The following is a 55,871-nucleotide window of genomic DNA, read 5'->3' on the forward strand; positions in this document are numbered from 1 at the left end:
GGAATTTTGGTCGGCCGGGATCGGTGCGCACGCGCGGAAGCCGCGGAACACATGCTCCGGGTACCTGTGCCCCCCGGGGTTCAGTGCTCCACGGGCGCCGTGAGTGCCGGATCCTGTCCCGACCTGCTCAGTGCCCGGGCGACGAAACCGGACGCCGTCAGCTCCGCCACCGTCTCGCTCAGGAACCGCACGGTCTCCGGTCGCCGCTGCCTCGTCGTCCCGACGGCCTGCCGGATGGTCATGAACGCGGGCTCGATCAGCCGGAGTTCGGGCCGCTGCGCGACATGCGTGGTCAGTGGCTGCCGGATGCCCGCGGCGACCTCCAGCCGTTCGGCATGGAAGACGTCCACGCCTTCGGTGCCGCGTACCACCGTGGCGTGGCGCAGGGTGCGCGTCAGGTAGAGGTCGTACGCCGAGCCCTGCTTCACCCCGATACGGATGCCCGCGCGGTCCACGTCGTCCGGCGTGCGCAGCGCGGACTCGGCCGGGACGGCGTACACGCCTTCGATGTGCACGTACGGCACGGTGAACGCGATCTCCGCCTCGCGGGACGGTTCCACGGCGAGAAAGCACAGGTCGGCCTCGCCGGTGGCCATGGCCTCGTAGGACTTGCGAGCCGCGTCGAAGCACACGAACTCCACTGGCAGGCCAAGGCGTTGGGCGATCTCGACGGCGATGTCGACGGTCACACCGCCGGGTGCCTCCGGTGTGCCGTGGGCGAGGACCGGGTTACCGAGATTGACGGAGGCGCGGAGCACTCCGGTGGGGGAGAGGTCGCGGGCGATGTCGGTGATCTCCATGAGGGCGAGTGTAGGAAGGGCGCCCTGACGGCCGTGCGGCCCGATCGCGCGGCTCAGTGGCCTGGGAGCAGTGCCCCGGCGAGGGTCGGTGTCGTGTGGTCAGTCCGCTGTGGGTGTCCGGACGGCGGGTTCCGCGATCCCGCCACCGGGCCGGACCCCGTCCGCCCCCGGCTTCCGCCCGCCGGGTTCACCAACCGGCGTCCCGCGCGTGAACCACGTCGTGGCGAAGGCGATCGCCGACAGCGCGGCGGCACCGATCACCACACCGTGGAGACCACTGCTGAAGGCCTCCTCGACGGCGGCGCGGACCGGGGCGGGTAGTTCGGTGAGGAGGGCGGGGGTGAGTTCGCCGCCGGTCAGGCGTGCCGCGGTGTCGGGACCGAGGCGCTCGGCCAGTACGTCGCCCATACGGCCGCTCTGTACGGCTCCGAGGACGGCGACACCCAGGGAGCCGCCGATCGTGCGCACCAGCGTGACCGTTCCGGTGGCGGCGCCCATGTCGCGTGGGGCCGCGTTGTTGATGGTCGTGAGCATCGTCATCTGCATGACGGTCCCCATGCCGAGGCCGATGGCCAGGGTGAGCGCCGACGCCGCGAGGAGCGGGGTGCCGATGCCGAGCAGAAGCAGCAGCAGCGACCCGGCCACCATGACGGCACCTCCGGTGACCGCCACGGCACGTTCCCGGCCGCCCTCGTCCATGAGCCGCCCGGTGAGCAGTTGGGCCGCGAGCATGCCCAGCATCAGGGGCAGGACCAGCATGCCGCTGGCCGTGGACGAGGCCCCGTGCACGAACTGCATGTACTGCGGGAGGTAGTTGACCACCGAGATGAGTACGGCGCCCACCAGGAAACTCAGCACCTGCGCGACGGTGAAGTCTCGGCTGCGGAAGAGCCGCGGCGGTGTGATCGGCTCCGGCGCCCGCAGTTCCACCCGGACGAACCACAGCAGGCATCCGACGACCACCGTCCCGAGCCCCACGATCTGCGGCGACATCCAGGCGTAGGTGCCACCGGCCCAGCCGGCGAGGAGGGTGAGGGCCAGGATGCCGGTGGTCAGCAGGACCGCGCCGAGGTAGTCGATCCGCGCCTTCACACGATCGGTGTGCAGTCGGACGCCCTTGGCGACCGCCAGCAGGGCGAGCGCGCCGATGGGCACGTTCACGTAGAACGTCCAACGCCAGTGCGCGTAGTCGGTGATGAACCCGCCGAGCAGCGGACCGCCGACGAACGCGACCGGCATCATCACTCCGACCATGGACTGGATGCGGCCCCGCTCGTGCGGCTGCACCAGCACACCGATCACCGACAGCGCCCCGACCATGAGCCCGCCCGCGCCGAGTCCCTGGACGGCCCGGAAGACGATCAGCTGTGCCATGTCCTGCGCCAGTCCGCACAGCACCGACCCGGCCAGGAACAGCACCACGGACGACATGTACGCGCCCTTGCGGCCGTACAGGTCGCCCAGCTTGCCCCACAAGGGAGTGGACGCGGCCATGGTCAGCAGATACGCCGTCACCGACCACGAGACCTGCTCCAGGCCCCCGAGGTCGCCCACGACGGTGGGCAGCGCGGTGCTGACGATCTGCCCGTCGAGCGCCGCCAGGAAGATGCCGAGCATCAGCCCGAAGACACCCAGGCGGGGCAGGGCCGGTCCGGAGGGTGGGGATATGCCGGCCGTGTCGTTGTTCATGAGGGCTCCTGGTCGAAGCTGAGAGGGTGTCAGACGGCGTACGGGCGGGCCTCTTTGCCCGCGCGCAGCGTCTGCCCCCACCAGGTGAGCTGGTCGAGCATGCTCTTGGCGGCGACGTCGCAGCCAGGGTCGGAGGGTGTGCCGTCCGCGTCGAAGACCTGGCCGTAGTTGTGGAAGCTGACCGTGTTGCGGATCGTCACCGCGTGCAGTTCCGCGAGGACGACACGGAGTTGCTCGACCGCGCGCAGGCCACCGGAGAGGCCGCCGTAGGAGACGAAGGCGACCGGCTTGGCGTGCCACTGCTCGTTGTGCCAGTCGATGGCGTTCTTCAGCGGCGCCGGGAAGCTGTGGTTGTACTCCGGCGTGACGACGACAAAGGCCTCGGCGGCCGCGAGCCGTGGTGTCACCGCGCCCAGCAGTTCAACGACCTCGGCGGAGGGTGTCTGGCCGAAGGCCGGGAACACCGTCGGCACCGGTGTCTCGACGAGGTCGACGAGATCCGCCGTCATGTCCTCGCGCTGCTCGACGTGGTGGAGCAGCCAGTCCGCCACGACAGGGCCGAACCGGCCGTCCCGGGTGCTTCCGATGATCACCGCGGTCCGCAAGGGGCTGTTGTGCTGGTCTCCCACGGGAAACACCTCCGTTGTGTACGTCGTATCTCTGGCGTACAACGTACACATCGATGTGTACGACGTCCACTGCCGATACGATGTACACAGATGCCCGGCGGAAGGAGCCCGACAGATGGCCGCCCAGGAGAGAACGGAACAGAACGAGGACGGGGAGCGCGTCTCCTTGTGGGAGCGCCTCGCACACCCGGCGCCCGCACCCCGGGCGACCCTCACCCCCGGCCGGATCGCCCGTACGGCCGTCGGGATCGCCGACGCCGAGGGGCTCGACGCGGTCACCATGCGCCGACTCGCCACCGAGCTGGGCGTCGCCCCCATGGCGGCGTACCGCTATGTCTCCGGCAAGGACGAACTCCTGGAGCTGATGGTCGACTTCGTGTACGGCGAGCTGGAACTCCCCAAGGAGTCGGCCGACTGGCGCGAGACCATGCGTACGCTCGCCCTGCGCAGCCGGGAGATGATGCTGAAGCACTCCTGGGTGACCCGTGCGACCTGGAGTGCACCCACCCCGAACCAACTGGCGGTCCCGGAGAGCGCGCTGGCCGCGCTGGACGGCCTCGCCCTCGACCCCGACACGGCGATGACCGTCTTCAGCACCGTCACCTCGTACGTGAACGGCGCGGTCGACTCGGAGATCGCGCTGACCCACATGCTCAAGTTGCGGGGCTGGTCGAGCCGGGAGGAGGCCCGCTCCGGGCTCGCGTCACAGATGACCTGGCTCATGAGCACGGGCCGCTACCCGAAGTACCTGCGTTACATGGCCGAGGCGGCCCGCAAGGACGACCAGCAGTGGCAGTTCGAGACCGGACTGGACTGTGTGCTGGACGGCATCGGGGCCCGCCTGGGGATCTAGCGCTCGCCGTCGTCCGTCGGACGGGCGGCGCGGACGTGCTCGCCGCCGCGGCCCTCGGTGGCGAGCGGCGCCGGGCCGCGGTCCCGGGAGCCGACGGCGGTGACGTCGCCGCGCACGGCGTTGGCGTAGCGGGTGGCGAGTTGGGTGAATGCCTCGCCGAGTTCGGGTGGGTCCAGCACCTCGATGTCGGTGTCGAAGCGGCCGACGGCGGCGGCCAGGCCGGTCCACGACCAGGAGCCGAGGGTGAGCCGGCACCGGCCGGGTCCCAGTTCCTCGACGATGCCGTCCGCGGCGAAGGGCGCCACCTCGGCGGCGGAGAGACCGAGGACGACCCGGCCCCGGCAGGGCCAGTCGGTGGTGGTTCCGTCCGCGCCGCGGAACCGGCTCAACACGAAGGTGCCTACGTCACCGCCGGGGAGTTCGCGCGGGCTGAAGCGGGGGCCGGTGGGGGTGCGTGGACGGACCCGGTCGACACGGAAGATCCGCCAGTCCGCACGGTCGAGATCCCAGGCCAGGAGGTACCAGCGGCCGTACCGGGTCACGAGGTGGTGGGGCTCGACCCGGCGGCGCTGCCACTCGGTCGCGGTGTCCTCCCTGGAGTAGTCGAAGCGCAGTTCCTCGTGGGTGTGGATGGCGGCAGTCAGGTCGCTCAGGACGCGGCCGTCGGCGTGCGGGGCGCCGGAATGTCCCTCCCGAGGCCGGACCGCCGTCACCCGCATCGTGTCCATACGGTGGCGCAGCCTGGGCGGCATGACCTGGCGGATCGTGGCGAGGGCACGGGCCGCGTCCTCGGCGAGTGCGGTGCCGTCGGCCGCGGTCTGAAGGGCGAGAGCGAGGGCGACCGCCTGGGCGTCGTCGAACAGCAGGGGCGGCATACGCGTGCCCGCGTCGAGGCGGTAGCCACCGGCGGGTCCCTTGAAAGCGGCGATCGGATAGCCCAGCTCCCGCAGCCGGTCCACGTCCCGGCGCACCGTGCGTGGAGTGACGTCGAGCCGCTCCGCGAGATCCTCGCCGGTCCAGTCGCGGCGGGTCTGGAGCAGCGAGAGCAGGGCGAGCAGTCGCGAGGACGTCGTGTGCATGTCCGTGAGTCTGCCGGTAGTAGAGGACAGAACCTGTCCGCTACTGCTGTCAGGGTGAGGCCCCAGCCACCGAGTGGTCCACCGAGTGGGCAACCAAAAGCCAGGAGCAGCCATGTCCGTCACGACCACCACCCACCTGAACTTCCGGGGCGACGCCCGCGACGCACTGGACTTCTACCAGTCCGTCTTCGGCGGACGCACCGCCGCCGTCACCTACAAGGACGCCGGCAACGTGCAGAACGACAACGAGGCCGACTGGGTGATGTGGGGCGAGGTCGTGGGGGACGGCGGCTTCCACGTCATGGCCTACGACGTACCCTCCCAACTCCCCTGGGACCAGGGGCAGAACCCGTTCTTCGTCTCCGTACGCGGCGATGACACGGACGAACTCACCGCGCTCTGGCAGAAGCTGTCGGTCGGCTCGACGGTGACGCGCCCGCTGGAAGCCGCGCAGTGGGCGCCCCTGTACGGCATGCTCACGGACCGCTTCGGCATCACCTGGGTGCTGGACGTGACCGCGCCCTACAACGGCTGACCACGCCGGCCCGGCATACGACAGAGTGGGTCCGCCGCGCCGTAGCCGACACGCGAAGGCGCTGCGGACCCGTCACACACAGTGGAAGGAAACGGGTCACCGACCACCATGACCGTCCTCGACACACGCGCCCTCAACCGCGCCGCCCTCGCCCGCCAGCACCTCCTCGACCGTACGGACCTCCCCGCCCGCGATGTCGTGGCGCACCTGTGCGGCATGCAGGCGCAGGAACCACAGGAACCGTTCATCGGCCTGTGGTCCCGGCTGCACGCCTTCAAGCCGCAGGAACTGGACGAGGCGATGACCGGACGCGACGTCGTGCGCACCCATCTGATGCGCCGGACCGTCCATCTCGTCACCGCCGAGGACGCGCTGGACTGGCGGGCCCGCCACGATGCCATGCTGCGCCAACGCACCGCGGCCACCTACCGCCAGGAGTTCGCCGGCATCGACCTCGACGAGGTGGCGGCGGCCGGGCGCGCGGTCACGGCCGACCGGCAGCCGCGCACCATGGGCGAACTCGCCGACGCGCTGGCGCACCGCTGGCCCGTGCCACCGCGCCGCGCGCTGGGCGAACTGCTCGTCTCGGCCCTCGTGCCCACGGTCCAGCTCCCACCGCGCGGCCTCTGGCGCACCAAGGCGGGAGTCCGCACGCTGCCCCTGGCCACCTGGCTCGGCCGCGAAATCACCCCGCTCTCCACCGAAGAGGGCGACCCCATGGGCCAACAGCTCGTCCGGCGCTACCTCGCCGCCTACGGCCCCGCCGCCAGTGCCGACATCCGCGCCTGGTGCGGGCTCGCCGGACTGCCGGCCGCGGTCAAGGCGATCCGGGAGGAACTGGTCACCTTCCGCGACGAACGCGGCCGTGAGCTCCTCGACCTGCCGGACGCGCCGCGACCGGACGGGGACACCCCCGCACCTGTCCGCTTCCTGCCGGCGTTCGACAACGCGATCCTCGGCTACCACGACCGCAGCCGCATCATCGACGACGCCCACCTCGGGCTGTCCGTCGCCGGTCAGCGCGCCGTGCTCGTCGACGGCCGCGTCGCCGCGACCTGGACCATGCGCCAAGGGCGACTCGACATCGCCCTGCTGCGGCCCCTCACCCACCCGGAGCGCGAATCCGTCCACGCCGAGGCCCAACTCATCGCCGGTTTCCTGGCGGAGGACGCCGACGAGGTACGTATCACCTTCGACGGCGGTTGAGGGCAGGGTGATGCCGCCGTCGTGGCGGTGGGGAACGCCATGACTCCTGCCGCGCAGGGGGTGCGTGCGGCGCCGATCACGCAACCGCACGCCCACCAAGTGCGCCTCAACTACTCTCCGTTGTGATTGGTGACGGCACGTAGCATCGCTGCTGTTGCTACTGGAGGGCAGGGTCTGGCCCCAGTGACGGAGGGTTTCCATGACAGTCAGTGGTGTGCAGTGGTTGGTGACCGCAGAGGTGCTCAACGGCCGTATCGGTGAGGGGCATTGGATCGAGGGTGATCGGAACTCCGAGGGCCGCGGTGAGTCGGCCGAGGCGCGTCGGCCGGCCGATGTGCCGGCCGCGGCCATGACCGACGTGCTGACCGTCGGCCGTGCTCACCGGCCGACGGACTCGGTGGACACGTGCTCGACGCCGCCAAGCCTGATGTGGACGCAGTTCGAGACCAACCCTTTCCCCGTCTACGCCCGCCTGCGCCGGGACTTCCCTCTCGTCCGTGACGAGTCCTTGGACGCATGGGTCGTCAGCCGCTACGCCGATGTCCGAGCCGCCCTGTGCGACCCGCGCCTCGCCCCGCCGGACAACACCCTGAGGACAGCCCGCGCGGATCACACGCCCCTCCGCACGGTGCTGTCCGCGGCCCTCCGCAACCACGCCCCTACCAACCTGCGCCGGACCGCCTTCGGGGCGGCCGAGGAACTCGCCTGGCGGGCCGCCGCGGAGATCCGCCGGTGCGGGAGCACCGACCTGGTCCCCACGTTCTGCGAAGCCCTGCCCGTTCAGGTCCTGACGGCCGCCCTGGGCCTGCCGTCTGCCGACGCCCCTCGGCTGCGGCTCTCTTGCAATGCCGCTGCCTCGAAGCCCCGCCTCGCCTGTCTGGAACCACATATCGCCGCCCGGCGATCGGAGCCCGGCGACGACCTCCTGTCGACGCTGTGCGCAGCCGAGATCGAGGGCCGCCCGTTGACCGACCAGGAGATCCAGCGCATGTGCGCTGTGCTGTTGACCGCCGGTGCCCGCACAACGGAGAAGGCCCTGGCCCTCTTCCTCACCAACCTCGTCGACCATCCCGACGCGCAAGCCGCCGTGGCGGAGAAGCCCGACCTGGTGCACGCGGCCTGGGCCGAGTCGCTGCGCCGCGACCCGCCCACGCATGTCGTCTTCCGCCGGGCCACCGAAGCCGTCGACCTGCCGAGCGGCACCATTCCCGCCGGCGCCACGGTCGCCTGTCTGCCGGCGTCCGCGAACCGCGACCCCGCACACTTCGCCGACCCCGACCACTTCGACATCCGCCGCCCCGAGCGGGACGAATTCGCGGCGTCCGCAGAGAACTTGGCCTTCGGTGCGGGCGAGCGGTCCTGCCTGGGCGCCCACCTGGCCCGTCTCCTGGGAGAGACCGTCTCGGCCCTCCTCCACCATCTGCCCCACCTGCGCTGGACGGACGGATTCACCCCCACTCCGCAGGGCCTCATCAACAGGTCGACTCCCCGGCTGAGGGTCACCGCACGGCCATGACGAGGACCGGCGTGCGCACCTGCCTCTGACGAAGTCCGGTGGACGCCAGGCGAGGGGCCGGGAGGGCAGGCAGGCAGGCAGGTGTGCGTCAGGCGTCGCAGAGGTGTTCGATCAGGGTTTGCCAGCTGGCTGCGAGGGCGGTGGTGTCGGGTGGGGTCGACGGGTCCGGGCGGGGGACGGACAGGAAGATCAGGAGGGGGCCCTCCAGGGCCGAGGTCAGCTGGACGGTGAGGCTGCCGAGGTCGGCGAAGGCGGCGGGGCGGGCGAGGCCGAGCAGCATACGGATGTGCGCGCGGGTGAAGCCGACGCCCTCGCCCGCCGGGACCGGCCGGTTGCGGTCGAGCGCGGCGCGCGCGATGACATGGTGCGCGGTGAGGAACTCGGTACGGGCGCGGCCGTACGCGATGAGTCGCTGGACGGGGTCGGCGCCGGGGCCCAGTGGCGGGGGACCGGTGAGTACCTGCTGCTGAAAGGCGTGCTCGTCGTCGTCCAGCAGTGCGAGGAAGATCCCGGCGCGGGTGCCGAAACGCCGGTACACCGTCCCTTTCCCCAGCCCCGCCCGCTCCGCGAGGCCGTCCATCGTGACCTTGTCGGCTCCCAGCTCGGCCATCATCGCGCGGGCGGTGGCCAGCAACTGCTCACGGTTGCGGGCGGCGTCGGCCCGCTCGGCGCGGGGCCGGCCCAGGGGCACCACAGGTTGGCTCATGGCCTCAAAGCTACTGCGGGAATAAGAAGCGGGGTAAAGTCCGCTTAGCTTCGTGACCGGGCGCCGACAGGGTGTCCGGGCGGGCAATGCGCAGACCGGCCGCACCGGGCGGGCCGGTGCACAGCGGATGGGACTGAGAACCGTGCATACCTTCCTTTGGGTCCTCCAGATCGTTCTGGCGCTGGGCATGCTGGCCGCAGGCGCCGGCAAGGTGGCCCAGCCCTACGAGAAGACTGCCGAGAGCATGGCCTGGGCCAGGAGCTTCAGCGCGGGCCAGGTGAAGACCATTGGCGCGCTCGAAGTGCTGGCCGCGGCCGGGCTGATCCTGCCGGCCGCCACGGGCATCGCCTCCGTACTGACACCACTGGCGGCGGTCGGCGTCGCCGTCATCATGGTCGGCGCCGTCTTCGCCCACGGGCGGCGGCAGGAGTGGCCCAACGTCGCCGTCAACGTCGTTCTGCTGGCGATCGCCGTGGTGATCGCCTGGGGCCGCTTCGGCCCGTACTCGTGGTGACCTGATCCCCGTCTGCGCCTCGCCCGCGGATTGTTCCCCTCCTCGCGACCCTGAAGGAGCCCCGCCATGTCCGAACCGACCCTCGCTTTTGGTCTCGACACGTTCGGTGACGTTCCGAACGACGACTCCGGTGTCCTGGTCTCCGACGCGCGCGCCATCCGGCAGGTCGTCGAGGAGGCCGTACTCGCCGAGCAGGCCGGTGTCGACGTCATCGCCCTCGGCGAGCACCACCGCCCCGAGTACTCGATCTCCAGCCCGGAGACCGTGCTCGCCGGCATCGCCACCCGCACGGAGCGCATCCGCCTGTCCTCCGGCGTGACCGTGCTCAGCTCCGACGACCCGGTCCGGGTCTTCCAGCGCTTCTCGACACTGGACGCCCTCTCGAACGGGAGGGCCGACATCATCCTGGGGCGCGGCTCGTTCACCGAGTCCTTCCCCCTGTTCGGCTACGACCTGGCCGACTACGACGAACTGTTCGAGGAGAAGATCGAGCTGTTCGCCGAACTGCTGAAGGAGAAGCCGGTCACCTGGAGCGGCACCCACCGGGCGTCGCTCGACAACGCCGACGTCTTCCCCAAGACCGAGTCCGGGCAGCTGAACACCTGGGTCGGCGTCGGCGGCTCCCCGCAGTCGGTGGTGCGCACCGCGCGTTACGGATTCCCGCTGATGCTCGCCATCATCGGCGGCAACCCCGAGCGGTTCGCGCCGTACATCGATCTGTACGAGCGGGCCACCGCCCAGTTCCGGACGACCGCTCACCCGGTCGGGGTGCACTCGCCCGGCTTCGTCGCCGACACCGACGAGGAGGCCCGTACGGTGCACTGGCCGCACTACAAGCTGATGCGCGACCGCATCGGCGCGACGCGCGGCTGGCCGCCGATCCGCCGCGAGGAGTACGAGCACGAGATCAAGAACGGCTCGCTGTACGTCGGTTCGCCCGAGACGGTCGCCCGCAAGATCGCCCGTACCGTCAAGGCGCTCGACCCGGGACGGTTCGACCTGATCTACACCACGGGACCGGTCCCGGTCAGCGCACGGCTTCGTGCTGTGGAGCTGTACGGCAGCAAGGTCATCCCCATGGTCCGTGACATCGTCGCGGGCTGACCGCAGCCGACGCCGTACGGAACGGCGCACGACTTCACGGCCCCGCACGGAGTGTGCGGAACGGAAAGGGAAACGGAAAGGGAGAGGTCATGAACACCGCTGAAGTGCGCACCCTCGGCACCCTCGGCATCCTGGGCGCGGGGAAGGTCGGCACGGTGCTGGCCCGGCTGGCCGTGGCGGCCGGTTACCGGGTGCTCGTCGCCGGGTCCGGCGACCCGGCACGGATCGCCCTCACCACCGAGGTGCTCACACCCGGCGCGGTCCCCGTGACCGCGACGGAGGCGGCGTCCGGGGCGGACGTGGTGATCCTGGCCCTCCCGCTGGGGAAGTACCGTGCCGTCCCGGTCGCGGAGTTGCGCGGCAAGCTGGTCATCGACGCGATGAACTACTGGTGGGAGACCGACGGCGTCCGCGACGACTTCACCGACCCGCGCACCTCGACCAGTGAGATGGTGCAGGCGTTTCTGCCGGAGTCGCGGGTGGTGAAGGCGTTCAACCACATGGGCTACCACGACCTGGAGGAGCGGGCCCTGCCCGCGGGCACACCCGGACGCAGGGCCATCGCGATCGCCGGTGACAACGCCGACGATCTCGCCGAAGTGGCCGGTCTTGTCGACGTGTTGGGCTTTGACGCCGTACCGGCCGGCCCGCTGGCCGAAGGCGTGCGTCTGCAACCCGGCAACGAGGCGTTCGGTGCCGCGGCCGACGTGGCGACCCTGCGGACCATGCTCGAACACTTTCCGGAGACCGAGCAGGGCCGCGAGGTGGCCCGCGCTCGCGCCGCCGTCGGACCACGGGACGAGCAGCAGGCCGAGCGCGCCCCGGCCGTCTGACCGAGAGCGGTGTGACCCGGCGAGGGGCGCGAGGCGCGGCGGTGCGAGGCGAGGCGGTGCGAGGCGATGGGGCACGTGCACGGGGCCGCGCTCAACGAGCGTCGTGGCCTCCGGGCCGTCAGAGCACGGCCAGCCGGTCCACCAGCAGTTCCGTCCTGCGCTCGGCCTCCCCGGGCGGCAGCCGTCCCGCCCGGGTCAGGGTGGCCAGCCCATGCAGGGCGGCCCAGAACACCTCGGTGAACAACGCCGGGTGGACGCCCTCCCCGGCGACCTCGCCGAGGCTCTCCAGCAGGGCGGCGAAGGCGTCCTTCAGGGGCTCCGGGGTGTCCTCCCGGGCGAACGCCAGGCCGCCGTCCAGCTGGAACATGGCGTCGTAGACCGCCGGGTTGTGTTCGGCGAAGTCGAGGTAGGCGCGGGCGAGGGCGGTGACCCGGGTGCGTGGGCCGTCCGCGGCGGAGGCCGCCGCCCGCACCGCCGCGGCCATCTCGGCGGCACCCTGAAGAGCGACTGCGCCGATGATCTCGCGCTTGCCGCGGAAGTGGCTGTAGAGCACGGGCTGGCTGTACTCGATGCGCTCGGCGAGCCGGCGGGTGGTGACCGCGTCCCAGCCCTGCTGCTCGGCGAGTTCACGGGCCGTCGCCACGATGAGCCGTTCGCGGTCCGCCCGCTCCCGCTCCTTGCGTTCCTGTACCGACATGACTGGATCCTAGCACCGCTAGACATTCGAGCGGCAGTAGGACTAGCGTTGCTTCAACAGCTAGCGGTGCTAGATCTCGAAGGGGTCATCATGCTCAACGCGGTACAGGTCTTCACGATCGTGGTCGTCGGTCTGATGGTGGGGGTGGAGTTCTCCGTCGCCTTTGTCATCAACCCGATCCTCAACGCCCTTCCCGGCGACAGCGGCCAGCTCGGCCGGAGCCACGGGGGCCGGATGCTCGGCGCCGTGATGCCGTTCTGGTACGTCGGCTCGCTCGTCCTCGTCGCGATCTGGGCCGTCGCCGGCCGGCACCACGGCGGCACCGGCCTCGTCGTCACCGCCGCCGCGCTGCTGGTCCTGAGTGTGGTCATGTCGGTCGCGCTGCTCGTCCCGATCAACAACCGGGGCAAGGCGTGGACCCCCGAGAACCGGCCCGAGGACTGGAAGGAGCAGGCGAACCGCTGGGACCGCTACCACTACGTCCGCGTCGCCGTCATCGTCGCCGCCTTCGCCCTCCTGGCCGCCGCCCTCGTCTGAGCCGACGGGTGGGCGCTGCCCTCGTCTGAGCCGACGGGTGGGCGCTGCCCTCGTCTGAGCCGACGGGCGGGCGGCGCCGTCGCCTGAGCCGACGGGTGGGCGTCGCGCCGGTGGCCCACAATCCCGGCTCTGTGCGGCAGTGAGGCCCCCGGACGCCCGGGTCCGTCGTAGGCTGCCGCCACACAGTCGTACGCTGCCGCCACAAGGGACAGGAGACTGCCGTGGCCGAGACGACACTGACCGGTGCGACGGTCGCCGAGCTGATGGCCGAACTGGCCGAGCTGGAGGACCCGAAAGCGCGCGAGATGAACGAGCGGCACGGTGACGACCACGGTGTGAACCTCGGCAAGCTGCGTGCGATCGCGAAGCGCCTCAGGACGCAGCAGGAACTCGCGCGCGAGCTGTGGGCGACGGACGACACCGCGGCGCGGCTGCTGGCCCTGCTGATCTGCCGCCCGAAGGCGTTCGGACGCGACGAACTGGACGTCATGCTGCGCCAGTCACGGACACCCAAGGTGCACGACTGGCTTGTGAACTACGTGGTGAAGAAGAGCCCGCACTCCGAAGAGCTGCGAGTGGCCTGGTACGCCGATCCGGATCCCGTGGTCGCGAGCGCGGGCTGGGCACTGACCACCGAGCGGGTGGCGAAGAAGCCCGACGGCCTCGATCTGACGGGCCTGCTCGACGTTGTCGAGGCGGAGATGAAGGACGCCCCGGACCGACTCCAGTGGGCGATGAACCACTGCCTGGCCCAGATCGGCATCGAGCACCCCGACCTCCGCGCCCGCGCTCTCGCCATCGGTGAGCGCCTGGAGGTACTCAAGGACTACCCGACCTCGCCGGGCTGCACCTCGCCGTTCGCCCCGGCCTGGATCAACGAGATGGTGCGCCGGCAGACCGAGAAGTAGCGCACGGGTCCCTCCGGGGGGACCGCGCGCTAGCGCTCGCCGGCCGGCTCTCCGAGCAGCGTCCCGACGGTCGCGGTCACGGCGGCGACCAGGGCCGCCCGGTGGGCGGCGAGACGGGCACCGGCGTCCTCGTCGCGCGGATTGCGGATCGTGGGAGCGGTGGTGTTCCAGCTCTGGGCAGCTGCCAGGGCGATCATCATCGCGTCCATCGCCGTCGTGAGCGGCACGCCGTAGTACGCGGCCAGGTCGCCGGCCTTCGTCAGATGCGCCTCCTGCTCCTGGTCCGAGGCTTCCGGGCGCTCCAGCATCTTCCACTGCGTGAGGCGTTGCAGTGACGGGTCGGACGTCAGCTCGTCGAAGAGCGCGGCGGTGTACCCCGGAAGGTCGGCGGGGGTGAAGGGCACCACGTCGGCCAGGACCCGCAGGCGGTCGCCGAGCACCGCGTCGAACAGCGCTTCCTTGGAGCCGAAGTAGGCATAGATCGCCTGCTTGTTCGCCGAGGCGGTGTCCGCGATACGGCCGACCCGGGCGCCCGCGAAACCGACCTGGACGAACTCGTCGTAGGCCGCGGCCAGCAGCCGGGCGCGGGTGGCGGCGGAGTCGTAGGTCATGGCCGACAGTTTAAAACAACCGGATGGTTTGACGCGTGGGAGGTCCAGGAGTACAAATAAAACATCCGGTTGGATTCATTGAGGGAGAGCATGATCATGTCCACCGACCTTTCGCTGCCCTTCACCGCCGCGTCCACCGCCGGCGAGGTGATCAAGGGTGTTGATCTCCGCGGCCGGCGGGCCGTCGTCACGGGCGGGGCCTCCGGCATCGGCCTGGTCACCGCCCGCACACTCGCCGAGGCCGGCGCGGAGGTGACCCTCGCCGTGCGAAACCCCGAGTCCGCGCGCGGTGCCGCCGACGGGATCCGGGCCGTGAGCCAGGCGCCGGTGCACGTCGCCCGGCTCGATCTCTCGGACCCCGTGAGCGTCGACGCCTTCACGTCTGCCTGGGACGGGCCGCTGCACATCCTGGTGAACAACGCCGGGATCATGGCCCTGCCCGAGCTGACCCGGACCGCACGGGGCTGGGAGAGCCAGTTCGCCACCAACCACCTGGGGCACGCGCAACTGACTCTGGGGCTGTACGACGCGCTGAAGTCCGCCGACGGGGCCCGTGTCGTCCAAGTCGCCTCCTCGGCGCACCTGATGGCCCCGGTCGACTTCGACGACATCCACTTCGAGCAGCGGCCCTACGAGGCCTGGACGGCGTACGCCCAGTCCAAGACCGCCATGGTCCTGTTCACGGTCGCGCTGGCGGAGCGCTGGAAGGCGGACGGCATCAGCGTCAACGCCCTGCACCCCGGAGGCATCATGACCAACCTCCAGCGCCATCTCGACGACGAGCAGCTCACGTTCGTCGGCGCGAAGGACGCGAGCGGCCTCACCCTGGAGGTGCCGCCCGGCTGGAAGACACCGGAGCAGGGCGCCGCCACCTCGGTACTGCTCGCCGCGTCACCGCTCGTCGAGGGCGTCACCGGCCGCTACTTCGAGGACGTCGCCCTCGCCCCCGTACAGGCGCAGGCGCAGACGTCCGCCACCGCCGGCGGAGTGGCGCCCCATGCGCTCGACACCGGTCTCGCGCGGCGGCTGGAGGACGAGACGAGGAAGCTGCTCGCGGCGCGCTGGCCCACGGCGGGTCGTTAAGGCGCAGCAGTGGGCGCGTCCGAGGCCAGGGCCACGGCGCGGAGGGTGGCGGCCACGCGCGTGACCGGCTCGGTCGGTGACTGGGGGAGCCGGGCCAGGAGCAGGCGCCGCTGTTCCTGCGGGCCGCCCCGGACCGGGAGGATCCGGACGCCCGGCGGTGCGGCGGAGGCGAGGACGGCGGGGGCGGTCGTCAAGCCGCAGCCCGCGGCCACCAGGTGCAGCTTGGCGAGCCAGTCGCGGGCGGTGTGGGCGATGTCGGGCCGCTCGTCCAGGCCCGGCCAGACGCCCATCAGCCGGTCCTCGCCCGAGGAGGACCCCGCGATCCAGCGCTGCCCGCGCAGGTCCGCCACGTCGACGAAGTCGCCCCGGGCCAGCGGATGCGTGCTGGGCACCGCCAGACACAGCGCGCGCTCGGTGAGCGTCTGAAGCGCGAGCGGCGGCGACTCCGCGTCCGGCGCCCTGAACGGCGGCGCCGACGCCAGCAGCGCCAGGTCGATGCTGCCGGCCCGCAGGGCCCGTACCAGCGTCGGGGTGCCACCCTCGCGGCCCACGACCCGCAGGCCCGGGTCCGACTGGCGCAGCGCCACCAGCGCGCGCGGCACCAGGACGGCGCCGGCGGTGGGGACCCAACCCAGACGCACCGTGCCGGCCTGCTCCGGCAGACCCGACAGCTCACGCGCGGCAGCGTCGATCTCGTCCAGCACGGTCCTCGCCCGCCGCATGACCACCCGGCCGGCCGTGGTGAGCCGCACACCGTCCCGCCGCCGCTCCAGCAGCTCCGCCCCCGCGGCCCGCTCGATCGCCGCGATCTGCCGGGAGACCGCCGACTGGGTGTAGCCCAGCGATCCGGCGGCCGCGGTGAACGTTCCCTGTTCGGCCACCGCGCGGAAGACCCGCAGCGCGGTCAGTGACACATCCGTGAAGTCCATGACGATTACGCATACTAGCCGTGCTCAAGTCTCGTTGGACTCATGGTTGTGGGGTTTCTAGCGTGGAGGGCATGAACACTCCTCGCATCGCCCTTGTGACGGGCGCCAACCAGGGACTCGGCCGGGCCCTCGCCGAAGGGCTGGCGGCCCGGCTCGCCCCGGCCGACCTGGTGCTGCTCACCGGCCGCAGCGAGCGGCGCGTGACGGACGCGGCCCGCGAGGTCTCCGGACTGGCCGCCACCCGCTCCCGCGTCGAGGGCTGGGTCCTGGACGTCACCGACACCGACGCCATGGCCCGCCTCGCGGACGAGCTGCGCACACGGTACGGCGGCGTCGACGCAGTGATCTCCAACGCGGTCGCCCGTCTGCTGCCGCACGAGTCGCAGACCGAGCGGGCCGACGAGTTCATCGACGTCTCCAACACCGCCACCCACGCGATCCTGCGCTCCTTCGGCCCCGTCCTGCGCCCCGGGGGACGGCTGCTCGTCGTGGCCAGCAGCCTGGGCACCCTCGGCCACCTCGACCCTCGGCTGCACCACCTCTTCGACGGCGCGAGCCTCGACCAGGTCGAGTACGCCGTCGAGTCCTGGCGCAACGCCGTCCACAACAGGACGGCCGCGGAGGCGGGTTGGCCGACCTGGCTGAACGTGCCCTCGAAGGTCGCCCAGGTCGCCGCCGTCCGCGCGGTGGCCGCCGAACGCCGTACACACGATCTCGCCACCGGAACCCTGGTCGCGGCCGTCTGCCCCGGCATGGTCGACACCGCCACCTCACGCCCCTGGTTCAGCGACTACAGCCGGGCCCAGTCACCCGCCCAGGCCGCCGAGGCGGTCCTCGACCTCGTCTTCGCCGAACACGTCGACCCAAGCCTCTACGGCGAGCTGGTGCGCTTCGGCAAACCGCTGCCGTGGCACGGCGGCACCCCTCCGGCGGAGCAGGAAACCCTGCTCAAGCCCTGAACGCACCACCCACTTCGGCACACAGCAAGGAGTCATCGCATGAGTGCCATCACCACCCCGTTCGGCTTCTCCAGCACCGCCGCCGAGGTGGCGGCCGGTGTCGATCTCACCGGCCGCCGCGCGGTGGTCACCGGCGCCTCCTCCGGCCTCGGCGCGGAGACCGCCCGCGTCCTGGCCGTGACGGGAGCCGAGGTCACCCTCGCCGTCCGCGACCGGGCGGCGGGGGAGCGGACCGCGAAGGACATCGCCGGGACCACCGGCAACCAGGACGTGCGGGTCGCGCACCTGGACCTGACCGACCCCGCGTCCGTCACCGAGTTCACCGCGGCATGGCGGGGACCCCTGCACGTCCTGGTGAACAACGCGGGCGTCATGGCGAGCCCCGAGCGGTACACCGAACAGGGCTGGGAGTGGCAGTTCGCCACCAACCACCTCGGGCACTTCGCGCTCGCCACCGGACTCCACCACGCACTGGCCGCCGACGGCGCCGCCCGGATCGTCGTGGTGAGTTCCAGCGGCCACCAGCGGTCGCCGGTCGTGTGGGACGACGTCAACTTCGCCTTCCGGCCCTACGACCCGTGGCTCGCCTACGGTCAGTCCAAGACCGCCAACGTCCTCTTCGCCGTGGAGGCGACCCGCCGCTGGGCCGGGGACAACATCACCGCCAACGCCCTGATGCCCGGCGCCATCCACACCAACCTCCAGCGCCACACCGGCGACCGGGGCAGCGGCAGCGTCCCGGCCGAGCTCATCAAGACCGTCGAACAGGGCGCCGCCACCTCGGTGCTCCTCGCGACCTCACCGCTCCTCGACGGAGTGGGCGGCCGCTACTTCGTCGACTGCAACGAGACCGAGGTCGTCGCCCGCCGCTCCGGCACACTGCACGGCGTCGCCCGGTACGCCGTCGACCCCGGCAACGGGCGACGCCTGTGGGATCTGTCGCAGGACCTGCTCGCACGGGCAGCCGGCTGAGGGCGCGGACAGGCCGGCCCTGCCGACGGGCCGCGCGTGGGCCACGTACGGGCCACAAGTGGACTACAGGAAGCGGCGGATGGGAATCACGGAGACCTCGCGCGCCCGCTGCCACACGGACCGCCGCTTCCAGCGCCCCTCACGGATCAGCGTGGAGGCCTTCACGTCCTCGTCGAAGTGGCCGTCCAGAGTCGCCGTGAAGCCCTCGTCGAGTACGGCGAGCATGACCTCTTCGTCGTGGTCCAGTGAGCGGCGGTTGAAGTTGGTGGAGCCGATCAGGGCGGCGACGCCGTCCACGGTGATGACCTTGGCGTGCATCATCGTCGGCTGGTACTGGTAGATCTTCACACCGCACGAGACGAGCGCCTCGTAGTGGTGCTGGCCCGCCAGTTGGCAGACCCGCTTGTCGGTGTGCGGGCCGGGCAGCAGGATCTCCACCGTGACACCCCGCCGGGCGGCGGCGCACAGCAGGTCGACGAAGTAGACGTCGGGGGAGAAGTAGGCGGTGGCCAGCCGGAAGCGGTCCTCGGCGGATTCCAGCATCACCCGGATCAGGGTCTGCATGTCCTGCCAGCCGAAGCTCGCCGATCCCCGCACCACCTGTACGATCGCGTCGCCCTGCGGCTCGTGCGGGACGAACCGGTCGCGGTCGTCGAAGAGTTCGTCGTGGCACTCGGCCCAGTTCTGCGCGAACGCGGCGGCGACACCGTCCACAGCCGGCCCCCGGACCTCGACATGGGTGTCGCGCCACTCGTGCTCGTTGCCCGCGTCGCCGCACCACTCCTCGGCGATGCCCACCCCACCCGTGAAGGCCGTCTGTTCGTCGACGACCAGCACCTTGCGGTGGCAGCGGTGGTTCTGCTTGAACGGGGAGAGCGCCACGGGCCTGCGGAACCAGGCCACATGCACCCCGGCCCGGGTCATCTCCTCCAGCAGTTCCTTCTCGATCAGCCGGCTGCCGAACCCGTCGAGCAGCAGCCGCACCCGCACACCTTCCCGGGCCCGGCCGGACAGCGCCTGCGCGAACTCACGAGCGATGTCCCCCTTCCAGTACACAAAAGTCATCATGTCGACCGTGTGCTCGGCCGACCGGATCCGGTCGAGCATCGCCGGGAAGATCTCGTCACCGTTGCGCAGCACGGTGAGCGCGTTGCCCTCGGTCGCCGCGATTCCGATCAGCCGCTCCAGCCTGCGGCGTATCCGGGTGGTGCGGTCCTGAGTCCTGCGCGCCGCCGGCGCCTCGGCGACGGCGGACACGGGCACGTGCTGGTCCTGAGTACTGGTCATGGCGTCACGTGTACCCGCCCTCGCGCCATACCGGCGGGCGCCCGCAGGAGACGGCCGTCACGTTCCCGGGCCCGATTGCCCGGGGCCGCGCGGACATGCGGGCGTCCGCAGCGGGCAGGAGAGGCTGACCCCGCGTCCCTGACCCCGCGTCCCTGACCCTGCTTCCCCACCCAAAGGCGGAACCGTGAAGTCCTTCGCGGACGCCGAGAGAGGCCCCGGCGTGACAACCGACCGTGATCCACTCCACCAGCCGGCCGCACCCGTGGTCGTCGAGCCGGTGCCGGACGTCCAGCTACAGATGCTGGTACGGCTGCTGGGACAGGATGCCCAGGCCGCCCTGCCGGTCACCCTCGTCGTCGGAGGCTGTCTGCTGCACGGAGACCTGATCTCCCACGAGCGCTGGCGGGCCGACTGGGCGCGCAGTCTGCGCGGTATCGACGGGCCCGGCGCGGACCTGCTCGAACGGTTCCCCGAGCAGGTGGACGAGGTGGTCGCCGACAAACAGGGCGCCGTCGCGCAGCGGCTGCCGCAGTGGATCCACCTGCGGGACGCCACCGCACCCGCGACGCCGGGCCGCCCCGTGGTCATGCCGCTGTGGCGCGGCCGGCTCACGGACGTGTCGGGCTGGTCCCTGGGCAGGCCCGAGTAGCGGTGCGGCGAGCGTGGAGGAAGGGGTCTGCCAGGATGAGCCGTATGACGGTGCGCAGCAGAAACCATGTGACGGTGTCCGGCCGGGCCGGCGGGCCGGTGGTGATCCTGGCGCACGGGTTCGGCTGCGACCAGAACATGTGGCGGCTGGTGGTGCCCCTTCTGGAGCGCGATTTCACCGTGGTGCTGTTCGACCACGTCGGCGCCGGACGCTCCGAGTTGTCGGCGTGGAGCGAGGAGCGCTACTCCGCGCTGGAGGGCTACTCCGAGGACGTCCTGGAGATCTGCCGTGAGCTGGCGCTCGGCCCGGTGACGTTCGTGGGGCACTCGGTGAGCGCGATGATGGGCGTACTGGCCGCGGCGCGGGAGCCGGCGGCGTTCGCCGGTCTGGTGCTGCTCGCCCCCTCGCCGAGTTTCATCGACGACCCGGTCACCGGTTATCGCGGCGGGTTCAGCGCCGAGGACATCGACGAACTCCTGGAGTCACTGGACGCGAACTATCTGGGCTGGTCGGGCGCCATGGCCCCGGTGATCATGGGCAATCCCGAGCGGCCCGAACTGGGCGAGGAGCTGACCAACAGCTTCTGCCGCACCGACCCGGACATCGCGCGTGTCTTCGCCCGCGTCACGTTCCTGTCGGACAACCGCGACGACCTCGCCCACGTCACCGTGCCCACCCTGATCGCCCAGTGTTCGAACGACGCGATCGCGCCGCCCGAGGTAGGAGCGTTTGTGCAGTCCCGGATCCCCGGCAGCCGACTGCTCACCCTGAACGCCACCGGCCACTGCCCCCAGCTCGCTGCACCGGAGGAGACGGCCGCCGCGATCACCGACTTCGTCACGGCCATCTGATGATGTCCCGGACCGGCGACGACGAAAGCAGCGAACCACCACCCGCGGGCGAACAGGCACGCCCCGGCAAACAGGCGCACCCGGGCGAACAAGTACGCCCCGAGTTCCAGCCCGCCGACCACCGCGCGGCGTTCTCCGCCCTTCTGGAGGACAGCGCCGAGGACCTCTACGAACACGCGCCGTGCGGCTACCTCTCCACCCTCCTCGACGGCACCATCGCGAAGATCAACACCACCCTGCTGGGCTGGCTCGGCTACCGCCACGGCGACCTGGTCGGCCGCAGGACGTTCTCCGAACTGCTGACCGTGGGCGGACGCCTCTACCACGAGACACACTTCGGCCCGCTGCTGCGTATGCAGGGCGAGATCAGCGGTATCGCCCTGGAACTCAGGACGGCCGACGGCAGCCGGCTGCCCGTACTGGTCACCTCCACCGTCAAGTCCGGCGCCGACGGGCAGCCCCTGCTGATCCGCACCACCGTCTTCGACGCCCGCGACCGCCGCGCCTACGAGACCGAACTGCTGCGCGCCCGCCAGCAGGCCGAACACGAACGCGAAGAACTCATCCGGCTCAACGCCACCCTCCAGCAGACCCTGCTGCCCCCCGCCCTGGTGAGCGTGCCCGGCCTGGACGTGGCCGCGCACTACCACATCGCCTCGGCGGACAAGGTCGGCGGCGACTTCTACGACCTCTTCCCCCTGGACGCCGGGACCTGGGGCCTGTTCCTGGGCGACGTGTGCGGCAAGGGCGCGTCCGCCGCGGCGATCACCTCCCTGGCCCGCTACACACTGCGGGCCGCGGCCGTCTACAACCCCGACCCGGCGGCCGTGCTGAGCAACCTCAACACCGTCCTCAACCACGAGTACAACGGCGACGACCCGCGGTTCTGCACCGTCGTCTTCGGACTGCTCACCCCGGACCCCGACCAGGGCGGCTTCCGCGTCACCCTGGCCAGCGGCGGACACCCGCCAGCCCTGCTGCTGCGCGCGGAGGCGGACACCACCTACCTGCCCACCCCCGGCGGACAGCTCATCGGCGTACTGCCCGACGCGCACATCGCCACCACCACCGTCCACCTCGAAGCGGGCGACACCCTGCTGCTCCACACGGACGGCCTCACCGAAGCGCACACCGCCTCGGATCAGGACGACGACGACCGCTACGGCGACGAGGCCCTCCTCGACTTCGCCCGGACCCTCGCGCCCACCACCGCCACCGGTGTGGTCCGCGCGATCCGCGACCTGCTCGACACGTTCGGCACCGGCGTCGACGACGACACAGCCGTCCTCGCCATCAGCGTGCCCCGACCCACCAGTGAAGAGCAGCAGTGAGCCTCCTCGCGATCCGCACCCGAACCACCGTCGCCGGTCCCGTGATGGAACTGACCGGCGAACTCGACTACGGGTCCTCCTCCCAGGTGCGTGACGCGCTGCCCCGGCTCACCCTTGAGCCGGGCCGGCAGCTCGTCGTCGACCTGAGCGGCATCACCTTCTGCGACTCCAGCGGCATCACCGCTCTCCTCGCTGCCCGCAACCACGCCCTCGCCGCCCGGGCGGACATCGTCCTGGCGACCGTGCCCGGCCACATCAGCCGCGTCTTCACGGTGGTCGGCCTGGACCAGGTCTTCACCATGCACCCCACCGCAGAGGCCGCCGAAGCGGCCTGGACACCGCCCGCGCCCGGTCCCTGAGCCGCCGGACGTCAGGCGGCGTGCTGGTAGGCGGGATACGTGAGGTAGCCCGCGTCGCCGCCCTGGTAGAACGTGGCCTCGTCCACCGGGGCGACGGGATGGCCGTTGCGGAGCCGCTCCACGAGATCGGGGTTGGCCAGGAAGCCGCGGCCGAAGCTGATCAGGTCCGCGCCGAGCCCCAGCCAGTGATCGGCCTCCGCCCGCCCGGCCGGCTTGGGGCCCATCGGGACCGACGGGTTCACGACCAGGGTGCCGGGCCAGGCGCGGCGCAGCCCGACGAGCACCTCCTCGTCCGAGGTCGCCTCCAGATGGACGTACGCGATGCCGAGCCGGGCCAGTTCGGCCAGCAACGCCGTGTTGAGGACCGCCGCGTCGTGCTCCTCGACGCCCCAGAAGCCGCCACCGGGGGAGAGGCGGATTCCCGTACGGGCCGCGCCGACCGCGTCCACCGTCGCGGCGACGGCCTCCACGGCGAACCGGATCCGGCCCGCGACGGAGCCGCCGTACCGGTCCGTGCGCCGGTTGGCGTTGGAGGAGAGGAACTGGGAGATCAGATAGCCGTTGGCGCCGTGGAGCTCGACCCCGTCGAAGCCCGCGGCGATCGCCCGGCCGGCCGCCTGTCCGTAAGCGTCGACGTGCTCGGGCACCTCGGCGGTCTCCAGCGCGCGGGGCTCGGGCGCCGGCTGGGGGCCGGTCGGGGTGAAGACCTCGCCCACCGCGGCGACGGCCGACGGGCCGACCGGCCGGTGGCCGGTGGTGTCGGGGTGGGAGACCCGGCCACCGTGCATGATCTGGGCGAAGATCCGGCCGCCGTTGCTGTGCACGGCACCCGTCACCGCCTGCCACGAGCGGACCTGCTCATCGGTGTGCAGTCCGGGCGTTCCGGGATTGGACTGCCCGATCACGCTGGGCTGCACGCCCTCGGAGACGATCAGCCCGGCCGTCGCGCGCTGGGCGTAGTACGCGGCCATGGAGGCGGTGGCAAGGCCGCCCGCCGCGGCCCTGACGCGGGTCATCGGGGCCATCACCGTCCGGTTCGGCAGGGCCAGTTCACCCAGTCGGTAGCCGCTGAACAGGGTCGTCATGTCACGCTCCTCCTACTGCCTCTCGCCCGGCACCCGGGCACGGCGCTACGCTAAAAGCTGACGCTGACGTCAGAGGCAAGTGATGTGACGCGGGTCATGAGGAGAGGACGTCGTTGTGCGGATCGGAGAGCTCGCCGCGCGGGCCGGAGTGAGTGTCCGGGCGCTGCGCTACTACGAGGAGCACGGACTGCTCACCAGCGACCGCAGCCCCAGCGGACAGCGCCATTACGGGGAGGAGAGCGTGGAGCGGGTGCGCTTCATCCAGGGCCTCTACGCGGCCGGTCTGTCCAGCAGGACCATCGTGGAGCTGCTGCCCTGCGTGGAGACGCCCAGTGAGCGCAACTCCGACGCCGCGCTGGAGCGCATGGCGCAGGAACGGGATCGTCTCTCCGCACACATCGAGGAACTCATGCGGACCCGGGACGCGTTGGACCGGCTGGTGGCGATGGCCCGGGACTACCGCGAGACGATGCGGCCCCGGGCCACCGCCGGCTGACCGGGCGCTACGGACTCGCCGGCTCAGTCATGGTCGTTGTGGCTGGACGACGTGTCCTCCGGCGCGACGGTACGGCCGCCGTCGTTGCCGCTGACCAGTACGCCGATCAGGGCGGCGATGACACCGACCACGGCGAGCCGCCCGGTCAGGCGCAGTGCCCAGGCCGCGGGCGAGCCGCCGCGGGGACCGCGGAGCTTCTCCGAGCGCCGGGCAGGCTTCAGCAGCCGCAGCAACAGAAGCGCCGCGATGGGGAGTTGGAGCAGCCAGATCGTGTTGCGGAACAGGCCGTCGTACCAGACGTTCGTGCCGTACAGCAGGGTGTGCCAGATGCTCAGGACGTAGACGGCGATCACGAAGCGGTGCAGGACGCGCCAGGTCTTGGGGCCGATGCGGTGTCTGACGTAGAAGAGCAGGCCGAGGGGGATCGCCAGGTAGAGGGCGGCCTGGCCGAGGGGGATGGCGAGCTTGCCCGTGCCGGAGTCGTAGCCGCCGGGGACGAAGGTCTCCACGAAGGCCGTGCCGATCGCGGAGTGCCAGCGCGCGGTGTCCGAGTAGACCAACTGGGCCGCGAAGAACAGGGCGTGCGCGACGATCAGCGCGATGGTGTTGAGGCTGGTGGTGCGGTGCAGCCGTTCGAGCCGGGGGCCGGACAGCCGTAACCAGGACGGGCGGGAACCGGAGAGCAGAAGCCCCAGGACCACCGTGATCCAGGCCCACAGCAGGGCCGACCAGCCGAACGCCTGGCTGAGGAAGTACATCCAGAACTCGCTGGTGTCGGTCATGAACGGCATCACGGACACCGTCGACGACGTCTCGGCGCGGATACGGACGTACAGCAGGGCGAAGACGGCGGCCGTGACGATCAGCGCGATCACGCCGTCGGGTATGGAGGCGCGCAGATCGGACCGCAGGGTGGGGCGTCGCTGCCGGGGTTCGGCGTCCGCGGCAGGACCGTCCACGAGGGGGCCGTCGGCGGCGGAGCCGTCGGCGAGGGGCTCGTCGGCCGGGTCGGAAGCTGGTTCCGCTGGAAGTGACGTCATCGGGCTGCCTTTTCAGTCGCCTTGGCGGGGTGGGGGAACGTGCGTCGCACAGGTTGGGTGACGGGTGTGGCACGGTCGCGCTCTTGGAGGTGTCGGATGCGGGCACGGAAAAGTTCCCGCGGATTTCACAGGGGCTCGCTCACAAGGGAGTCGGGGATCCTCCTGCTGCGGGCACGCCGTACGACCAACGTCAGCAGGACCGGGAGAAGCAGCGCCTGCACGGCGACCACGAGCCAGAACGTCCGCGCCGAACCCAGCGCCTCCGCTCCCGCGTACAGCTGGCCGCCGATCACTCCGCTGCCGAACGCGCCGATGCCCGCCGCCAGTCGCTGCCGGCCGAAGACCGTGGCGGGCGCCGCGCGCGAACGGGCAAGGGCCGCAAGGTCGTTCTTCAGGAACAGCACCACCTCGCCCAGGCACATCAGCGCGGCTCCCACACCGATGCCGGCATGACCGCCTCCCGCGATCACCGCCGTCCCGGCCGCCATGCTCCCGAAGCCCACCTTGACGGCCCCTTGGTAGGAGAGCGCGGCGATCCACCGGGAGAGCAGCGGCTGGGCGACGACCAGGAGGCAGGCGTAGCCGGTGAGCACCGCCGCGTAGTAGCCGGCCGAGGTGCGCGGGACGGCGTACAGCGCCAGGTAGTGCTGGAAGAACATAAAGACGTAGACACTCAGCACGGTCACGGCGAACGGCGGCGGGCCCTCGTCGCGATGGGGCGGCCGGTCCGGGTCGCCGGGGGCCGGGGGAGGCGCCGTGTGCTCCGTCGGGCGGGGCAGGAGTGCGTGGCCGGCGCCCACGAGGGCGAACAGCGCGGCGACACAGGCGAAGACCACGGTCGGCGAGCCGAGGATCAGCGGGGCCGCGGCGGGCGGGCCGAGGGCGATGCCCGCGTTGAAGGCCGAACTGCTCGCCGACAGCAGCCGGGGTCGGTCCGTCTCCTCGGCGCCGGCCACCAAGTACGCCTTGTTCGCGGGGAGATAGAGGGCCGCGCCGCAGGACACCAGGAGGAGCGCGGCGATCGCGAGCAGCGGGCTGCGCATCCCCGGCACAAACGCCCCGAACCCCACCGTACGCACGGCGAGGGCCGTGAGCATCGTGGCCCGCAACCCGACGCGCGCGGCCAGCGCGCCCGCCACCACACCGCCGGAGAACTGCACCAGCGAGGCCACGGCCAGCACCGCGCCGACCGTGCCGAGCCCCAGCCCGAGCCGCTGGTGCAGCAGCACCGACATGTACGGCAGCACGGCGAAGCTGCCCAGGGTGATGAGGAACGAGGCGGCCAGCAGGAAGGCCCGGGGGCCCGTGACCCGCCGGCCGCCGGTTCCGGCCTTACGGGCCACTGTCGGCGACGACGGCGGACACCCGGGTGGCCGCGCTCCACGCCCGGTGCTGCGCCAGCTCCGCCGTGCCGGCCTCGGCCAGCACGATGCCGGTGCAGCCGCGCTGGTCGCCCACCGGCGGCAGTGAGTCGCCCGGCGCCCTGGTCGGATACCAGCGCACGTTCCCGGGGAAGGCGGCCAGCTCCTCGATCCCGTGCCAGCCCTTGAGCACACCGGGCCGGTCCGCGTAGACGAGGACGAAGGCGTACCCGCGTCCGGAAGGAGTGAGCGGTGTGTCCATCAGGGCCGGTCTGCGGCCCAGTGCCTCCTCCATCATGGCGGTGTAGACGTTGGTGCCGAGCGCGCCGCACAGCACCTCCCCGACCAGGGCTCCGCCGATCCGGCGGTTGATCTCCACCAGTTCCGGACCCCGCCCGGTCAGGATGAACTCCACGTGTGCGAAGCCGCTGTGATGACCGGCCGTGTGCAGGACGTCGCCGACCCAGCGCTCGATGCCGTCGAAGTCGTCGGGCGGCAGTGCCACGGGGAAGGCGGCGGCCTCCTCCCGTACGGCGGGCTGCCGGGACGTCTGCCGGCTGAGGACACCGAGCAGCCGGGTGGCACCGCCCCAGCTGAGGGTCTCCGCGCTGTACAGCGGCCCGGCGAGGAACGCCTCCGCGAACAGCTCACCCATGAACCGCCGGCCGCCCGCCTCGGCGAGGGCGCCGCGCAGAGCCTCCTCGTCGTGGGCGATCCACACGTTGCGGGACGACGTGCCGGACGAGTCCTTGAGCACCGCGGGCAGGCCGACCGCCCGCACCACCGCGTCGGTGCTGTCCGGATGCGCCGCGACCCGCACGGCACCACCGCGGCTGAGCCCACTGCGGTGCAGGAGTTCGCGCACCCGGTACTTGTCCCGCAGCAGCCGTACGGCCGAAGGATCCGGGCCGTACAGCCCGAACTCGGCTGCGAGGTCGGCGGCGGGCACGCTCCACGTGTCGGTGCTGTTGACCAGACCGGCGAGCCCCGGGAGGGCGGCCAGCGCGCGGCGGGTCGCGGACGGGTCGAAGGTGTCGACGTCCACGACGGTCAGCGCGCCGTCCGGCAGGGTGGCGAGTTCGTGCCGGTAGACGGACCGGTCCGCGGTGAGCAGGCACAGCTCGTGTCCGGTCGCGGCGGCCGCGGCGGCCATGTGGCCCAGGCCGAAGGACAGGGATTCCAGGGCGGCGACGGTCATGGAGTCACCTCGACGGCGGGCAGGGGCTCGGAGCAGGTACCGGTGGCGGACGTGCACGGATCGCCCGCCCGGACGGACGCCGGATCGGGACGGCGTCCCCACTCCATCGCCGACCAGGGTGGACGTAACTCGTCCAGCGAACGGATGGGCCGGGGCCGCAGGGTGCGCATGTCCAGGGCCTCGGTGTGCCGGGCGAAGACCCGGTCCGCATAGCGGTGGCCGGTGTCGGCGCCCAGGACGAGGTGGAGCCGGTCGGGGTCGCGGGCCGCCTCCCAGGACGTCACCAGATGGGCGGCCCCGGTCGACAGCCCCGCGAAGACCGCGTGCTCCTGCAACAGGCCGATCGCACCCGCCATCGCGTGCCGGAAGTCCAGCCAGTGCATGGTGTCGTACAGCTCGTGCCGCACGTTCTCGAACGGGATGGAACTCCCGATGCCCGCGATGATCGCGTCGGGGTCACTGAAGTGCTCGCTGCCGAAGGTGACGCTCCCGAACGGCTGGATCCCGGCGAGACGCACCGCCCGCCCCGACTCCCGCAGCGCCCCGACCAGACCGCCGGTGGACGCCCCCGTACCGACCGCGCCGACGACCGTCAGGGGGGTGTCGGGCAGTGACCCGGTGACGAGGTCGGCGAACTCCCGGTACCCGGCGTAGTGGATGGAGTCGTGGTACTGCCGCATCCAGTGGAAGTCCGGCCGCTCGGCCAGCAGTTCGCGGATCCGGCGCACCCGGAGCTCCTGGTCGAGCCGGAGACTCTCGGACGGTGGCATCTGGTCGACCGTCGCGCCCAGGACCTCCAGCTGCGCCCGCATGACCGAGTCGACGGTCGTCGATGCCACGATGTGACAGCGCAGGCCGTACCGGTGGCAGGCCATGGCGAGCGCCAGGGCGTAGATACCGCTGGAGCTGTCGACGAGGGTCTGTCCCTCGACGACCCGTCCGCGGCGCAGCAGCGTACGGACGGCGCCCAGGGCCGCGTACACCTTCATCGTCTCGAACCGGGCGAGCACGACGTTTCCGCCGAGCCGGATCAGGTCCGGGGTCTTCATGGCATCGGTGATGTGGTCGTGAACGAGGTCACGGGTGAGAGCGTGTTTCCCGTCGTGCGCAGACATGGTGTGCCGATCCTCCGGGGCTGTGGGGTGCCGGGGTGGTGGGTCCGCGGACAGAGCTCCGACGCGCGGGCGGACTCCGCTGTGTGCTGCTGCGGCGCGTGGCGCTCGTCGGTGGGCCCCGCGCGGGTCCGTGTCCGGGAAGCGCCGGTGCTCCGGTCACTTCCTGCGCCCGCGGACGATCAGCCGCCGCGAGTGGTTGTCGTACGCGGAGCCGTCGAAGCCGCCGAAACACTCCACGTCCGCGAAGCCCGCCGTCACGAACAGGTCGTGCAGCTCGGCCGCGCTGTACAGGTACGACGTCAGGGACGCCGTCCGCGCCGAGTCGCCCCGCACCAGCGTCCAGTCGGTCCGCAGCCGGCGCCAGCTGTCGAGGACGACGTCCCGCTGCACCACGTAGGAACCGTCCGGGAGGTCGACGGCCTGGGGACGTCCGATCCAGCCGGCCAGCACCTCCTTGCCCATCAAGTCCACCAGCAGCTGACCGCCGGAGGCGAGGCTCTCCCAGGCGTTGCGCAGCACCCGCAGGTTGTCGTCCGGGTCGTCGAAGTAACCGAACGACGTGAACACGTTCAGTACGACGTCGAAGGCCTCGGGAGCGGTGTACGTGAGCATGTCCTCGCGCACCAACCGCACCTCGGCGTCGGCCCGTTCGCACGCCTCCCGGGCCCGCTCCAGCATCGGCGCGCTGAGGTCGACGCCGGTGACGTCGTACCCCCGGGCGGCCAGCGGCACCAGGAACAGACCCGGTCCGCAGCACAGGTCGAGCACCCGGGATCCGGGCGGGAAGTCCAGCAGCGGCGAGGTGGCCACCAGGCCGGCGACGGACTCCGCCCGCTCCGGGGAGAACATCGTGGGCGCGAAGTCGGACCACAGGGAATCGTCCTCGTACCACTGCAAGACGCTCGGCCTCCTCCTGGACCCCAAGGGCCCTTCCGGCAGCTCCTGACACTCGTGTCGTCGCAGTAGTCGGACGGCGGCGGCCGCTGGTTCCCGGGTTCTCAGGGGGAGTTGTGCGCGTGCGGCTGCGGAATGACGACGACCCCGCACACGGGGGTGTGCGCGGGGTCGTCGCGCGGCGGGGCTGAACTCGGTTCTGTGTCCTCGGAGTTATGGCATGGTCGTCACGTAGGCCCGCTCGATCGTCTGGACCAGGGTGTTGCCCGCCCGGTCCGTGAGGTGGGCGCGCAGGGAGACGGATCCTGCCTGTGCCGGGTGTTTCAGGGAGAGGTGCGTGCCGCCGACGGACTTGGTGGGCTGCCAGGTCGCTCCGTCGTCGTACGACACCTCGAACGCGAGCTTCGTGGGCCGCTGTCCGGCCGCCGCGCCCTCGATGCGGAAGGGGACGGTGAACCGCTCGCCGGCCTTGGCCGTGCTGGCCAGGCTCAGTTCGGGGGAGTAGCGGATCACCGAGAGCGGCTGTGTGACGAAGTCGCCCTCCTCGCTCGTCCGTGCCGAACGGAACGTCCACTCCGCGTGGACCCTGGTACTGACCGCGTACACCGCCGGGTCACGGGTGTTGTCGACGGTCAGCCGGTAGGCGGTGTCCGCGGCGGGGACGGTGTACTCGGTGACGCCGTCGGTGGGCGGGATACCGTAGTCGTCGGGGATCTCCCTGCCGTCCGCCTCCAGCTTCGTGGTCACCGAGGTGGTGCCGCTTGTGCCCCAGTGCCCCGCGCCGTCGCCGAACAGCGGCAGATAGGCCCGCAGAAGGTTGCCGTGCCGGGCGACCCCGGGGAAGCCCCGGCTCGGTCCAAGGTCACCGGCACCGTTGAGCGTCGGCCCGAACACACCTACGTTGAAACGCTCCTGATAGGTGCGGCCCGCCTTCCAGGTCTGCGGCATCCGCATGAGGAAGTTCTCGAAGGTGGAGTCCTCGCCCTCGCCCGACACGGACCAGCTGCGCGCCGACCACTCGATGCCGTTGTCCAGGACGTACTCGGTGCTCCGGAACGGCAGGCCGCCCCGCAAGTCGGCGAAGCTGCGCACCGGTTCACCGGAGGCGGTGTGCGCGGAGAGCTCGACCTGGACGCGCCGGCCGTCGACCGGTTCGCCCACCTCGAAGTCGATCCGCGCGAGCTGCTGCCGCCGGACATGAGCACTGAAGCCGTCGAGATTCGCGCCCCGGTCCCAGCCGAGGTGATAGGAGACCGGCCGTCCCTGCGCGTCCATACGGGTCCAGCCGCCCGCGAACAGGGCGTTGAGCCCCTCCACGGGCTCCCCGGAACCGAGCCGACCGAACCGCGAGCCGGTGAAGGTCGGCATCAGGTACTGGAGGGAGGCGTCGTCGAGTCCCTCACCTCGCGCGAAGCCGACGGCGACGACGGCATCGGTGTTCCGGGCCGCAGTGTCCGGCACCTTGACGTCCATCGGTGCGGCCCGGCGGCCGTCGACGGTGACGGTGGTGTCCTTGTCGAGCCGCAGCCTGGGCTGCACCAGGACGGCGTGCGTGGCGGACTCGATGCCCGGGTGGATCACCCCGCTGAGCGTGTAGTCGTCCTTCGGCAGCCGTACCGTCAGTTCGCCGTCCTGCTCGTCGGCGTAACTGTCGTAGAAGTCACCGACGAGGCTGGACACACCGGTGGCGGCGTCTCCGGTCGGCTCGCCGTTCTCGTCGATGTGCTTCAGCGTCAGGCTGTACGACTCCACCTCGCGCTCCACGCCGACAGCGGTCCGCACGTGGACCCCGCCGTCCGCGGACACGGCGGAGACGGATCCGCCGAAGCTGCCGTCGGCGGTACCCGCGCTGGTGTCGGCCGTGACGTCGGCACTCGCCTCGCCGCCCGCCGGGACGGTGAGCCGGCGCGGCGACACGGCGAACATGCCCTCGGCGGCGGGCCTGCCGTCCACCGCGAACGCGTCGACGGACAGGTCCAGGGTGACCGGCCCGGTACCGAGGTTGCGGTAGGTGACCTGCTTGGTGACGGGCTCGTCGTCGCCGTGCGGCCACTGCTGCCTGCCGAAGCCGATCGACTGCTGCTCGGAGACCACACCCTGGTCCAGCGCCCGCACCAGGTCGGTCCGCCCGGTGCCCTGCTGGTACGCGCTGTACGGGCCCGGCTTCGCGGACGCGGTCAGCACCGACTTGATGCGCTCACCCGTCCACTCCGGGTGCTGCTGGGCGAGCAGAGCGGCGGCTCCCGCGACATGCGGGGTCGCCATCGACGTACCGTCGAGGGTGACATAGCCGGGGGCTTCGGAGGGGAACTCGGCCTCAAGAAGGCTGCCGGCCGCCGCCGCGGCGGAGATGGCCACGCCGGGCGCGGTCAGGTCCGGCTTGACCCCGCCGTCGCCGACGCGCGGACCACGGCTGGAGAACTCGGCGAGCCGGTCGGACTTGTCGACCGCGCCCACGGTGAGCGCGGCGTCCGCGGTGCCGGGTGAACCGACGGTCCGCTCGCCGAACTCGCCTTCGTTGCCGGCCGCGATGACGAAGAGGGCGTCGCTCTCGGCGGAGAGCCGGTTGACGGCCTCCTCCATCGGGTCGGTGCCGGGTGTGTCCGCGCCGCCGAGGCTGAGGTTGACGACATCGGCGCCCTGAGCGACCGCCCACTCCATGCCCGCGATGACTCCGGAGTCCGCGCCGGAGCCGAAGTCGTCGAGGACCTTGGCGTTGAGGATCTTCGCGCCCGGGGCGACGCCCTTGAACCTGCCGTGCGACCTGGCGCCCGTCCCGGCCGTGATCGACGCGACGTGTGTGCCGTGACCGTACTTGTCGGCGGTGCTGCCGGAGTCGGTGAAGTCCCGTGCGCCGATGACCTGCTCGGCCAGATCGGGGTGGCCGGTGTCGACTCCGGTGTCCAGGACGGCGACCTTGACGCCGGTGCCGTCGAAGCCGGCGGCCCAGGCGGTCGGGGCACCGATCTGCGGGACGCTCCTGTCCAGGCTCGCCCTGCGCCTGCCGTCCAGCCAGACCTTCTCCACCGCGGTGGCTTCACTGAGTTCCGCGGTGCCGTCGGCGGAGTCGGTCACGGCGTTCCAGAAGTCGTCGGCGCGCTTCTTCACGGGCCGCATCGACGTGCCGTTCACGACGCGCAGCTCGCGGCCCACCCGGGCCCCGGCCGCGGTGAACGGGCTCATCGACGGAGCCTTCTTGCCCTTGAACGTGACGATCAGCGGTACGTCGGACCGGCCCGCGTCGTCGTAGCCGTCCGCCAGGAGCTGGGTCACGTCGAAGAGGCGTGGGTCCAACCTGTCCTGCGCGAGCAGCAGTTCGGCGTCACCGGGGACGACCCGGGTGTGCCCGGCGACCTTCCGCACCGAGAACGGGACGTCCTCGCGGCCTGCCGCGCGCTGGACGCCGGTGACCTGGCCGTCGGCGTCCACAAGCACCCGGTCGCCGGTGAGGAGGGTGACGGTCCGCACGGGCTTCGTCGACGGGTGGGTGACACTGCCGTCGACGCCGGTGGGCAGGGTTGTCGCGCCGGCCGGTAGGCCGCCGAGGACGAGAGTCAGGGACGCGGCCACGGCGGCTGCCAGGGCACGTCTGCGTCGTGTGGGTAACTGCATCTGAACTCCTGCTGATTCGGATGGGGTTGCGGACAGGGGTGGGATGGATGGGGATGGGTGGGACGGGGGAGGGGGCGCTGGGGGAGGGGGCGTCGACCGACTACGGCGCTGCCGGACCGGTGATGAGACGTCCCTCGAAGTCGTACGGCCAGACATTGGGGACGCAGCCGTGCATGCCCTTGATCTGCTGCATCATCGCGGGGGCCGGTTCGCCCTCACCCGGGCACGTGACGTGACCGTGGCCGAGGAAGTGACCCACCTCGTGGTTGATGACAAGCGCCCGGTACGCGGTGACGTCCTTCGCGTAGACGGGGGTCGCCCGTACCCAGCGTTCGAGGTTGACCATCACGTTCTGAGCCACGCTGCAATTGAGGTCGCCGCCGGTGTCGAGGCCGTACTGCCCGCAGATCTCGTCGACCGTCCCCGGAGTGGCGACCTTCACCACGAAGTCGGTGGGGCCGCTCGCGACGCGCTGGAAGGCGGAGTGACCGTCGGCCGTCCAGCCGCGCGGGTCACCGAGGATGCGCTCGACCTGCTCGGCGGTCTCCGAGGGGGAGAGGTTGATGCCGTCCTCGACGTCGACCCGGTAGCGCAGGGCCGTTCCCTCGCCGGCCTTCGCGCTGCCACCGGAGGCGGTGGTGAAGGTGCCGGGGCCGTTCTGGGGGAGGTCCTGCGGGGAGGGCGACCCGGTGGGGCTCGAAGAGGGGGACGGAGAGGGGGAGTTGGACGGTCGTGTGTCGACCGGCCGGGGTTCCGTCGGGGCGCTGCGTTCGGCGCGGGCGCCTGGATCGGCCTCCGTCAGCGAGTCCTCCAGGTCGGCGGGCAGCCCCGCCACCACCGCGCAGCCGACGCCCGTGAGAGCGGCCGAAACGGCCAGGCCGCTCACCAGGAACCCCCGCTTGCCGTTCCGTGGGGTGGCGTGAGCGGATCCCTTGCGGCGGCGATGGGTTCGAGACGTCGGCTTTCCGGTCTGAGCAGTCACGATCAATCACGGTGTTATCGCAATGTGATCAGAATGGGCTCGAAAGATAACGGATGGATAACGCGGTGTGGGTGGCGGGTGGCGTTTGGTGAATGGTGGCCGGGTGGCCGGGTGGCCGGCCATGACCGAACCCGTCCATATGATCGTCCGGTAACAGTTTCCCGATCCGGCTTACGGCTTCCCCACACGGCACTCGGATACTGAGCCATGCCACGTGTACTGCTGATCGAAGACGACCGCGCCGTCCGGGAAGGTGTCGCCCTGGCCCTGCGCCGGCAGAGCCATGACGTCGTCGCCACCGAGACGGGCGAGGAGGGGCTGGACCGGCTGCGGTCCTTCCGGCCGGACATCGTGGTCCTCGATCTGATGCTCCCCGGCATGACCGGGCTGGACGTCTGCCGCGGCATCCGCAACGTCGACCAGACCCTGCCGATCATCATGGCGACCGCGCGGGGCGACGAAGTGGACATCGTTGTCGGTCTGGAGGCGGGAGCGGACGACTACGTCGTCAAGCCCGTCACCGCCCGTGTGCTCGACGCCCGTATCCGGGCCGTACTGCGCCGGGCGGGCGGGACGCCGGCCGGGGCGGGACTGCCGAAGATCGACACCTACGGTGAACTCGCCGTCGACCGGGCGGGCCTGACCGTCTCCCTGAACGGCACGGCGGTCGCCCTCGCCCCGTCCGAGATGCGGCTGCTGCTCACCCTCTCCGCGTCGCCGGGCCAGGTCTTCAGCCGTCAGCAGCTGCTGGAGGCGGTGTGGGAGCACGACTACCACGGGGACGCCCGCCTGGTGGACGCCTGTGTGAAACGGCTGCGCACGAAGATGGACGAGCCGCCCCGGGCACCTCGCTACATCCACACCGTCCGCGGGTTCGGCTACCGGTTCGCGGCACAGTGAAGAGGCGCAGGGCGGTCGGCCGTCCCGACGCGGTGGAGACGCGCAAGGCGGTCGGCCGTCCCGACGCGGTGGAGACGCGCAAGGCCCGCGGTCGTGCGCGGTTGCCCCGGCTGGGAGGTCTGCGGGCCCGACTGGTCGTGGCGTTCGGGCTCGTCGCCGCCGTCGCGGCCGCCACCACCGGCGCCCTCACCTTCCGCGAGGCGCGCATCGGTGTGCTCCAGCAGAGCCAGGACGCGGTGATACGGCAGCTGCGGTTCCAGGTCGCCGAGCGCGCCCCCGATCTCGCGTACCCGCCGGACGAGGAGGCGTTGCGGCGCTTCGCCGGGGCCGTGGCGGACACCGAGGGAGGCGGCGGCTGGCGGGTGCTGGCCGTGTACGAGGACCTGAGCGGCGCCTCCACTCCCGAGTACCCCTTTCCGGAGCTGACGCCCGCCGTCCGCGAGGCCGTCGGATCCAGCCGGGCCACCGTGTTCCAGCGGGTGCGCAGTGGCGATCACAGCTCGCTCGTCGTCGGTATGACGGTCACCTTCACCGCGCCGGAGATGCCGGACGTCCCCACCGGGGTGCAGGTCTTCCTCGTCGTACCGCAGACCACGGAGCAGGCCTACGTCGACGCCCTGATCACCGCCGTCCAGCGGGCCATGGTGCCGGCGCTGGTCCTCGCCGTGGTGCTCGCGCTGCTCGCCGCCCGCACGGTGCTGCTGCCGGTACGGGCCCTGCGCCGCGCCACCCGCAGTATCGCGGAGGGCCGGCTGGACACCCGGCTCGCGGTCGACGGCTCCGACGAACTCGCCGACCTGTCCCACACGTTCAACGAGACCGCCGCCGCGCTGGAGTCGTCCGTGGCCGAGCTGCGGGAGATGGAGTCCCGGGCCCGCCGGTTCGCCGCGGACGTCTCGCACGAACTGCGCACTCCACTCGCCGCGATGTCGGCGGTGACGGACGTCCTGGACGAGGACGCCGCCGGACTGGATCCGGACACGGCCACCGCGGTACGGCTCATCAGTGCGGAGACCGTCAAACTCGCCGCCCTCGTCGACGACTTGATGGAGATGTCCCGCTTCGACGCGGGCATGGTGGTCCTGCATCTGGACGAGATCGACCTCGCCGAGTCGATCCGGCGCACGCTCGCCTCGCGCGGCTGGTCGGACACGGTGGAGACCCGTCTGCCGCCGCCCGACGTGCTGCGTGGACGTGTCGACCCGCGCCGGCTCGACGTGGTGGTCGCCAACCTCGTCGGCAACGCCCTCAGACACGGCGCCCGTCCGGTACAGGTGTCCCTGGCCGTGTCGGGCGCCGACCCCGCGCGAGCGGAGGCGGTCGTCGAGGTGCGGGACCACGGCCCCGGCATCCCCGCCGAGGTACTGCCACACGTCTTCGAGCGGTTCTACAAGTCGGACACCGCCAGGACGCGCTCCGAGGGCAGCGGGCTGGGCCTCGCGATCACCGCCGAGAACGTCCGGCTGCACGGCGGTACCGTCCACGCGGCGAACCATCCCGGTGGCGGCGCCGTCTTCACCGTTGTCCTCCCGCTACGACGGGACGAGTCGTCGCAGGAGAACGGATCATGAAGGCCAGGCACCTCGTCACGCTCCCCCTGACGGCGGTCGCGCTGTCCACGCTCGCCTCCTGCGGTATCCCGCCCACCGGAGTGGTGGAGGCCGGGGGACCCGCGAGCGGGATCGTCCCGGTCACGCCGGTCTACTTCGTCCGCGGCGACACGCTCGTGGCGGTGCCCCGTCCCACCGGCAGCCCCGGGGACGTGGCCGCGGCCGTGGACCTGCTGCTGCTCGGCCCCACCCCCAACGAGCGGAGCGACAGCCTCACCTCGGCCTTCTTCGCGGCACCGACCTTTGCGCCGCCGCCCCCGACACCGCCCGCGACCGACGCGCCGACCCCCGACGCGCCGACCACCGACGCGGCGCCGGAAGCCGCGTCGGACCGGCCGATCGTGCAGGTGGAGCTGAACACGATCACGATCGAAATGCCGTATCCGGTAGGCAAGTTGGGCGAGCCGGCAAGATGGCAGCTGATCTGCACGGCGGCAGCGGCACACCGGATCGGCTCATGGCACGCGGACGAGGTGACGGTCCGGCTGATCGACGGCATCGGCCCGCAGATCACGGAAACGGACAGTGGCTGTCCCGACTGGTGAAGAACGCGGACCGGTCGGGAGGTGGGCTCTGCCGTCCCCACCGGTGGGGCTGGGGATCCGGGCTGTCGGTGGGCTCTCGTATGCTGCGGGAACAATGAGCGAAGGTGAGCCCGGCAGACGGGTGATTGACGGCCGGTTCGAGCTTCAGGCGCGGCTCGGCGGCGGTGGCATGGGCACGGTGTGGCGGGCGCAGGACCTCGTCCTGGACCGGGCCGTGGCCCTGAAGGAAGTGCGCCCACCGGACCCGGGACTCGCCGAGTACGATCCCGAGGCCGCGAAGCTGCTGCGCGCCCGCGTGCTGCGCGAGGCCCGCGCCCTGGCCCGCGTCGACCATCCGAACGTCGTGACCATCCACCACGTGGTGGACGGCGGTGAGCACACCTACCCCTGGCTGGTCATGGAACTGGTCACCGGTGGATCGCTCGCCGACCGGCTGGCCCGCGGCACGATGGAGCCGCGGGAAGCCGCGCGCCTGGGCCGGGAGCTGCTCGCCGCGCTGCGGGTCGCCCACGCGGCGGGGATCCAGCACCGGGACGTGAAGCCCGCGAACGTCCTGCTGCGTCCCGACGGACGTCCCGTGCTGACCGACTTCGGAATCGCCGCGATCCGCGAGTCGACCGTGCTGACCATGACGGGGTCCGTGATCGGAACGCCCGACTACATGGCCCCGGAGCGGATCTCCGGCGCCCAGGGCGGCCCCGAGTCGGACTTCTGGTCGCTCGCGATGATGCTGTACGTCGCCGTCGAGGGCAACCACCCCCTCCAGCGGGGCAGCACGCTCGCGACGCTGGCGGCCGTCCTGAGTGAACCGCTGCCGCCGCCCCGCCAGGCAGGCGTGCTGACTCCCGTGCTCGATGCCGTGCTGGTGAAGGACGCGGCCCTGCGGCCCGGTGCGGACGCCATCGAGGCGATGCTGCTCCAGGCCGAGACCCAGCCGGACACCGCGCCCGGGGCCGCCCACGCGCCTGCCCCGGGCACCCTGCCGCCCCGGCCCACGGACATCGGGGCGACCTCGTACAACCTCGCGCCTCCGCAGCCGGGGACCGCCGGTCCGGAGGCGGCCCCCGCCGACGCGGTACCGGATGCCGGCCCGCCGTCGGGCTTCGGTCCCCCCTCGGTCAACGACGCCCCGCCGTCGGGCTTCGGACCTCCCTCGGTCAACGACGCCCCGCCGGCCGGGAGTCCGTACGGTCCGCCTCCGCAGGGCGGGACCGGTACACCACCGCGGCCGGGCGCCCGCGACGAGCGGGCCCGGAAGCGGATTCGCCGGATGGCGGTCGGGTCCTCCGTCGTGTCGACCGTGCTCGTCGGTGTAGTCGCGTGGAGTTTCCTGCCGGACGGCGGCGACGGGTCCGACAACAACGGTGCGAAGTCACCGGAGTCGGTGTCCAGCAAGTCCGGCACACCCAACACACCCGACCCGACGAAGACGGCCGAAGTCCCCGCGGGATCCGGCGACTCGGAGGAGTCCGAGGAGCCCGGCGGGGAGGAGACGGCGGAGCACGACCTGCTGAACCCGGAGGGGATCCGGACCGCGGTGGCGGCGATCAAGAAGGCGTCGGGCACGAACCGCATGGCCAACCTGAGTGTCTACCAGGAGTACGTCCTGGCCAACGTGATGGTCGACGGCAGTGACTCCCGGTGGACCACATGGTCCTACTGGCCGGACCGGGGGGCGACGAACGACGACATGAACGGTTCCGTGACCCCCCTACAGAGTGTCTTCGTCGTCGACGACTTCAACTGGGATGCCGTCCCCGGCCTGTTCAAGCGGGCGGAGAAGGAACTCAACGTGAAGGACGAGACCTCGCGCTACATCAACGTGGAAGGCGCCAACCCGATCTCCGGCGATCCGATGGGCATGACGTTCTACATCGCCAACGACTTCCGGCAGAGTGGTCACCTGGTGGCCGACAACACCGGCAAGGTGCTCAGGGCCTACCCCAACGAGGGCGACTGACGCCCCTCGGCGTTCAGCCCTCGGGGTGCAGCAACCCCCGCTCGTACGCCTTCGCCAGCCGCTGCGGCACCAGGTGGGCGACGCCGTCGATGGTGACCGGCACCAGCTGTGGTGTGGTCGCCTTCCACTGGGCGCGACGGTGACGGGTGTTGCTGCGGGACATCTTCCGCTTGGGCACGGCCATGGGGTCCTCCGGTGCGAGCCGATGGGAACGGTGGGCTGCGCGGAACGCTACATGAAAATGGATCCCATTACGAACAGTGCCGGATTCCGGCTTCGGCGATGACAGATCGCCCCGCCCGCCCTGATCCCGCCGATTGTGGGTACCCGCAGGCCCTACAGACGTGTGGCCGGCCGGCACAGGCATCGCGCCGGCCCGCGAACGCGACAGACGGAGGTGAGCGCGATGACCCACACATCACCTGGCCACGTCGGTGCCGCCGGCGACACGCACGGCTCCGCCTCGGCGCCCGTCGGCGAGCTGGTGTCCCTGGCCTCTCAGCAGCTGACGGAGCTGGTGCGGGGGGAGTTGAAGCTGGCGCAGGCCGAGATGGTCGAGAAGGGCAGGCACTACGGCAGGGGTGGCGGCCTCTTCGGCGGCGCCGCCCTGGTCGGCGTACTGGCCCTCCAGGCGCTGGTGGTGACCGCGATCGCCGCCCTGGCCGTGCCGTTGCCGGTGTGGGCCTCGGCGCTGATCGTGACCGCGGTGCTGGGTGTGATCGCCGCGGTGCTTGCCGTGCGGGGCAAGAAGCAGGTCACCCGTGCCGCGCCGCCCGCACCCGAGCAGACCATCGACAGCGTGAAGGCCGATGTGGCCGAGATCAAGGAGAGTGCGAAGCGATGACCGAGCCCCATGACAAGCAGGCCCCGGCCACTCCCGAGGAGTTGCGTCGGCACGTCGAGGAGACCCGCCGGGAACTGGGCCAGACGATCGGGGACCTGTCGGACAAGGTCGACGTCAAGGCCCGCGCCCAGGAGAAGGCCCACGATGTCAGGCAGCAGGCCGCCGCCAAGGCCGAGGCGCTGAAGACCAAGGCGGCCGTGGTCGCGCACCAGGTACAGGACGCCGCGCACCAGGTGCAGGACAAGGTGCCCGACTCCGTGAAGGGCAAGGCCGCCCAGGCCACGGGACAGGCGAAGTCCGGAGCCGCCCGCGCCACGGACCTGATCCACGAGAAGACGCCGGACGAGATGCGGGAGAAGGCGGCCATGGGGGCGCAGGTGGCGCGGAACAACCGCACCCTGCTGCTGGCGGCGGCAGTGGGCGGCTTTGTCCTGTGGCGGGCACTCCGCCGGACCAGGAAGTAGCTGTCCCGAACCGCGGTCGGCCGGGCCGAACCCGGCGGACCGGCCCGGACGTTCGCCCCGCTGGAGTGGCTCCAGCGGGGCGATTCGGCGTCGGCGGCCGGTACGCCCGGGCCGCTCGCCAAGCGTCAGAACTTGCTGGTGCCGACCGCGAAGTTGGAGAAGTACGCGTGGACGTCCTTCTTCGGGCCCCAGCTGGTGTCGTGACCGCCGAAGAAGGTGGAGAAGAACACCCCCTTGAACGGGATGCCGCTGATGCCGGGCGCCGCGTTCTGCTGGAGCACCTGGCGGCCGTCGTACCAGACCGTTATCTGGCCGGTCGAGCGGTTCACCGACTGCTGGATGGTGTGTGTCTTGTTGTCGGGGGAGAAGCTCCAGGAGCCGAGGCCGATGTCCTTGCCGTAGCCGTCACCGGCCGGGGTGTAGACGTACACCTCGCCCTTGCTGCCGTTGCGGAACATGAACCGCGTCGACCAGGCCTGGCCGTGGTTGCCGCCGCTCGCCTCGCCCGGATTTCCGCCGTAGAGGCCGGGCAGTTTGCCGCCCAGGCCGAAGTCGAAGCCGGTGGGGAAGCGGATGTCGTACTTCAGGTAGAGCGTGGTGGCGTTGCGCAGGGCGCCGTTGCCGTTCTTGTCCAGGTTCTGGTAGAACTGCCCGCCGCCCGAGGTGGGGCAGTTGGTGCAGGACGGGGCCGAGGAGCCCTTGCCGTAGAAGGCGTCGAGCGTGGCGCCGCTCGCCTTCAGCGTGCTGCCCATTCCCCACTCTCCGCTGCCGTCGACGCCCCAGGCGCTGCGCCAGGATGAGGACGGGAAGCCGGAGAACGTACCGGACCAGGAGGCGGCGGGGGCGGCCGGTGCCGCGCCGGCCTCGATCGCGGAGACCGAGAGCAGCAGGCCGCCGGTGGCCGCGAGGGCGAGCAGCGTCCTGCGCGACCGTGACGTCATTTTGGACATGCGTGGTCCTTCCCTGGAGTGGGGGGTTGCCGTGGGGGCAGAGCGATCGAAATTGGTCCGGACCAGTCACCTGGGGTGCGCTCACCGTAGGGGCAGCTCAGTCGCCATTCAAGACCCCAAATGAAATTTCTGTATGTGAACGCGAGGTTACGGAGAAAGCGCCCGCCATGGACGTCCATGACGGGCGCTCGGTGATCAGGCAACCGTGCTCTGTGTACTGATCAGGTCGGCCACCGCGTCGAGCCCGCCCTCGGCGAACGCGGCGCGCTGCCGGTCGGCGCCGGTTCCGTTCTGGATGAGCCGGTGGACCAGGGCCGTCACCTGCCGGGTGTCGTCGGAGGCGTTGAGCGCCGGCGTGATGTGCGTCAGCAGCCCGCGTACCACCTCGGCGGCGGGGCGTTGGGTGCCGTCGGGGTCTAGCAGGGTGCCGCCGAGACCGTGCCGGGCGGCATGCCACATCGCGGCCTGGAGCAGCTCCGGAGCGTGCTCGGGCAGGGGCGCCCCGTCGGCGGTCTCCGCCAGTGCCGTCTCCACGAGCGCACGGATGATCCCGGCGAACATCACCGCGTCGTCCGCGTCCAACTGCACGTCCAGGCAGCGGATTTCGACCGTGGGATGACGCGGGGAGAGCCGGATCTGCCAGTACACCTGACCGGTGTCGCTGATCAGCTCGGCGTCGACGAGTTGCCGCACCCGCCGGTCGTGGTCGGCGACATCACGGAAGGCCGGCGGTATACCGCTGACCGGCCAGCGGCCGAACACCACCGTGCGCCAGCTCGCGAAGCCGGTGTCGTGGCCGTCCCACAGCGGGGAGTTGGCGCCCATCGCGGTCAGGACCGGCAGCCAGGCCCGGAGCCGGTTCAGTACCTGCACGCCTTCCTCGCGGCCGGGCACGGCGACGTGGACGTGCATCCCGTTCACCAGCTGCTCCGCCACGAGCTGGGGCGCCTGGGTGAGCATGGCCTGGTAGCGGTCGTTCTCCGTGACCGCCTCGGGGCGGCTGTGCCGCAGCGGCGCCGTCCCGCAGGCGGCGATCCGGAAGCCGTACTCCTCCGCGGCCGCACCGAGGGCGTGCCGCAGCCGCAGCAGATGCCCTCCGACCTCGTCGAGGGCGCCGCACACCGGCGTGGCCACCTCGATCTGCGCCTGGAGGAGTTCGTACTGCACCTCGTCCTCGTCCAGCATGTCCCCCAGCCCGGCGGCGACACGTACCGTGCTCGCCTGCGGCACCGGCAGCCCGGCCACCGGATCGAGCAGCAGGTATTCCTCTTCCACCCCGAGTGTCGTCATGACCGCCCTCTGTGTGACCGGCCTGTGCCCGCCCGACTGCGGGACCGCGCGCGGTCGTGCACCGGCGAGTACCCGCAACCGCGGTCCCGACGCGTACGGTCACCGAGGGCCGGTCAGGACGCCGGTCGGCCTCCGGGCCGCAGGACGTGCTCCATCAGGAGTTCGTACGACCGCAGACGGTCCGCGAGCTCGTAGACCGGGGTCACCACCATCAGTTCGTCCGCCCGCGTCGCGTCCACCAGACCCGCCAGCCGTTCGGCGACGGTCTTCGGTGCGCCGTAGGCCTGGGCGGCGTTGAAGGCGGCCAGCGCCTCGGCGTCCTGTGCGGAGAACCGGTGTGCCGCCGCCTCCTCACGGGTGGGGAACGGGAAGTCGCCGCGCCCCTTGAGGAGGGCGGCCTTGACGACGTTCATCGGACCCGTGAGCCGGACCGCCTCCTCGTCCGTGTCCGCACACACCGTCTCCACGCACACCAGGACACGCGGGCGCTCGCACCAGCGGGACGGCGTGAAGTGCTCGCGGTAGTGGGCGAGGGCGGCGAGGGTGTTGTCGGGGCGGAAGTGGTGGGCGAAGGCGATCGGCAGGCCCAGTTCCGCGGCGAGCGTGGCACCGGCCGTGCTGGAGGACAGCAGCCAGGGCTCGGGCAGCGGGCCGAGGGCGACCTCGTCCACCAGGAAACGCAGCGTCGCGGTCACGTCGGCGCGGTACTCGTCGTCCGTCGTCGGGTCGGCCCCGCGGCGCAGGGCACGGGCGGTCGGCTCGTCGAGGGTGCCCGGCCCGCGTCCGATACCGAGGTCGATCCGGCCGCCGTGCAGCGCGGCCAGCGTGCCGAACTGCTCCGCCAGCGTGATCGGAGCGTGGTTGGGGGCGAGAACGCCCCCCGAGCCCAGGCGGAGCGACGACGTCAGCGCGGCCGCGTGCGCGGCGAGGATCACCGGCGGGAACGCGCCGATGGCCGGGGAGTGGTGGTGCTCGGCGTACCAGAGGCGCGTGTAACCGAGGGCTTCGACGCGTCGGGCGAACGCGGTGGTGTCCAGCAGGGTGTCGACGGCTCGGGCACCGCTCTGGACCATCGCCACTTCGAGTGCCCCGACAGGAATGTTGATCATCGGGTCAGTATAGGAACGGGCGGGTGGCCGCCACGGGTGCTTTTCGCATGGGTGCTGTTCGACGGAGGCGGCCCAAGTCGGCCGGTCCGCCGCTGATACGATCTTCGGCCATGGTGGCAAGGGAACCGACCATCGTCGCGACCTCCGGCGGACATCGGGTCGGAGGGCGTACCAGGGTGGAGTTCGACGCCCTGGTGCACCACGCGGTCGACCTCTCCGGAGTGCACGGCCGACGCCCGCGCATCATGTACGTCGGCACCGCCATCGGCGACGCGGAGCACTTCACGACCCGGATGACCGAGGCCGCACGGACCGCGGGATTCGACCTCACACCCCTGCACCTGTTCCCCATGCCCAACGTGGACGACGTCGAGGGCGCGGTCCTCGACCACGACGTCGTGTGGGTCATGGGCGGCTCCGTGGTCAATCTGCTCGCGGTGTGGCGGGCCCACGGCCTCGACGGCATCATGCACCGGGCCTGGCGGTCCGGCGTGGTGCTCAGTGGGGTCAGCGCCGGCTCGATCTGCTGGTTCGAGGGCGGCGCGACCGACTCCTTCGGGCCGGAACTGCGCCCCGTGACCAACGCCCTCGGATTCCTGCCGTACGGCAACGGCGTGCACTACGACTCGGACGCGGGACGGCGCCCACTGATCCACCGGCTCGTGGCCGACGGCACCCTGCCGACGGCCCACTGCACGGACGACGGGGTGGGACTGGTGTACCGCGGCACGGAGTTGGTGGAGGCCGTCGCCGAGGTGGCCGGCCGCGGCGCGTACGTCGTCGAACGCGACGGCGACCGAGCGGTGGAAGAGCGCGTCGAGCCGCGCAGACTGCCCACGCCCGGACGCTGAGCGAGCTGCCGGACGGCACGATGTGAGGTCTCTCCACGAGCGGACGGGCGTATGTGGCAGTGCTCACTCCGGTACGAGGAGACGTTCTCCCGCCGCTCCGCGGGGCACCCGGCGTTGCACACGAGCGCTCGGAAGCGACGAGTATGGAGACGGGCATGCACGGCGGCCCACCGGTGAGGAGGCGGGCACATGCTGGGTCCGAAGAACACGGAGTCGGCGCGGACCGGGTCGGCACGGGCGGTTCCGTCGGCACCGGCGGTCTCTCCTGAGGTGACCAGCGCCTTGGAGGCCATCGGGACGGGCGCCTACGTCGTCGACGAGCAGGGCCGCATCCTTGCCGTGAACCACCGCGCCGAGCAGCTGCTGGACCGGAAGGCCGGGGACCTCCTCGGTCAGGACGCGCACCACCTGCTGCACCGCGGACCGCACGGCCGCCCGTTGCCCCGCACCCAGTGCGGGATGCGCCAGGTCCTGCACACCGGGCTCACGGCCCAGGCCGACGAGGACTACTTCGCCCGCGGCGACGACACCGTGCTCCGGATCTCCTGGCTGGTCACACCGTACGTACTCGGCGGGGAGAACGGCACACTGGTCGTCTTCCACGCCCCCGAAGCCCGGGCGAGGGCCGACTCACCGCCCGCGACGGCGGGACAGCCGCTCCCGGAACTCGAACGGCTGGCCCTGCTCGCCGAGACGACGTCCCGGCTGACCTCCACCCTCGACGTCGACGAGGCACTGCGCCGACTGGTGTCCCTGGTGGTGCCGCGACTCGCGGACTGGGTCGTCGTCGACCTGATCACCGAGCGGGACGAGGTGTGGCGCAAGGTGGTGGCGCACGGCGACGGCGCGACCACGGTGTACCGCGACGACCTCCAGGGCGCGATGCCCCCGATTCCGGAGGAGTCACCGATGCCGCTGTCCAGAGCCCTGCGCGGCGTCGCCTCCACACTGACCGGCCCGCAGGCCTACGCGCAGGAACCGGACTCCGGCATCGCCGTGGAGCAGCGCCACCTCTTCGGCGCCACCCGTATGCACTCGGCGGCCATCGCGCCCCTGCACAGCACCCGCGAGGTCATGGGCGCACTCACCCTCGGCCGCACGGAGAATCCGGTGCCCTTCGGGCACACCGACCTCTCGCTGCTGGAGGACATCGCGCGCCGGGCCGGTTTCGCCCTCGACAACGCCCGCCTCTACCAGCGTCAGCGCAAGGTCGCCGAGACCATGCAGAAGCATCTGCTGCCTCAGATGCCCCACGTGCCCCACCTGAAGACGGCGGTCCGCTACGTGGCCGCTCCCGACGCGTCCCAGGTGGGCGGCGACTGGTACGACGCCTTCCCGCTGTCCGACGGCTCGACCGCCCTCGCCATCGGCGATGTCGCGGGTCATGACCTGGAGGCCGCCGCCGGCATGGCACAGGTGCGCAACATGCTGCGCGCCTACGCGTGGTTCGAGCAAGAACCGCCCAGCCGGATCGTGGAGCGGCTCGACGAGGCGATCCAGCACATCACGGACGTCACCATGGCCACCATGATCTTCGCGCGGATCGAGCCCGGCGAGGACGGCCGCTGGCAGCTGTCGTGGACCAACGCGGGCCACCCGCCGCCCCTGCTGGTCAGCCATGACGGCCTGGCGCACTACCTCACCGACGGCCACGGCATCCTCCTCGGCGCCAACAGCGACGCTCCCCGCCCGGACGCGCACGCCACCCTGCCGCCCGGATCGACCCTGGTCCTCTACACCGACGGCCTCATCGAGGTGCCGGGCCACCACCTCGACACCGGCCTGAACCGTCTGCGCAAACACGCCGCCGCCCTCGCCCACCGCCCCCTCGCGGCCTTCACCGACGAACTGCTGCGCCGGGTGCGGTCCACAGACAACGACGACGACGTGGCCATGCTGGTGCTGCGCACACCCGGCTAGGGGCACGGCCGGCCCGGCTGGAGGGAAGCCCGGCCTCCCCGCCGTGGCCGGTGGACGCGTGGCGGCCTGTGCGACCCAAGGGGTTCTCTGGTCAGCCGTCCCTCAACACCCTTAGGATTCCGGGGTCTTCCGTGTTCGGAGTTCCTCGGCCGTCGGCCACCGGACACACGACGACGGCACCGCGTACGGCTCAACAACCGCATACGTGCGTGACCGGGGGAAGCCGGTGGGAATCCGGCGCTGACCTGCAACCGTGAGCGGCCGCAAGGCCGCGAGTCGGGCAACCCGGCGCGTGCGGAGAACCGCTTCCCACTGTCATGGTCTACAGCGTGGAGCCGCCGCCGGACGCGGGTCGTCCCGGGCTGCGCGCTGTGGGTCGCCCTGAGCAGAAAGGCTCAGCCGTGAACCGCACCGAAACCCACCGCACTCAGTCCCGCCGCACGGAAACCCACCGCCCCCAGACCCGCGGCACTCACGCCCGCCGCACCCTCGTCGCCGCCACCGCCCTGGGACTCGCCCTCGCCTCCGCGCCGGCCGTCGCGCAGCCGCAGGGCGTCACCGACACCAACGCCCCCGTCAAGGTCGGCCTCACCGTGCAGGGCCCCGACGGGCTCCTCTTCAACGGGAAGATCAGGACGAAGGGGCACGACGTCACCACGGCGACCGGCGGCACCCACAGATGCGACGGCACCAACGGCGGGGCGCACCCCACCGCCGTACCCACACCGACGGCGGCCCTCGACGACGCAGCCCGCAAGCGGGGCTTCACCTGGGACGGCACCTGGTACGCGTCGTTCGACGACTTCTCGGTGGACACCATCAAGAGCGTCAGCGGCGGGGGCGTCGCCTACTGGAACATCTCGGTCAACGGCACGTCCACGCCGGTCGGCGGCTGCCAGTTCGAGCTGAACGCCGGTGACCAGGTGGCGTTCACCTGGACGGCCTTCTGATCCGTCAGCGCCGGGGCACGTCCGGGAACGGGCGTGCCTCGTCCGGCGTCACCGCCTCGCCGGGCCGGACGCCGTGAAGGACACCGGCCAGCACCTCGGCCCCGCGCACGACACGGGGCCCGGGGCGGTTGAAGTACGCCGGGCCGTCGAGCACCCAGACCTGCCCGGACCGCACCGCGGGCAGGTCCGACCAGCCCGGCAGACGTGTGAGGAGATCGGCCTCCCGCAGGGTCCGCTCGGGCGGGAACCCGCACGGCAGCACCAGCACCACGTCCGCCTCCGCCGCCCGGACCTTCTCCCAGGTCATCGGCTTGGTGTGCTCGCCCGGTCCGGCCAGCAGCGGGGTGCCGCCCGCCGCCGCGATCTGCTCGGGCACCCAGTGCCCGGCGGGCCACAGCGGGTCGAGCCACTCCACGGCCACCACCCGCGGCCTGTCCCGTCCGGCGACCGCCGTACGGACCGTGTCCAGCCGGGCCCGCAGCGAAGCCCGCCGCTGCTCGGCGCGCTCCCGCACACCGAGCAGCTCACCCACGGTGACAAGACAGTCCAGTACGTCGTCGAGGGTGCGCGGCTCCAGACTCAGCACACGGGTGTCCGCGTCGAGCAGCCGTACCGCGTCGCTGACCTTCTCGTACGACACGGCGCACACGTCACACAGGTCCTGGGTGAGGATCACGTCCGGACGCAGGGCGGCCAGCATCGCGGTGTCGAGCGTGTAGAGCGACGACCCCGAATGCGCCGAACCGCCGACCGCGTCCGAGATCTCCCTGCTGCTCAGGGCGTCCTGGTCCAGGTGCGCCCCGGTCACCACCGGCACCGACGCCACGTCCCGCGGTGGCCAGTCGCACTCGTGGGTGCGGCCGACCAACTGCGCGGCGAGGCCGAGTTCGGCGACGATGTCGGTGGCTGCGGGCAGCAGGGAGACGATACGCATGTCCCGACACTAGAGGGCGGGCACAAACGGCATCACTCGTCACGCAGCCCAGCGCACGGCGATCGTGTCACCCACGGACACCACGGTGCCCCGGGCGGCGGTCGTGAACGCCGAGCCGTCGAGGCTCACCTTCCAGGTGTTCGAGCCGCTGTTGGCCTTGCCGTTGACCGACGTGATCGTGCCCGTGCCGGAGGCCGGGGCGACCGAGGTCACACAGCCCGCCGGGGTGGCCGCGCTCGTCGCCGCGTCGAGAACCGCGCCCAGCGTGGTCGTCGTACCGGTCGGTGTGACGGCGACCGAGCAGACCTTGAGACCACCGGCACCGTCGTCCACGGTCAGCGCCAGCCTCGTCGCCGTACCGGAGGTGAACGCGCCCTGGCCCACCCACTGCGGCGCGCCCGCCGTGACCGGGACGGGCGGCGTCGACGTGAAGCCGCCGCCGGCGACCGCGCGCAGGCCGTCGATCGACGCGTACGCCGACGGACTGGTGTCGCTCGGCAGGTACTTGAAGCCGCCGCCCGGGTTGAACTGCTGCGCGATGAGGAAGTCCACCGGCGTCTTGCCCATCGTGGTGAGGAAGTCACCGGTCTGCGGGTTGATGCCGCAGGCGTTCAGACCCGACACCGCCCAGCCGTTGGAGTCGGTGTTGACACCGAACATGGCGTTGAACGCACCGCTGTTCGCGATCAGCTTGCTCTTCAGGAACGCCTTGGCCTGGGTGATGTCGGTGTCCGTGTTCGGCACGCCCGACACACACAGGGCGGCCATCGCCGCGCCGGTCATGTCGATGTCGCTGGTCTTGCCCAGCTCGGTCGGACTGCCCTCGGCCTTGCTGAAGTTCCAGCCGCCGTCGTTGTGCTGGTTGGCGCGGATCCGCGTGATGATCGCGTCGCGCAGCGCTTGTGGGATCCGGACCTGCCCCGACTGGGTCTTCGCGCCGTTCAGGGCGAGGGCCGCGAAGACCGTGCCGTTGAAGTTGGCCGACGGGCCGAAGTAGCCGGGCTCGGCGGTCTGCCAGTAGCCGTACATGTCGGCGAACAGGTTGCGGGAGGCGGAGACCCGGGCCGGATCGATGCCGGCGGCATAGGAGTTGAGCGCCGCGCGCTCGTAGTCCGTCACGACGGGGGAGGCGGACGGCCAGCCGCTCGTGGACAGCAGACCGCGGTAGACGGTTCTCGCGTTCTTGGTCGCGTCACCGCCGGGCGTGACATCGACGGCGGCGGTGCCCGCGGCGGCGAACGCGCTGAACGCCCACTCGTTGGACAACCCCGCACCGGCGTACGAACCGTCCGCCGCCTGAAGGGACTTGAGGTAGGCGACGCCGTTGGTCTTCGACGTGGCGATCTGCGCCGGCGTGGCGGTCGCCGCGGCGGGCAGCGCGGTCAGGGCGAACGCCCCGAACGCGGCCACGGCGGTGACGGCGGAACGGCGGACGGACGGGGTCGTGGTACGGCGGACGGACAGGGCTGCGGTACGGGACATGGCCTGCTCCTGGGATGAGGGACGCCGGCCTGACCCGGGCCGGACCGCGTGGAGCGTGGCGGGAGCAGCGGGCATGGCCGCCGTCCGAAACGCGTGGACCGGCTACCGGGAATGCTTCACCGTGCGGGCATTCGGGCTCGGTCCGGCCCTCTGCCGTCCCATACCGCTGCGCGTCAGCCCCGGACTCCCACCGGGTTCCCCCACTCGGCAGTGCGGGACGGTACCCGAGCCGTCGCGGCCTCGCCAGAGGCGCTCCGGTCATTGTCCGCACCGCCCGGACCGCTCCTTGACGGTCCCTGTGAACCGTGTTCAAATCCGGTCGATACGCAATGAGTTCCAGGGGAAGCCGGTCGAATTCCGGCGCTGACCCGCAACCGTAGGCCCGGCCGAGCGCCGGGTGAGCCGGAATGCCTGGAGCGTGATCCACAGCAACAGACGCCGTCGCGGACTACGGCGTGGTGCGACCGGCTTCCGTGTGCCAGGGGACTCCCCTCCGCCGCTGGAGCGCTCAGCCACGTGTGCCCGCGCCGGTTCAGGCGAAGGGGGCAGCGGTGGGGACCGTGGAGCGAAGAGGCGGACGTACGGGTGGCGGACCCGGGCCACTCGCGGGACTGGCGTCGGCGCTGCTCCTCCTGGTAGCCGCCTGCGTGACATTGTTCACGACGACCTCGGCCGCCGCCGACCCGATCGCCGACTGCACCGCCACCGAGGGCGCGATCGTCGCCGTCGACTTCGGCCCGTTCGGCGGACCCGTCCGGCGCGGCTGCGACACCACCCCGACCACCGGCTACGAACTGCTCCACGAAGGCGGGTTCACCACCGCGGGCACCGAGCACGACGGCCCCGCCTTCGTCTGCCGCATCGGCCACGGCGAGGTCGGCTCCGGCACGCAGTACCCGACCCCGGACAAGGAGGCCTGCGTCCTCACCCCGCCCGCCACCGCCTACTGGTCGTACTGGATCGCCTCGCCCGGCCAGGACGACTGGACCTACAGCCAGTACGGCGCGATGGACCGCAGACCCAAGGACGGCGACGTCGACGCCTGGGTCTACGGCGGTACGGACGTCGGCGGCAGCACCGGCAGACCGGAGTTCAGCCCCGACGACGTCCGCGCGGGCGGCGGCAGCAGCCCCGACCCGACGGGCGGGCCCACCGGCGCGCCCGGTGACATCGACGTACCCGCCGCCGCGGCCTGGCTCAAGAGCCGCCTGACCGACGGCGAACGCATCGTCGACGACGGCGGCGAGAGCACCAACCACCTGCTCACGTCCGAGGTCGCGTACGCCGTCGCCGCGGCGGACGGCAAGGGCGCGGCCCTCGACAGGATCGCCGGCTACCTGACCGCCCACGCGGGGGACTACGCGTACCCGAACGGCCCCGACCAGGCGCCCGACGCCTCCGCCGCCGCCCGTCTGGCCCTTCTCGCCGAGATCACCGAGGCCGATCCGGGCCCCGTCGGTGGCCACGATCTCGTCGGGGATCTCGCGAGGAACGTGTGCGCGGCCGGACCCGAGTCCGGTGAGCCGACACCCGGCTGCACCGCCAAGGGCGACTTCCGCAACGCCGGTTACACCGACGGTCAGGCCCTGTCCGTGCTCGCCCTGCTCCGGGCCGGGCGCACACCTCCGGCCGACGCCGTCGACCGGCTCACCCAGGTGCAGTGCCGGGACGGCGGTATCACCAGCATCCTCATCCGCGAGGGCGAGTTCTGCGACGGGGACCCGGCGACGACCGGCCTCGTCGCCCTGGTGCTCGACGCGGCGGGCGGCCACGACGAGGCGGTCACCAAGGCCCGTTCGTATCTGACCGGCGCCCAGCGCGCGGACGGCGCATTCCCCGGATACACCGGCGCGACGACCGGCGGTGTGTACGCCACCGCGTACGCCGCCCAGGCACTGCGGGCCCTCGGCGACACCGGGCGCGCGGACGCGGCCGTCGGCTGGCTGTCCCGGCAGCAACTCGACGGCGGCGGCTTCGGGTTCGAGGAGGGCGCCACCGATCCGGCGCTCTACTCGACCCCGGCGGCGGTCCTCGCGGGCGCGGGCACCAGCCTGGTCACGCTGAGAGCCAAGGCGGCCGAGCCCACCGACCCGCCCACCACCGACCCACCGACGACCGACCCCCCGACCACCGATCCGGGCACCCCGCCCCCGGGCGAAGGCCCCGACCTCAAGAAGGGCGTCGCCTACCTCACCGACGGCGACAACCTCCAGCAGGGCCAGTACTACACCGCCGGACCCGGCACCGCACGCGCCGACTTCGGCCTCACCGTCGACGGCGCCTACGCCCTCGCGGCCACCGGCCTCGACAACGCCACACTGCGCGGCATCGTCGACTTCCTCGACCACGGCGGCAAGGACGGCGAGGGCCGTACCGTGCAGGACTGGACGGGCATCGGCTCCGCGTACGTGCTCGGTGGCTCCCTGGGCAAGACCGCGCTGCTTGCCGAGGCCGTCGGCCGCGACCCCCGCGACTTCGGCGGCGAGGACCTGATCGCCGCCCTCGCCAAGGCGGTCTGCACGGCACCGAGCACCGCACCCGACCGCTCCTGCGCGGCCAAGGGCGCCTACACCTACGCCCCTTCCGTCTTCTCCCAGTCCCTCGCCGTGATGGCGCAGGTACGGGCGGGTGAGGAGACGGCGGCCGCGGAACCGATCGCCTACCTGGCAAGCCTCCAGCACACCGGCGGAGCCTGGCCCAGCCTGATCCCGTCCACCAACGACTCCGACGTCGACTCCACCGCCATCGCCGCCATGGCCATGGACCTGGCCGGCGGGGACGACGCCGAGCAGGCCGTCGACAAGGCGCTGGCCTGGATCGCCTCCAAGCAGCTGCCGGACGGCGGCTTCCCGGGCGCGGCCGGCAACTCGGTGAACTCCGCCGCGCTCGCCGTGCAGGGCATGTCGCTGGACGCGGCCACCTACGCCGACCAGATCGCGGCCGCCCGTAAGTTCCTCGCCGGCCAGCAGAACCCCGACGGCGGCTTCAACGTCGCCAAGGAGGGCCAGCGCGGCTCCGACCTGCGCGCCTCCACCCAGGCGGTGAGCGGCGCCACCGGCATCTCCTTCGGCGCACTGGAACGCGACCTGAGCGGCACGTCCCCGCAGCCGACACCGAGCCCGAACGGCAGCACCCCGGCGATCGTCACCCCGGGCGACGGAGACACCGGCGGACTCGCGACCGACGGGGGCGGGGGCGGCGCCCTGGCCTCCACCGGCGTACAGATCGGCGCCCTCGCGGCGATCGCAGCCCTGTTCGTGTGGGCCGGCCGGCGCGTCACGGTCGTGGCCAGGCGCCGCGTGGCCACGGGGAGCCGACGATGAACCGGACCCGCCCGCCAAGAAGGCTCGTCTCACCGCGAGGACGGCACCCACGCCTCCGTCCACGCCTCGCCGGATCCGTCGCCGCGCTCGGTCTGACCGTCACCGCCCTCGTGGCGACCGCGCCCCCGGCAGCCGCCGCACCGCAGCCGATGGGCCGGTGCACCACCAGCTCAGGCGCCGTGCTCGCCGTCGACTTCAGCGACTGGGGCGGCCCGATCCTGCGGTCCTGCGGCACCACCCCCACCACGGGCTACGAGCTGCTGAACCAGGGTGGCTGGCGCACCACCGGCACCGGACACGACGGCCCCGCGTTCATCTGCCGCATCGGCTACAGCGGCTTCAAGAACGGCAGACAGTTCCCGACCGCCGCCGAGGACGACTGCGTCCTGACCCCACCGGCGTCGGCCTACTGGTCGTACTGGCACGCCGACCCGGGCAAGAACGACTGGGAGTACAGCCAGTTGGGCGCGATGCTCTACAAGCCGAAGCCCGGCAGCGTCGACCTCTGGATCTTCGGCGGCACCAACGTCGAGGGCACGGAGGGCCGGCCCACCGTCCGCCCCGACCAGCTCCGCGCCCGCAACGCCAACCCGACGGGCGACGCGGCGAAGCCGCCCTCCGAACAGAAGGCACCGCCCCTTCCCCCGGACGTCGACACCGGACCACGCCCCGACCGGCCGGAGACCAAGGCACCCGGGCACACGACGACAGAGCCGGACGAGCCGAAGAGGTCCCCGTCCAAGAAGCCCAAACCGAGGGACAGCCCGGAGGCGAGCCCCAGCACCTCCGCGCCTCAGTCGGCCGCCGCCACGCCCTCGCCCGGCAGCGCCGAGGTCGTCGACGCCGCGCCGGCCGCCGACGCCCCGCACGACACGGGCTCGGTCGCACCCGTGGTGGCCGGTGCCGCGCTGGTCGTCCTCATCGGCGGTACGGCGGCCTTCGTGGCCCGCCGTCGCCGCCGTATCGAGTGACCCGGGTGGCCCGTACGGCGGCCGAGGCGCCCGCCGTGCCGTCCGGACCCGCTCCGGACCGGGGCGGCCGGCGTCTGCCCCGCACCCTCCATCCGCTCGCCTGGTGGGTGTGGGCGCTCGCGCTCGCCACCGCCGTCAGCCGCACCAACAACCCCCTGCTGCTTTTCCTCGTCCTGGTCGTCCTCGGCTACGTCGTCACGGCCCGCCGCACGGAGGCGCCCTGGGCACGCGGCTTCAAGTACTACCTGTACCTCGCGCTCACCGTCGTGGCGATCCGTGTCGTCTTCCGGGCCGTCTTCGCCACCGGCATCACCCCTCACGACCACTTCCTGTTCGCCCTGCCGCACATCCCCACCCCGGACTGGTACGCGGGAATCCGGATCGGCGGCCCCGTCTCCCTGGAGGCCGTCCTGTCGGCGGCCACCGACGGGCTGCGGCTGGCCTGCATGCTGTGCTGCATCGGCGCCGCCAACACCCTCGCCAACCCCAAACGCGCCCTGCGGGTCCTGCCCGGCGCCCTCTACGAGCTCGGCGTCGCCGTCACCGTCGCCATCAGCGTGGCACCACAACTCGTGCAGAGTGTGCAACGCGTCGCCCGCGCACGGAAGTTGCGCGCCGGCCGCACCAAGGGCTTCAAGGCACTGCGCGGCATCGCCGTCCCCGTCCTGGAGGACGCCCTCGAACGATCCCTGCGACTGGCCGCCGCCATGGACTCCCGCGGCTACGGCAGGGCCGGCACCGCCACCCGCGCCTCCCGCCGCATCACGGGTGCCCTGATGCTGCTCGGCATGTGCGGACTGTGCGCCGGGGCGTACGGCCTGCTCGACGCGACCGCACCCGCCTTCTTCGGCCTGCCCGCCATGCTCCTCGGGGCCGCGCTGTGCGTGGGCGGGCTGCGCCTGGGCGGCCGTCGCGTCACCCGCACCAACTACCGCCCCGACCCCTGTCGCCTGCCGGAGTGGGCGGTGGCCGGCAGCGGCGTCGTCGCCGCCGTACTGCTCTTCACCAACCTCGGCTACGACCCCGCCCAGCTCAACCCCACCTTCTACCCACTGACCTGGCCCGACCTGCCCCTGGTGCCGACCGCCGCGATCCTGCTGGCCGGAGCCGCCGGGTTCCTCGCCCCGCCACCCCAGGTCGGCCCGCCGCCGGGCCCCGCCAAGAGAGCCGCCACCCCGTGATCACCTTCGACCAGGTCACCATCGAGTACGACACCGCGCCCGAACCCGCCCTGCGCGATCTCGACCTCACGGTGGAGGAGGGTGAACTCTGCCTCGTCGTGGGCCACACCGGCGTCGGCAAGTCCACCCTCCTCGGCGCCGTCAACGGACTCGTGCCGCACTTCACC

53 protein-coding genes and 3 riboswitches (1 of these 56 cut by a window edge) are annotated in these 55,871 nt (G+C 71.7%); of the genes, 30 read left to right on the forward strand and 23 right to left on the reverse strand.

From position 1 onward, the window contains the following. Positions 1–80: 80 nt before the first annotated feature. From ACIQAC_RS32570 to ACIQAC_RS32580, 3 genes are all read right to left on the reverse strand, one after another. Positions 81–800, reverse strand: coding sequence for a transporter substrate-binding domain-containing protein (locus ACIQAC_RS32570; RefSeq protein WP_402197456.1), 720 nt, complete (start codon positions 798–800; stop codon positions 81–83). A gap of 99 nt (positions 801–899) precedes the next feature. Next, complete coding sequence (locus ACIQAC_RS32575; RefSeq protein WP_402197457.1) at positions 900–2,489, reverse strand: MDR family MFS transporter; 1,590 nt, start codon at positions 2,487–2,489, stop codon at positions 900–902. Between the two features lie 29 nt (positions 2,490–2,518). Beyond that, on the reverse strand, positions 2,519–3,118 hold the full coding sequence (locus ACIQAC_RS32580; protein ID WP_402197459.1) for an NADPH-dependent FMN reductase: 600 nt from the start codon (positions 3,116–3,118) through the stop codon (positions 2,519–2,521). A 115-nt stretch (positions 3,119–3,233) separates the two neighbouring features. Here ACIQAC_RS32580 and ACIQAC_RS32585 point away from each other — a divergent pair, with 115 nt between their 5' ends. Next, on the forward strand, positions 3,234–3,971 hold the full coding sequence (locus ACIQAC_RS32585; RefSeq protein ID WP_402197461.1) for a TetR/AcrR family transcriptional regulator: 738 nt from the start codon (positions 3,234–3,236) through the stop codon (positions 3,969–3,971). Here the strand turns inward: ACIQAC_RS32585 and ACIQAC_RS32590 are convergent. Next, the gene (locus tag ACIQAC_RS32590) at positions 3,968–5,050 is read right to left on the reverse strand and encodes a helix-turn-helix transcriptional regulator (RefSeq protein ID WP_402197464.1); all 1,083 of its coding nucleotides are present in this window, start codon (positions 5,048–5,050) and stop codon (positions 3,968–3,970) included. The genes ACIQAC_RS32585 and ACIQAC_RS32590 overlap by 4 nt on opposite strands. Before the next feature lie 112 nt (positions 5,051–5,162). On the opposite strand from ACIQAC_RS32590, the gene ACIQAC_RS32595 reads away from it, so the two are divergent. From ACIQAC_RS32595 to ACIQAC_RS32605, 3 genes are all read left to right on the forward strand, one after another. Further along, the gene (locus ACIQAC_RS32595; protein ID WP_402197466.1) at positions 5,163–5,585 is read left to right on the forward strand and encodes a VOC family protein; all 423 of its coding nucleotides are present in this window, start codon (positions 5,163–5,165) and stop codon (positions 5,583–5,585) included. 108 nt (positions 5,586–5,693) lie between these two features. Continuing rightward, positions 5,694–6,791 carry a winged helix DNA-binding domain-containing protein gene (locus ACIQAC_RS32600; RefSeq protein WP_402197468.1) on the forward strand — a complete coding sequence of 366 codons (1,098 nt, stop codon included), beginning with the start codon at positions 5,694–5,696 and terminating at the stop codon, positions 6,789–6,791. 199 nt (positions 6,792–6,990) lie between these two features. Further along, complete coding sequence (locus ACIQAC_RS32605) at positions 6,991–8,307, forward strand: cytochrome P450 (RefSeq protein ID WP_402197470.1); 1,317 nt, start codon at positions 6,991–6,993, stop codon at positions 8,305–8,307. 88 nt (positions 8,308–8,395) lie between these two features. Here the strand turns inward: ACIQAC_RS32605 and ACIQAC_RS32610 are convergent, their stop codons facing one another. After that, complete coding sequence (locus ACIQAC_RS32610) at positions 8,396–9,013, reverse strand: TetR/AcrR family transcriptional regulator (RefSeq protein WP_402197472.1); 618 nt, start codon at positions 9,011–9,013, stop codon at positions 8,396–8,398. A 142-nt stretch (positions 9,014–9,155) separates the two neighbouring features. Here ACIQAC_RS32610 and ACIQAC_RS32615 point away from each other — a divergent pair, with 142 nt between their 5' ends. The 3 genes from ACIQAC_RS32615 to ACIQAC_RS32625 all read left to right on the forward strand — a co-directional run bounded on the left by ACIQAC_RS32615 (position 9,156) and on the right by ACIQAC_RS32625 (position 11,464). Then, positions 9,156–9,527 (forward strand): DoxX family protein, encoded by a 372-nt coding sequence (locus tag ACIQAC_RS32615; RefSeq protein ID WP_402197474.1) that lies wholly within the window; start codon positions 9,156–9,158, stop codon positions 9,525–9,527. Positions 9,528–9,593: 66 nt separating this feature from the next. Next, positions 9,594–10,631, forward strand: coding sequence for an LLM class flavin-dependent oxidoreductase (locus tag ACIQAC_RS32620; RefSeq protein ID WP_402197477.1), 1,038 nt, complete (start codon positions 9,594–9,596; stop codon positions 10,629–10,631). A gap of 53 nt (positions 10,632–10,684) precedes the next feature. Then, positions 10,685–11,464, forward strand: a complete 780-nt coding sequence (locus ACIQAC_RS32625; RefSeq protein WP_402197479.1) for an NADPH-dependent F420 reductase — start codon at positions 10,685–10,687, stop codon at positions 11,462–11,464. A gap of 118 nt (positions 11,465–11,582) precedes the next feature. On the opposite strand, the gene ACIQAC_RS32630 is transcribed toward ACIQAC_RS32625, so the two are convergent. Next, positions 11,583–12,161, reverse strand: coding sequence for a TetR/AcrR family transcriptional regulator (locus tag ACIQAC_RS32630; RefSeq protein WP_402197481.1), 579 nt, complete (start codon positions 12,159–12,161; stop codon positions 11,583–11,585). Positions 12,162–12,251: 90 nt separating this feature from the next. Here ACIQAC_RS32630 and ACIQAC_RS32635 point away from each other — a divergent pair, with 90 nt between their 5' ends. Together ACIQAC_RS32635 and ACIQAC_RS32640 are read left to right on the forward strand one after the other, a co-directional pair. Then, entirely contained in the window at positions 12,252–12,698 is a 447-nt protein-coding gene (locus ACIQAC_RS32635) for an anthrone oxygenase family protein (protein WP_402197483.1), read from the forward strand. 263 nt (positions 12,699–12,961) lie between these two features. Beyond that, positions 12,962–13,606, forward strand: coding sequence for a DNA alkylation repair protein (locus ACIQAC_RS32640; RefSeq protein ID WP_402197590.1), 645 nt, complete (start codon positions 12,962–12,964; stop codon positions 13,604–13,606). Positions 13,607–13,635: 29 nt separating this feature from the next. On the opposite strand, the gene ACIQAC_RS32645 is transcribed toward ACIQAC_RS32640, so the two are convergent. Then, complete coding sequence (locus ACIQAC_RS32645) at positions 13,636–14,217, reverse strand: TetR/AcrR family transcriptional regulator (protein ID WP_402197486.1); 582 nt, start codon at positions 14,215–14,217, stop codon at positions 13,636–13,638. A 96-nt stretch (positions 14,218–14,313) separates the two neighbouring features. Here ACIQAC_RS32645 and ACIQAC_RS32650 point away from each other — a divergent pair, with 96 nt between their 5' ends. Further along, entirely contained in the window at positions 14,314–15,300 is a 987-nt protein-coding gene (locus ACIQAC_RS32650; protein ID WP_402197487.1) for an SDR family NAD(P)-dependent oxidoreductase, read from the forward strand. Here ACIQAC_RS32650 and ACIQAC_RS32655 read toward each other — a convergent pair. Beyond that, positions 15,297–16,229, reverse strand: a complete 933-nt coding sequence (locus ACIQAC_RS32655) for a LysR family transcriptional regulator (protein ID WP_402197490.1) — start codon at positions 16,227–16,229, stop codon at positions 15,297–15,299. The genes ACIQAC_RS32650 and ACIQAC_RS32655 overlap by 4 nt on opposite strands. A gap of 71 nt (positions 16,230–16,300) precedes the next feature. Here ACIQAC_RS32655 and ACIQAC_RS32660 point away from each other — a divergent pair, with 71 nt between their 5' ends. Both ACIQAC_RS32660 and ACIQAC_RS32665 read left to right on the forward strand, forming a co-directional pair. After that, positions 16,301–17,188, forward strand: a complete 888-nt coding sequence (locus ACIQAC_RS32660) for an SDR family NAD(P)-dependent oxidoreductase (protein WP_402197492.1) — start codon at positions 16,301–16,303, stop codon at positions 17,186–17,188. A 39-nt stretch (positions 17,189–17,227) separates the two neighbouring features. Further along, positions 17,228–18,160, forward strand: a complete 933-nt coding sequence (locus tag ACIQAC_RS32665; RefSeq protein ID WP_402197495.1) for an SDR family NAD(P)-dependent oxidoreductase — start codon at positions 17,228–17,230, stop codon at positions 18,158–18,160. Between the two features lie 63 nt (positions 18,161–18,223). On the opposite strand, the gene ACIQAC_RS32670 is transcribed toward ACIQAC_RS32665, so the two are convergent. After that, positions 18,224–19,447 carry a phosphatidylserine/phosphatidylglycerophosphate/cardiolipin synthase family protein gene (locus tag ACIQAC_RS32670; protein WP_402197498.1) on the reverse strand — a complete coding sequence of 408 codons (1,224 nt, stop codon included), beginning with the start codon at positions 19,445–19,447 and terminating at the stop codon, positions 18,224–18,226. A 220-nt stretch (positions 19,448–19,667) separates the two neighbouring features. Between ACIQAC_RS32670 and ACIQAC_RS32675 the strand changes: the two genes are divergently transcribed. The 4 genes from ACIQAC_RS32675 to ACIQAC_RS32690 are packed head-to-tail and all read left to right on the forward strand — an operon-like array spanning position 19,668 to position 22,637. Beyond that, positions 19,668–20,096, forward strand: coding sequence for a hypothetical protein (locus ACIQAC_RS32675; protein ID WP_402197500.1), 429 nt, complete (start codon positions 19,668–19,670; stop codon positions 20,094–20,096). 44 nt (positions 20,097–20,140) lie between these two features. Continuing rightward, positions 20,141–20,947, forward strand: coding sequence for an alpha/beta fold hydrolase (locus ACIQAC_RS32680; RefSeq protein WP_402197503.1), 807 nt, complete (start codon positions 20,141–20,143; stop codon positions 20,945–20,947). A gap of 2 nt (positions 20,948–20,949) precedes the next feature. Beyond that, positions 20,950–22,278: a PP2C family protein-serine/threonine phosphatase gene (locus ACIQAC_RS32685; RefSeq protein WP_402197592.1), complete on the forward strand. Its 1,329-nt coding sequence runs from the start codon at positions 20,950–20,952 to the stop codon at positions 22,276–22,278. Continuing rightward, positions 22,275–22,637, forward strand: coding sequence for an STAS domain-containing protein (locus tag ACIQAC_RS32690; protein WP_402197505.1), 363 nt, complete (start codon positions 22,275–22,277; stop codon positions 22,635–22,637). The genes ACIQAC_RS32685 and ACIQAC_RS32690 overlap by 4 nt, the downstream gene beginning before the upstream one ends. An 11-nt stretch (positions 22,638–22,648) precedes the next feature. Here ACIQAC_RS32690 and ACIQAC_RS32695 read toward each other — a convergent pair whose 3' ends face one another. Next, positions 22,649–23,722, reverse strand: a complete 1,074-nt coding sequence (locus ACIQAC_RS32695) for an alkene reductase (RefSeq protein ID WP_402197506.1) — start codon at positions 23,720–23,722, stop codon at positions 22,649–22,651. A gap of 115 nt (positions 23,723–23,837) precedes the next feature. Between ACIQAC_RS32695 and ACIQAC_RS32700 the strand changes: the two genes are divergently transcribed. After that, entirely contained in the window at positions 23,838–24,218 is a 381-nt protein-coding gene (locus ACIQAC_RS32700; RefSeq protein WP_402197509.1) for a MerR family transcriptional regulator, read from the forward strand. Positions 24,219–24,241: 23 nt separating this feature from the next. On the opposite strand, the gene ACIQAC_RS32705 is transcribed toward ACIQAC_RS32700, so the two are convergent. The 7 genes from ACIQAC_RS32705 to ACIQAC_RS32735 form a co-directional block, all read right to left on the reverse strand. Next, a complete protein-coding gene (locus tag ACIQAC_RS32705) occupies positions 24,242–25,258 on the reverse strand; it encodes a ferric reductase-like transmembrane domain-containing protein (RefSeq protein ID WP_402197511.1) in 1,017 nt (338 codons plus the stop codon). Between the two features lie 125 nt (positions 25,259–25,383). After that, entirely contained in the window at positions 25,384–26,601 is a 1,218-nt protein-coding gene (locus tag ACIQAC_RS32710) for an MFS transporter (RefSeq protein WP_402197513.1), read from the reverse strand. After that, positions 26,591–27,817 (reverse strand): ATP-grasp domain-containing protein, encoded by a 1,227-nt coding sequence (locus ACIQAC_RS32715; protein WP_402197515.1) that lies wholly within the window; start codon positions 27,815–27,817, stop codon positions 26,591–26,593. Before ACIQAC_RS32715 ends, ACIQAC_RS32710 begins: the two co-directional genes overlap by 11 nt. After that, a complete protein-coding gene (locus ACIQAC_RS32720; RefSeq protein WP_402197518.1) occupies positions 27,814–28,932 on the reverse strand; it encodes a pyridoxal-phosphate dependent enzyme in 1,119 nt (372 codons plus the stop codon). The genes ACIQAC_RS32715 and ACIQAC_RS32720 overlap by 4 nt, the downstream gene beginning before the upstream one ends. A 156-nt stretch (positions 28,933–29,088) precedes the next feature. After that, positions 29,089–29,829 (reverse strand): class I SAM-dependent methyltransferase, encoded by a 741-nt coding sequence (locus ACIQAC_RS32725; RefSeq protein ID WP_402197520.1) that lies wholly within the window; start codon positions 29,827–29,829, stop codon positions 29,089–29,091. A 210-nt stretch (positions 29,830–30,039) separates the two neighbouring features. After that, positions 30,040–33,438, reverse strand: a complete 3,399-nt coding sequence (locus ACIQAC_RS32730) for a S8 family serine peptidase (protein WP_402197522.1) — start codon at positions 33,436–33,438, stop codon at positions 30,040–30,042. 100 nt (positions 33,439–33,538) lie between these two features. Continuing rightward, positions 33,539–34,420: a DUF3152 domain-containing protein gene (locus ACIQAC_RS32735; protein ID WP_402197524.1), complete on the reverse strand. Its 882-nt coding sequence runs from the start codon at positions 34,418–34,420 to the stop codon at positions 33,539–33,541. Between the two features lie 207 nt (positions 34,421–34,627). Here ACIQAC_RS32735 and ACIQAC_RS32740 point away from each other — a divergent pair, with 207 nt between their 5' ends. From ACIQAC_RS32740 to ACIQAC_RS32755, 4 genes are all read left to right on the forward strand, one after another. Next, the gene (locus ACIQAC_RS32740) at positions 34,628–35,320 is read left to right on the forward strand and encodes a response regulator (protein WP_402197526.1); all 693 of its coding nucleotides are present in this window, start codon (positions 34,628–34,630) and stop codon (positions 35,318–35,320) included. A 101-nt stretch (positions 35,321–35,421) separates the two neighbouring features. Continuing rightward, on the forward strand, positions 35,422–36,891 hold the full coding sequence (locus tag ACIQAC_RS32745) for a sensor histidine kinase (protein ID WP_402197595.1): 1,470 nt from the start codon (positions 35,422–35,424) through the stop codon (positions 36,889–36,891). Next, a complete protein-coding gene (locus ACIQAC_RS32750; protein ID WP_402197529.1) occupies positions 36,888–37,475 on the forward strand; it encodes a hypothetical protein in 588 nt (195 codons plus the stop codon). The genes ACIQAC_RS32745 and ACIQAC_RS32750 overlap by 4 nt, the downstream gene beginning before the upstream one ends. 94 nt (positions 37,476–37,569) lie before the next feature. Then, on the forward strand, positions 37,570–39,435 hold the full coding sequence (locus ACIQAC_RS32755; RefSeq protein ID WP_402197531.1) for a protein kinase: 1,866 nt from the start codon (positions 37,570–37,572) through the stop codon (positions 39,433–39,435). A 13-nt stretch (positions 39,436–39,448) separates the two neighbouring features. Here ACIQAC_RS32755 and rpmF read toward each other — a convergent pair whose 3' ends face one another. Then, a complete protein-coding gene (gene rpmF / locus ACIQAC_RS32760; RefSeq protein WP_402197533.1) occupies positions 39,449–39,619 on the reverse strand; it encodes a 50S ribosomal protein L32 in 171 nt (56 codons plus the stop codon). 222 nt (positions 39,620–39,841) lie between these two features. Between rpmF and ACIQAC_RS32765 the strand changes: the two genes are divergently transcribed. Both ACIQAC_RS32765 and ACIQAC_RS32770 read left to right on the forward strand, forming a co-directional pair. Then, a complete protein-coding gene (locus tag ACIQAC_RS32765) occupies positions 39,842–40,279 on the forward strand; it encodes a phage holin family protein (protein ID WP_402197535.1) in 438 nt (145 codons plus the stop codon). Next, the gene (locus tag ACIQAC_RS32770; RefSeq protein WP_402197536.1) at positions 40,276–40,743 is read left to right on the forward strand and encodes a DUF3618 domain-containing protein; all 468 of its coding nucleotides are present in this window, start codon (positions 40,276–40,278) and stop codon (positions 40,741–40,743) included. The genes ACIQAC_RS32765 and ACIQAC_RS32770 overlap by 4 nt, the downstream gene beginning before the upstream one ends. Before the next feature lie 125 nt (positions 40,744–40,868). Here the strand turns inward: ACIQAC_RS32770 and ACIQAC_RS32775 are convergent, their stop codons facing one another. The 3 genes from ACIQAC_RS32775 to ACIQAC_RS32785 form a co-directional block, all read right to left on the reverse strand. Next, positions 40,869–41,693 carry a polysaccharide lyase gene (locus ACIQAC_RS32775; RefSeq protein ID WP_402197538.1) on the reverse strand — a complete coding sequence of 275 codons (825 nt, stop codon included), beginning with the start codon at positions 41,691–41,693 and terminating at the stop codon, positions 40,869–40,871. 195 nt (positions 41,694–41,888) lie between these two features. Next, the gene (locus ACIQAC_RS32780; protein ID WP_402197540.1) at positions 41,889–42,983 is read right to left on the reverse strand and encodes a glutamate--cysteine ligase; all 1,095 of its coding nucleotides are present in this window, start codon (positions 42,981–42,983) and stop codon (positions 41,889–41,891) included. 113 nt (positions 42,984–43,096) lie between these two features. Then, complete coding sequence (locus tag ACIQAC_RS32785; RefSeq protein ID WP_402197542.1) at positions 43,097–44,092, reverse strand: LLM class flavin-dependent oxidoreductase; 996 nt, start codon at positions 44,090–44,092, stop codon at positions 43,097–43,099. Positions 44,093–44,202: 110 nt separating this feature from the next. Between ACIQAC_RS32785 and ACIQAC_RS32790 the strand changes: the two genes are divergently transcribed. The 3 genes from ACIQAC_RS32790 (at position 44,203) to ACIQAC_RS32800 (ending at position 47,813) form a co-directional block, all read left to right on the forward strand. Continuing rightward, positions 44,203–44,943 (forward strand): Type 1 glutamine amidotransferase-like domain-containing protein, encoded by a 741-nt coding sequence (locus tag ACIQAC_RS32790; protein ID WP_402197543.1) that lies wholly within the window; start codon positions 44,203–44,205, stop codon positions 44,941–44,943. 189 nt (positions 44,944–45,132) lie between these two features. Next, positions 45,133–46,863, forward strand: a complete 1,731-nt coding sequence (locus ACIQAC_RS32795; protein ID WP_402197545.1) for a SpoIIE family protein phosphatase — start codon at positions 45,133–45,135, stop codon at positions 46,861–46,863. 216 nt (positions 46,864–47,079) lie between these two features. Beyond that, positions 47,080–47,150, forward strand: a riboswitch (cobalamin riboswitch). Between the two features lie 219 nt (positions 47,151–47,369). Next, on the forward strand, positions 47,370–47,813 hold the full coding sequence (locus ACIQAC_RS32800) for a DUF4430 domain-containing protein (RefSeq protein WP_402197596.1): 444 nt from the start codon (positions 47,370–47,372) through the stop codon (positions 47,811–47,813). 4 nt (positions 47,814–47,817) lie between these two features. On the opposite strand, the gene ACIQAC_RS32805 is transcribed toward ACIQAC_RS32800, so the two are convergent. Further along, positions 47,818–48,747, reverse strand: a complete 930-nt coding sequence (locus tag ACIQAC_RS32805) for a cobalamin-binding protein (RefSeq protein WP_402197548.1) — start codon at positions 48,745–48,747, stop codon at positions 47,818–47,820. Positions 48,748–48,786: 39 nt separating this feature from the next. Continuing rightward, positions 48,787–50,229, reverse strand: coding sequence for a hypothetical protein (locus ACIQAC_RS32810; protein WP_402197550.1), 1,443 nt, complete (start codon positions 50,227–50,229; stop codon positions 48,787–48,789). A gap of 125 nt (positions 50,230–50,354) precedes the next feature. Continuing rightward, a riboswitch (cobalamin riboswitch) is annotated at positions 50,355–50,430 on the reverse strand. Between the two features lie 139 nt (positions 50,431–50,569). Further along, positions 50,570–50,641, forward strand: a riboswitch (cobalamin riboswitch). A 235-nt stretch (positions 50,642–50,876) separates the two neighbouring features. On the opposite strand from ACIQAC_RS32810, the gene ACIQAC_RS32815 reads away from it, so the two are divergent. The 4 genes in view from ACIQAC_RS32815 to ACIQAC_RS32830 are tightly spaced (each overlapping or abutting the next) and all read left to right on the forward strand, a layout consistent with a single transcriptional unit that may run on beyond the window. Next, the gene (locus tag ACIQAC_RS32815; RefSeq protein ID WP_402197551.1) at positions 50,877–53,552 is read left to right on the forward strand and encodes a prenyltransferase/squalene oxidase repeat-containing protein; all 2,676 of its coding nucleotides are present in this window, start codon (positions 50,877–50,879) and stop codon (positions 53,550–53,552) included. Then, the gene (locus ACIQAC_RS32820) at positions 53,549–54,523 is read left to right on the forward strand and encodes a hypothetical protein (RefSeq protein WP_402197553.1); all 975 of its coding nucleotides are present in this window, start codon (positions 53,549–53,551) and stop codon (positions 54,521–54,523) included. Before ACIQAC_RS32815 ends, ACIQAC_RS32820 begins: the two co-directional genes overlap by 4 nt. Continuing rightward, the gene (locus ACIQAC_RS32825) at positions 54,520–55,704 is read left to right on the forward strand and encodes an energy-coupling factor transporter transmembrane component T (RefSeq protein ID WP_402197554.1); all 1,185 of its coding nucleotides are present in this window, start codon (positions 54,520–54,522) and stop codon (positions 55,702–55,704) included. The genes ACIQAC_RS32820 and ACIQAC_RS32825 overlap by 4 nt, the downstream gene beginning before the upstream one ends. After that, positions 55,701–55,871 carry the 5' portion of an ABC transporter ATP-binding protein gene (locus tag ACIQAC_RS32830; RefSeq protein WP_402197556.1) on the forward strand. 1,536 nt of this gene lie beyond the right edge of the window, so only the first 171 of its 1,707 coding nucleotides appear in the window; its start codon is at positions 55,701–55,703; the stop codon falls past the right edge of the window. The genes ACIQAC_RS32825 and ACIQAC_RS32830 overlap by 4 nt, the downstream gene beginning before the upstream one ends.

The sequence above is a fragment of the Streptomyces sp. NPDC088387 genome, assembly GCF_044753385.1.
Taxonomy (GTDB): domain Bacteria; phylum Actinomycetota; class Actinomycetes; order Streptomycetales; family Streptomycetaceae; genus Streptomyces.

Coding starts and splice junctions, on each gene's coding strand:
- ACIQAC_RS32570 (WP_402197456.1), bottom strand. CDS start 800: ATGGAGATCACCGACATCGCCCGCGACCTCTCCCCCACCGGAGTGCTC.
- ACIQAC_RS32575 (WP_402197457.1), bottom strand. CDS start 2,489: ATGAACAACGACACGGCCGGCATATCCCCACCCTCCGGACCGGCCCTG.
- ACIQAC_RS32585 (WP_402197461.1), top strand. CDS start 3,234: ATGGCCGCCCAGGAGAGAACGGAACAGAACGAGGACGGGGAGCGCGTC.
- ACIQAC_RS32590 (WP_402197464.1), bottom strand. CDS start 5,050: ATGCACACGACGTCCTCGCGACTGCTCGCCCTGCTCTCGCTGCTCCAG.
- ACIQAC_RS32595 (WP_402197466.1), top strand. CDS start 5,163: ATGTCCGTCACGACCACCACCCACCTGAACTTCCGGGGCGACGCCCGC.
- ACIQAC_RS32600 (WP_402197468.1), top strand. CDS start 5,694: ATGACCGTCCTCGACACACGCGCCCTCAACCGCGCCGCCCTCGCCCGC.
- ACIQAC_RS32605 (WP_402197470.1), top strand. CDS start 6,991: ATGACAGTCAGTGGTGTGCAGTGGTTGGTGACCGCAGAGGTGCTCAAC.
- ACIQAC_RS32610 (WP_402197472.1), bottom strand. CDS start 9,013: ATGAGCCAACCTGTGGTGCCCCTGGGCCGGCCCCGCGCCGAGCGGGCC.
- ACIQAC_RS32620 (WP_402197477.1), top strand. CDS start 9,594: ATGTCCGAACCGACCCTCGCTTTTGGTCTCGACACGTTCGGTGACGTT.
- ACIQAC_RS32630 (WP_402197481.1), bottom strand. CDS start 12,161: ATGTCGGTACAGGAACGCAAGGAGCGGGAGCGGGCGGACCGCGAACGG.
- ACIQAC_RS32635 (WP_402197483.1), top strand. CDS start 12,252: ATGCTCAACGCGGTACAGGTCTTCACGATCGTGGTCGTCGGTCTGATG.
- ACIQAC_RS32640 (WP_402197590.1), top strand. CDS start 12,962: ATGGCCGAACTGGCCGAGCTGGAGGACCCGAAAGCGCGCGAGATGAAC.
- ACIQAC_RS32645 (WP_402197486.1), bottom strand. CDS start 14,217: ATGACCTACGACTCCGCCGCCACCCGCGCCCGGCTGCTGGCCGCGGCC.
- ACIQAC_RS32650 (WP_402197487.1), top strand. CDS start 14,314: ATGTCCACCGACCTTTCGCTGCCCTTCACCGCCGCGTCCACCGCCGGC.
- ACIQAC_RS32655 (WP_402197490.1), bottom strand. CDS start 16,229: ATGGACTTCACGGATGTGTCACTGACCGCGCTGCGGGTCTTCCGCGCG.
- ACIQAC_RS32660 (WP_402197492.1), top strand. CDS start 16,301: ATGAACACTCCTCGCATCGCCCTTGTGACGGGCGCCAACCAGGGACTC.
- ACIQAC_RS32665 (WP_402197495.1), top strand. CDS start 17,228: ATGAGTGCCATCACCACCCCGTTCGGCTTCTCCAGCACCGCCGCCGAG.
- ACIQAC_RS32670 (WP_402197498.1), bottom strand. CDS start 19,447: ATGACCAGTACTCAGGACCAGCACGTGCCCGTGTCCGCCGTCGCCGAG.
- ACIQAC_RS32680 (WP_402197503.1), top strand. CDS start 20,141: ATGACGGTGCGCAGCAGAAACCATGTGACGGTGTCCGGCCGGGCCGGC.
- ACIQAC_RS32685 (WP_402197592.1), top strand. CDS start 20,950: ATGTCCCGGACCGGCGACGACGAAAGCAGCGAACCACCACCCGCGGGC.
- ACIQAC_RS32695 (WP_402197506.1), bottom strand. CDS start 23,722: ATGACGACCCTGTTCAGCGGCTACCGACTGGGTGAACTGGCCCTGCCG.
- ACIQAC_RS32705 (WP_402197511.1), bottom strand. CDS start 25,258: ATGACGTCACTTCCAGCGGAACCAGCTTCCGACCCGGCCGACGAGCCC.
- ACIQAC_RS32715 (WP_402197515.1), bottom strand. CDS start 27,817: ATGACCGTCGCCGCCCTGGAATCCCTGTCCTTCGGCCTGGGCCACATG.
- ACIQAC_RS32720 (WP_402197518.1), bottom strand. CDS start 28,932: ATGTCTGCGCACGACGGGAAACACGCTCTCACCCGTGACCTCGTTCAC.
- ACIQAC_RS32730 (WP_402197522.1), bottom strand. CDS start 33,438: ATGCAGTTACCCACACGACGCAGACGTGCCCTGGCAGCCGCCGTGGCC.
- ACIQAC_RS32740 (WP_402197526.1), top strand. CDS start 34,628: ATGCCACGTGTACTGCTGATCGAAGACGACCGCGCCGTCCGGGAAGGT.
- ACIQAC_RS32750 (WP_402197529.1), top strand. CDS start 36,888: ATGAAGGCCAGGCACCTCGTCACGCTCCCCCTGACGGCGGTCGCGCTG.
- ACIQAC_RS32755 (WP_402197531.1), top strand. CDS start 37,570: ATGAGCGAAGGTGAGCCCGGCAGACGGGTGATTGACGGCCGGTTCGAG.
- rpmF (WP_402197533.1), bottom strand. CDS start 39,619: ATGGCCGTGCCCAAGCGGAAGATGTCCCGCAGCAACACCCGTCACCGT.
- ACIQAC_RS32765 (WP_402197535.1), top strand. CDS start 39,842: ATGACCCACACATCACCTGGCCACGTCGGTGCCGCCGGCGACACGCAC.
- ACIQAC_RS32770 (WP_402197536.1), top strand. CDS start 40,276: ATGACCGAGCCCCATGACAAGCAGGCCCCGGCCACTCCCGAGGAGTTG.
- ACIQAC_RS32775 (WP_402197538.1), bottom strand. CDS start 41,693: ATGTCCAAAATGACGTCACGGTCGCGCAGGACGCTGCTCGCCCTCGCG.
- ACIQAC_RS32780 (WP_402197540.1), bottom strand. CDS start 42,983: ATGACGACACTCGGGGTGGAAGAGGAATACCTGCTGCTCGATCCGGTG.
- ACIQAC_RS32785 (WP_402197542.1), bottom strand. CDS start 44,092: ATGATCAACATTCCTGTCGGGGCACTCGAAGTGGCGATGGTCCAGAGC.
- ACIQAC_RS32790 (WP_402197543.1), top strand. CDS start 44,203: ATGGTGGCAAGGGAACCGACCATCGTCGCGACCTCCGGCGGACATCGG.
- ACIQAC_RS32795 (WP_402197545.1), top strand. CDS start 45,133: ATGCTGGGTCCGAAGAACACGGAGTCGGCGCGGACCGGGTCGGCACGG.
- ACIQAC_RS32805 (WP_402197548.1), bottom strand. CDS start 48,747: ATGCGTATCGTCTCCCTGCTGCCCGCAGCCACCGACATCGTCGCCGAA.
- ACIQAC_RS32810 (WP_402197550.1), bottom strand. CDS start 50,229: ATGTCCCGTACCGCAGCCCTGTCCGTCCGCCGTACCACGACCCCGTCC.
- ACIQAC_RS32820 (WP_402197553.1), top strand. CDS start 53,549: ATGAACCGGACCCGCCCGCCAAGAAGGCTCGTCTCACCGCGAGGACGG.